Origin of the sequence: Stenotrophomonas sp. GD04024 (assembly GCF_029837545.1) — a bacterium.
GTDB classification, from domain to species: Bacteria; Pseudomonadota; Gammaproteobacteria; order Xanthomonadales; family Xanthomonadaceae; genus Stenotrophomonas; species Stenotrophomonas forensis.
Window position 1 is genome coordinate 1 of the sequence record NZ_JAOEDV010000001.1, and the last position, 55,019, is coordinate 55,019.

Below are 55,019 nucleotides of genomic sequence, written 5' to 3' on the forward strand. Positions count from 1 at the left end.
CCCTGGAGCCCACCCAGCGCCGCAACGCGGCCCTGGCCTTGGCCCGGTCCCGCTGTAGATCGTCACGGCGGTCCGTGAGTGTCAGCGCCTCCTGTTCCGCGACCAACAGATCGCCAGCCTGGGCGGTGCCGCCGGCGACGCGAGCGGGGAGACTGTCTTGCAGGCGCTGGTTCTCCGCGAGCAGTTCCGTCAGCAGTATCTCCCGTTGCTCCACCGCCTGCGCGGCGATCCACGCCAGGCTGAGTTCCTGGCGGATCTGCAATCGCTGCAAAACCAGCGCCGCGCGTTCTCGATCCACACGCGCCTGCGCGCTGGCGACCTGGGCGTCGCGCTTGGCCCTGTTGGGCACTTCCTGCATGAGCGCCAAGCGCTGCATCGTCATGGATTCGCGCGTCATGCTCCAGCGATCCATGCCGCTGATGGGGTAGTTTTCGATGCCGAGCGAGAGCTTGGGGTCGGGCAGCGAGCCTGCTGCCTTCTGCACGGATTCGGCGACGTTAACCTGCAACTGCTGCGCGCTTATGCGTGGGCTCTGCTGCTCCGCGATAAGGCGTGCCTCAGCAAAATCGAGGGCGTAGGCTACAGGCGAGACAAGCACACTGCCCGCCAACGCGATGCTGATAGCTTTCAGACGATGCACTCGCATCGAGGCCGGCGTTGTGCCTCGGCCGTACGCCGACGGGCGCCCCTCGGGGGCGCCAAAAAAGGGAGTAAACATGGTTGTCCTCGGAATTGGTATTCACGAAATCACGTGGTCTGCCGCATCGGTGCGCGGCGAGCACGGACACATAAATCAATTCCGCAGGACTTGGAACGTGAGGTAGATCGGCGGAAAGCCCGCGCGGGGATTGGGAGGAATGTAGGTAACGTGCCGCCTGAGAACGTGTTCAAAGTCTCGCCCTCTTGATGTGAGAAGCTCGCTGGGTGAGAAAAGGCTACCCCAGCGACATCAAGCGCGAGCAGTTCGAGGTGATCCGGCCATTGCTGGAGAGTGCGCGCAGAAAGACTGCCCCACGCAAAGTGGAGCTGTACGAGGTGTTCTGCGCCGTGCTGTACCTGCTGCGCACGGGCTGTCAGTGGCGGGCACTGCCCAGCGACTTTCCCAAATGGCGCACCGTGCACTCGTACTTTGCCATCTGGAGCGAGCCACGCGAGGGTGGCAGCCTGCTGGAGCAGGCATTAAAAAAATCAGGTTGGCGCGGCCCGCGAGAAACTGGGGCGCAACGCCTGCAGCACGCTCTTGATCGTGGACGCGCAGAGCGTGAAGAACACGGACACGGCGGGCTTGAAGGGCTATGACGCAGGCAAGAAGGTCTCGGGCATCAAGCGCCACATCGCGGTGGACACCCAGGGATTGCCGCATGCGATAGCGGTGACCACGGCCGAGGTGACGGACCGCAAAGGCGCACTGCAGGCGCTACAGCGCTGCAAGCCCCGGTTGAGCCGGCTACAAAGCCTGCTGTGCGATGCAGGCTACATCGGTCGGCCGTTCGCGCAAGGCGTGCAGCAGATTCTGGGAGGGCATGTGACGGTGCAGATCGCCAAGAGAAGCGAGCTTCACACTTTCAAAGTGATGCCCAAGCGCTGGGTCGTGGAACGCAGCTTTGCCTGGCTGGACAAGAACAGGAGGCTGTGGAAGAACTGCGAGCGATGGCTCAACACCAGCCTGCAGTTCGTCCACTTGGCATTCTTGGTGCTCTTGCTCAAAAGACTTTGAACACGCTCTGAGGGCTACCCGGTCGAGAACCAACCCGGGCAGCGAGTTGGCGAGCCACATCACGTGCGCCGCGAGAAACTGAATGTCCAGCCCCTGCCATGAAAGCGCCGACTCCCGATCGCCACTGCAATGAGCGTGGCACAACTGTGGCGCTTCGCTGTCCATGGAATCAGGCATGCCGGTGCAATCCGACATTGGCAACTTGTCAGCCTGCTGCATCGAGATCGTGGCACGCATTTGCGTGGTTTCCACAGATGCCCTCGGGTCTGGCTTGGGACAGACGTACATCGCCATCGCAACCTGCGAGAAAAGCAAGGTTACGACTAGGCCGCTGGTAATCCAGCGGCTCCATCTTGCGAGAAGGCGCCTTAAGCCGATCATGCGGACATACTATTGGAAGTTGTAGGGAGTTGAATTGATCAAGGTCAGTTTCCAGGATGAATTGATGCGTCTGGACGGCGCCTTGGCCCGAACCGGCACCCGCTGCAAATCCACCGGCAAGGGCGGGCACCGCACGTGGTTGTCATGCTTTACGCGCCTCGGCAACTCGCAAGGCTCTAAGCTCAAATCGATCAGCTACAAGATTCGTCTGTCCCGAGAGTCGCTGCAGGTGCGTAATGACCTCGTAGGGGCCATCGGCTATTGGGCGCGTGCAGATTCCGCACTGGCTAGCGGTTTCGATGCGTGATCGCGAGGAAATCCCTACGCCATATCCAGCTGCGACCCAGAGCAATAACATCTCAAAAGAACCGACATGCTGGACATTCGGCCTTTCCGTTGATGACATGGAGGACAGGTACTGGTCCAGCGAAGGAGAATATTCGGCCTTCCATCGAAACACGGAGTGCTCCTTAAGTTCGTCTATTCTGATTGACTGCTGCCGGAGCAGTGGGTATCGCAGCGGCGTGGCAAGAGCTGTCGCCTCGAACCAAATAGAAAGACTCTTCAGCGAAGAATCGCTCACCTGCTTCAGAGAAAGGCCGACGTCGAAGCGCCGTTTGTAGAGGCCCGTAATGAGATCGCTCGCCGTAACCTCATTAAATTCCATAGAAACTTCGGGCTCCTCCGCGCGCTGCAGGGCAAGCAATGCAGCTAGGTACGAAGAGGCCACACCAGGCGCTATGGCGAGCCTGAGCTGTGGGCGTGGGCTGGTGGCGTCGTGCATGAGAGGCCCCAAGAAGCGATAAGACAAGGATGGAAAGTCTTCATGATAGCTAGTTTGAGTTAAACTTAACGTGGTTAAATTGTTTGGACTGTTCGACGCTTCCAAGGATGGAGAAGCGAACTGTCCGACGAGGCCGTCCCCCAGGAACTACCACTTTCGACGCCGAGCCAGCGTTGGCATTCGGAGCGGCCGTTCGTGTCGCCCGCCTGACGCAAGGTGTTGCTCAGGAAGAACTGGCTGCGAAAGCAGGGATCGAGCGATCGCACATGGGCAAAATAGAGCGTGGGGAGCACATGCCCACTCTCGCTCTGATCTTAAGAATCGCCGCCGGACTCAAGCTCAGTGCTGCGGAACTCGTCAGCGCAGCCGAACGCAATCTTCGTGCCGCGGCGCACGATTCAGATAGGCATTGACGCTTTAGTCATCCGGAGGTCCTCGCAGACGTTCGATGAAGCGATCCAGCGAAACCGATGAGTTGCTGCTTTCTGGCCGAAGCAGATAGGTTGTGATTACCGCCGTGTCCTGCGCCAGAGGGCGAATCACCACGTCCGGCCTCTGGCTGATGGGAATCTTGGTCGCCGTCATGAAACCAATCCCATAGCCTGCGCCGACGAGCGTTAGCATCATGTCCAGCGACGACACTTCTTCGACAACGTTGAGTCTGTGTTCCAGAACCTGTAGCAGCCGATTTAGTTCTCGGCAGTAGCCTTCGCAGGCCAGTTTGTCGCACAGAACCAGTGGGTGACCCTGAAGTTCGTTCAGCGGAACTTGCTTGTGCGCAAGAAGCGAGTGCCGCGCTGGCACGGCGATCACAATCGGGTCTCGCCAGATCGGTTCAGCCACGATGCCTTCGCCAACATCCGCCGCGTGTGCAAATCCGATCGTGAAGTCGCCAGACCGTAGGCCCCGTATCTGCTCGGTCAGCGGTACCTCGGAGAGACGTATCTCGACCTCGGGCTCTTCCGCGCGGCAACGAGCTAGGAACGCCGATAGTCGTGGGTCCATCGCACCATCGGAAATTGCAATGCGCAGGCTGCCCCTCAGGCCCGCGGCAATGGCTCTGGCATTTTCACGCGCTTGCTCCAGGACAGTGAAGAGTCGGCGGGTGTCCTGCAAGAATGCCGCCCCCGCCACGGTCAGCCGTGTGCCCCTGCGGTCGCGGTCAAACAGCGTGACCCCAAGCTCATCTTCCAATTCCTTGATCGCGCGAGACAAGGGGGGTTGCTCTATATGCAGCCTCTCGGCCGCCCGCGTGAAATGCAACTCCTCTGCCAAGACGACAAAGCATCGTAGATGACGCAACTCCATAAATCGGGCTCCTCGCAAGTTCTCATTCGCGCCAGATGTCCCGTGGACGAATCACGGTGGACGGGGAGGCTGGATCCATTTCAGGGAAGTTGATGCGCTTGACATCGCAAAAACTGGCACCTTGAGCGCTCGTGGTTGCTCGTGACGCGTCCCAAGCGCGCGCGCCCAATCGGGGCGCGCGTCTCTGTCACACTGTGCAGAAGCTTTGAAAAGCACCGCACACCCGCGGCGTCATCCGCCGTGCTCTTTTTGTAGCAGCGACCCGAGGCGAGCGACTTCATTGCTGGTGATCGCGATGTTGCGCCCATCCTTCGTCGACACCGAAGCTCCGACATTGAGATAGACGGCGCGCCCGAAGCGGCTTTCCTGTGCCATCTTTCCGTCCTTGAAGATGTACAGCGTTCCCCCGTCAGCCAAGGGAACCATTTCCTTGGCTGCTTGGGCTGCTGCATGACCGGCGAAGGCTGGCACGGAGAGAGCGCTCAACAGGGCGGCAATGACAATTTGCGATTTCATGATCGACTCCTTTGTAAAAACGACGACAACTTGCGCCGCGTCGTTAAATGTAGAAGCAGGCGGTCTACAGAGCGCTTACCCGTGCATTACATTCAATTCATGTGCTGTCATCTGCCGCCCATGAAGGACTAGGTTCCAGTGGGAGACAAGATGCCAAGCCATGCAACGCTCGCCAGAACCAAAACGGCCAAGGTCGCCTCCGTGAACAGACTCTGTCTAAGCTTGATGACTGCCTGTGCGCGATTGCCTGCCTTCAAAGCAGCCTCCAGGCTCGGGCTCAACCGATACCGATTGGCAGCAGCCAACGCCAGCATGCCTGCGAAAAGCAAGAGCTTTACCATCAGCAGCCGGCCATACAGCGTCGAGATGAGCGGATCAAACGATGGTCCGGCGATCAACAGGTAATTGAGAATTCCACTCACGACGAGTGCAGCCACGATCGCTGTACCTATGCGAGCAAAGCCATTCGACGTCCGACTGAGGACCGCTACCGGGTCTTGCGCGACATCCTGCTTGTGGGATGCCAGCATCAAGAACGCCACCAATGCGCCCACCCAAGCGCCCGCTGCCCAGAGGTGCGTGATATCCGACGCAAGATGGATGTAGCCGCGAACGCCGTCGTCCATCGCGCCGTGGCCTGCCCACGCAAGGGTCGCCAGCGCCACGCCGGTGGAGAGCGCCATCACTGCAAATCGCAAGGTAGCGTTCAATTTCAACATTGCGACGAGCACACACACCAACAGCGCGAGGATGCGAATGCACCAGGCGATGCCCATGTGCGTGCCCGTAATGAGCATGTCGAAGACGTGCGTTGACAGCTCCGCGTAGCTCTGGGCACCGGACATGGCCTTGGCCATGACCGTCATGCCCCACATCGACAGGGCAATGCCGATGGCAGCGGATGCGCCAATGAGGACGCGATAGCGGCGCGAGATCGTCGAGGATCGCTCGTCGTTGCCCAAAGCATAGAGACCGAACATGGCGACGCCAAACGCCGCCGCCAGGTCCAGATACAGCGCCAGGCGCAGGACGATGGTCAACCAATCCCCGGCCATGGGCTTACTTCACCTTGAAGGTGACGTTACCCGTGATCGGATGCGTGTCCGAGGAGACGGCACGCCATTCGACGCGATAGTCACCGGGCTGGAGCGCCTGTGCCGGCGTGATGACCATGGTCTTGCCGTCGCCGGCAGCCGCGACGCTGGCGTTGATCTTCATCGGGCCATGGCTCGCCATTCCCGGCATGCCAGTCATGACAAGGCTCGCGGCGGAGAACTGCGGCACCAGCGTCTCGGAGAACTTCAGTTCGATGGTGGCTGGCGCAGAAACCTGCGACTTGTCGGCCGGCGTTGAAGACACCAGCGAAGGATGCGCGAATGCGGCGGTGGCGAACAGACCAGCAGCGATCGGCGCGACGAGCTTGGCGATGAAATGTGAACGGGTCATAGAAGTTTCTACCTGGATGTGTGAGGTGTGGTTTAAGAACGAAATGCCGAGATAAGGCTTGCACCTTTGCAACGGCGTGGAACGAAAGAAACGGTTTGCTGGGCGATAGCAGGCTCCTGTAGTTTCAGAAAGAAAATCCGGTCACAGTCGGCTCGCTCTCAGGCGCAAGGCGTTGCCAACGACCGACGCCGAACTCAGGCTCATCGCCAATGCTGCGATCAGCGGCGACAGCAGCCAGCCCGTGAGGGGATAGAGAACCCCGGCGGCGATGGGGATGCCCAGCGCGTTGTAGAGGAAGGCGAACATGAGGTTCTGCTTCATGTTGCGCACGGTACTCACCGAGAGCGTGCGAGCGACAGCGATGCCACGCAGGTCACCCTTGACCAGCGTGACCTGGGCGCTGTTCATCGCCACGTCGGTTCCCGTTCCCATGGCGATGCCCACGTCTGCCTTCGCCAAGGCCGGCGCGTCGTTGATGCCGTCTCCGGCCATGGCGACGATGCGTCCTTCTTTCTGCAGTCGCTCGATCAACATGAGCTTGTCCGCCGGCTTGACCTCACCATGCACCTCGTCGATGCCTAGGCGTGCACCGACGGCTTTGGCGGTGGTCTGCCCGTCCCCGGTGGCCATGATGACCCGCAGGCCCGCAGCCTTCAACGCGGCCAGGGCCTCGGGGGTGCTGCCCTTGACCGGATCGGACACGGCGAGCAAGCCCGCGAGCTGCCCGTCCACCGCCAGGTACATGACGCTGGCCCCTTCGCCGCGCAGAGCTTCGGCCTGGGGTACGAGCGGTTCCACCGATACGCCAGACTGTTCCATCAGCACTGTGTTGCCCAACGCCAGTTGCCGGTGCTCAACCTTTCCGCGCACGCCGATGCCGGTTCCCGATTCAAAGCTCTGAGGCTTCACGAGTTGGAGGCCCTGGGCACGCGCGGCCTGCACGATGGCGTCGGCCAGGGGGTGTTCACTGCCCTGGTCCAGGCTGGCCGCAAGACGCAGCACCTCATCGTTCGTAAAGCCGGGGGCTGCGACGACCTGATCGAAAGCAGGTCGGCCTTCGGTCAGGGTTCCTGTCTTGTCGATGACGAGGGTATCGACCGTGCGAAGATTCTCGATCGCCGCGGCATCGCGGAACAGCACGCCCTGCGTGGCGCCACGGCCCGTTGCGACCATGATCGACATCGGCGTGGCCAGACCCAGCGCGCACGGGCAGGCGATGATCAGGACGGCCACCGCATTGATCAGTCCATAGACCCAGGTGGGCTGTGGCCCGAAGAATCCCCATACAAGGAGCGTCGTTACCGCAATGGCGACGACGGCCATCACGAAGTAGCCGGCAACGACATCGGCCATGCGTTGCATCGGTGCCTTGGAACGCTGCGCCTGGGCGACCATCTGGACGATCTGCGATAGAACGGTGTCCGAGCCGATCCGCTCCGAACGCATGACCAGCGCGCCGCTGGTGTTGAGTGTGGCCCCGATGACCTTGTCGCCCACGCGCTTGCTGACGGGCAGCGGTTCGCCGGTCAGCATGGATTCGTCAATCGAGCTGCTGCCCTCGTGCACGATGCCATCCACCGGCACCTTCTCGCCGGGTCGGATGCGCAGCAGGTCGCCGACGTGCACATGGCTGAGTGGCACGTCTTCCTCGCTGCCGTCCGCATTGATGCGCCGCGCCGTCTTGGGTGCCAGCCCCAGCAGCGACTTGATGGCTGCCGAAGTCTGGGAGCGGGCCTTGAGTTCCAGCACCTGGCCGAGCAGTGTCAGCGAGATGATGACGGCGGCGGCCTCGAAATACACGCCGACCCGTCCCATGGACATGAAGGAAGCTGGAAACACTTCCGGCGCAACGGTTGCCACAACGCTGTAGATGAATGCCGCACCCGTTCCCAGGCCGATCAGTGTCCACATGTTCGGGCTGCGGTTGACCACGGACAGCCAGCCGCGGGAGAAGAAGGGCCAGCCGGCCCACAGCACGATCGGCAACGACAGCACCAACTCGACCCAGCTCTGTGTAGCCATGTCCATCAGGTGCAGCCGCTCGCCCAGCATCGCCAGCGCCAAGACCACGAGCGTCAGCGGCAAGGTCCACCAGAAGCGACGCGAGAAGTCACGCAACTCCGGGTTGTCGTCATCGAGGTCGGGCAGCAGAGGCTCCAGCGTCATCCCGCACTTGGGGCAGGTTCCCGGATGATCCTGGCGGATCTCCGGGTGCATCGGGCAGGTGTAGATGGTTCCGGGCGCGGTTGGCGATGCCGCCGGGGCCGGTGAAACTGCGGTGCTGGCATGGTGATGCGGTGCATGGCCGCTGCCTGTGCCTATGCCCGCGTCACCGCTGGCATATCGCGCCGGATCGGCGTCGAATTTGGCCTTGCATCCGGTGCTGCAAAACAAGTACGTGTTCCCCAAGTGCGTGGAACGGTGCTCCGACGCCGCCGTGACCGCCATGCCACACACCGGATCTCGCGTCGCGGCATCGGGCTGCGTGTGGCTTGAGGACCCGCCCGCGTCGTCACTTCCAGCATGGCTGGCGTGATGGTGGTGCGTATGCGGGCCGGACGTTGTGGCACCCGCCGCCATGCCTGCGTGCTCATGTCCTGAAGACTTGCTGGGTGAATTCATAGTGACAAGTGCCCTCCGCCGTTAACCTTTGGTGTCTGGTGATCGCAGCAGGCCGCAGGCGCGCAAGGAGACAAGCGCGGCGTCGCGTGCTCGCACGGTGCGAGTGCCTCGACTCATTGCTTCTGCTCCTTGGAGGCTGCGGCACCTTCCTTACCCTGACGCGCGGCATGATCGTGTCCGCCGTGGCCGTGACCACGGTGCATGAACAGGTGCATCAGCGGACAAGCCGCCAGCAGCAGGAAGGGGAGATAGCCGGCAACATGTGCCGTATGCTCCTTGAGCAGGAAATACGCGGCGACAGCGGCGATGATGAGGAACGCCACGCCGTAGCGCGATCGCCAGAACCGGGGGCGATCGCTGGGGGTCTGTGTGTGCTGATGCTGCATGGCATATCTCCACGGAGAAGGGTTGATGGATGGTCAGCGATGCGACTGATAGACCGTGCTGCTACCGTTTTTCCCAATCAGCAGCACGTCGTAGGCGTCCTTGCGTCCACCATAGGCCGGACCATCCATGCCGGGCGAACCGACCGGCATGCCGGGCGCCGCGAGGCCGATGGCCTGCGGGGCTTCGCGCAGCAAGCGTTGAATGTCCGAGGCAGGCACATGACCCTCGATGGCATAGCCGCCGATCTGCGCCGTGTGGCAAGAACCGTACTTCTGCGGGATGCCCAGCCGCGTGCGCGCTGCGGTGTTCCCGGTGTCGAGAACCTGCACATCGAAGCCTGCGCCTTGCAGGTGTGAGACCCAGTCCTTGCAGCATCCGCAGCTCGGGTCCTTCCAGACCTTGGCAATCGGTCGGCTCTGCGCCAGGCTCGGTCCTGCGAGTGCCATCACCAACAAGCCAGCGATCAATGCCTGGCGTCTCGGCACTTTGCCCTGGCTTCTGTCGTAGTGCATGTTCATGGATCGCCTCTCATCAGATGATCAAACCCGCTAGGTTCTAGAACCAGAATCGCACGCCAGCCACCCAGCGCGTCTGCTGCGCACGGCCGCCTTCGGCACGCACATAGTCCGCGGTGCGTCCGAAGCTGCCCGCCCGTTCCACGCCGATATAGGGGGCGAACTGGCGACTGAATTCATAGCGCAGGCGCAAGCCAGCAGACGCTTCGGCCAGGCCCTTGCCGATACCGCGTTCCGGGTCGTCCTTGCCATAAAACTGCAACTCGGCGCGAGGCTCCAGAATCAGTCGCTGGGTCAGCAGCAGCTCGTAGCTGCCTTCGACACGCAGCGCCGTACGTCCACCACTTCCCACGTAGCCCGTCGCCTCCAGCTCGAACCAGTAGGGGGCGAGGCCCTGGATGCCGAAAGCCAACCATTGACGGCTCGGGCCTTCCCCGTTATCCACCCGAACGCCGAGCTGGGTGTCCCAGTACGGTGCGACGGCGTGCCCCCAGAGAAGCTCGGTACGCGATTCTTCGAGCTTTCCTTTGGCGATATCGCCTTCGGCCTTCACGACGGCCTTGTTGTAGGTCGTCCCATACCACGCCTGGAGGTCGTAGGCCGTGGAGTCGTCTCCTTTGCGCGTGAAGCGGCGTTCCAGAGTTTCGCCGCGCAACGAAAAGAACCTGTGTTCGTCGGCCAGCATCAGCCGCGGCACACCGGGTACGGCGTAGTCGCCCGATCCCAATGTCAGGCCATTGGAGTAGCCATGCGGATCGCGGGCGTCAGGAGGCGCCGACCCGCCCTGCATCTGCATGTTGCCGTGATCCATGGCCGGGGCCGCGGTCGAGCCGCTCGCCGACGTCGCGTGACCCGCGTGCGGGTCGGCGGCAGGAGCCACGGTCTGAGTGGATGGCGCGGCCGTTTGAGCGTCGGCCTGGCCGTGCGCTGCATGGTCGTTCTGTGCTTGTGCCTGGGCGGCGACGCTTACCAGGGCCAGAAGCGTCGTGGCCAGTGCGCGAGTGGGGAGTGCTTTGGACATTCTTGGTCTTCCTTGTGCGCTGGGTTCAAGACACCACGACTTCGCGGAACATGCCGGCATCCATGTGGAACATCAGGTGGCAGTGCCACGCCCAGCGGCCGAGCGCGTCGGCTGTCACCAGGAAGCTGATGCGTTGTGCCGGCTGCACCGGCAGGGTGTGGCGGCGCGCAAGGAAGCGACCGTCGGGGCTTTCCAGCTCGCTCCACATGCCGTGCAGGTGCATGGGATGGGTCATCATGGTGTCGTTGTGCAGAATGACCCGCAGCCGCTCGCCGTGTTTGAAGTGCACCGGCGTGGACTTTCCGAACTCCAGCCCGTCCAGGGACCATGCGTAGCGTTCCATGTTGCCCGTGAGGTGCAGTTCGACCTCCCGGCCGGGGCCTCTCTTGTCCAGCGGCCCCGACGGGGTATGCAGATCCGCGAGGGTCAACACGCGCCGACCGTTGTTGCGCAGTCCGATGCCGGGGTCATCGAGGTTGGTGCGCGCCATGTCAACGCGCATGTCCGTGCTGGCACCATACTCGGTGCGAGCGTGGCGAGCAGTAGTGCTGGGCACGGCCAGTCCCCCCGCCGCCGCGGCGTGTTGGCTGTGATCCATCGCCATGCCACCGTGGTTCATGGCGCCGTGATTCATGCCTGCCATCGCCCCATGATCCATCCCGGACATCGAACCCGAGCCCATCCCGGTCATCCCGGTCATGCCCGTCATGCCCGTCATCCCGGTCATCTCCATGGCCTGGCCGGACCCGCCATGGTCCATGCCCCCCATCATGCCGCCCATCATGTCGTTCATGGTCAGCCATTCGACCGGATCGAGGGCAGGCACGGGAGCTTGAAGACCTTCACGCACGGCCAGCGTGGCACGCGCGTAGCCTGTCCGGTCCATCGCCTGGGCGAAGATCGTGTAAGCGTCATCCCGTGGCTGGACGATCACGTCGACGGTTTCGCCAGGACCGAATCGGAACTCATCGACGGTCACCGGCTCCACGTCAACACCATCGACGTGCACCACCGTGAGTTTCAGTCCTGGAATGCGTACGTCGTAGAAGGTGTTGCCCGCACCGTTGACCATGCGCAGCCGCACGCGCTCACCCGGTCGGAACAGCGCCGTCCAATTGCCGGCGGGGGTGACGCCGTTGGCCAGATAGGTCAGCGTGGCGGCAGACAGATCTGCGAGATCCGTCGGATTCATCCGCATCTCGTTCCACATCTTGCGCTTGTCGATCGCAGCGGCCGTGCCTTCGCGCGAGGCGTCCCGGAAGAAGTCGAAGACGGTAGGTTGGTTGTAGTTGTAATAGTCGCTTTGGGACTTGAGCTTGGTGAACACCCGCATCGGGTCTTCGTCGGTCCAATCCGAGAACAGCAGCACGTGGTCACGGTCGGCGTGGATGGTCTCGGCGCCAGCGGGGTCGATGATGATCGCCCCGTACATGCCCGTGAGTTCCTGGAAGCCGGAGTGCGAGTGGTACCAGTAGGAGCCGCTCTGCTGAACCTTGAAGCGGTACGTGAAGGTCTCGCCGGGAGCGATGCCATTGAAGCTGATGCCCGGCACGCCATCCATCTGATACGGCAGGATGATCCCGTGCCAGTGAATGGATGTGGCTTCACGCAGCTTGTTGGTTACACGGATTGTGACGGTGTCACCCTCGCGCCAACGCAATGTCGGTGCCGGCAGCGAGCCGTTGATGGTCGTAGCCACGCCTGGCTTGCCCGTGAAGTTCACGGGCGATTCGGCGATCACCAAGTCGAACTCGGTGCCCTTCAGCACAGGGGCGGCACCGCGCGTCGCGGAGCCTTGCTGGGCAAATGCCTTGAACGCCGGCGTGGACAGCCCAGCGAGAACGCCGCCGGCGGCTAACCCTTGGACGAAACGCCGACGAGAAAGGCCCTGTGTGGGCACGATAAAAAAGGGTGAACGAGGCGGCATGGCCTGAAATCCTCCATAGATGACTCGGAAGTCGTTCTAAACGCCACCCCATCCTGAGCGGCACAGTTCGACGCAATGCAGGTCATGCTATGGGTTGGGCACTTTCCATCGAATGACCCCTGAATTACATTCATGTAATGTTCGTGTCATGTTCGTGGAAGCTGGCAACCAGTAAATTGCTGATTGAAAGTGGATGAATGCGTACATCGTGAGCGGCTATTTTTCCGCGCCGTAGCGATTTCATGGGACATGCGATGAAACTGCTGGTCGTTGAAGACGAGAACAAGACGGCGGATTACGTCCGCCAAGGTCTCATGGAGGCGGGATTCGTCGTGGATCTGGCGCGCAACGGATTGGACGGACACCACCTGGCCATGGGCGAGACATACGATCTGGTGGTCTTGGATGTCATGCTGCCGGATGTCGATGGCTGGCGCATCGTGCGTGCCCTTCGAGATGCCGGTAAACAGGTCCCTGTGCTCTTTCTGACGGCGCGTGGCGGTGTAGACGACCGTGTCAAGGGATTGGAACTGGGAGCGGACGACTACCTCGTCAAGCCATTCGCGTTCTCTGAGTTGCTGGCGCGGGTGCGGACGCTGCTGCGACGCGGAAGCGCTCCGAGCCAGCCTGATCGCATCCAGGTTGCCGATTTGGTGCTGGACTTGGCGCGCCGGCGCGCAACGCGCGCTGGCCAACGCATCAATCTCACCAGCAAGGAGTTCGCGTTGCTTGAGCTCCTGGCCCGTCGCCAGGGGGAGGTCCTTCCACGGTCTCTGATCGCGTCGCAGGTATGGGACATGAATTTCGACAGCGACAGCAACGTCATCGATGTAGCCATCCGCCGTCTACGCGCGAAGATAGACGATGCGTTCAATCCGAAGCTCATCCACACCGTGCGTGGAATGGGATACACGCTCGATGCGCCCGATGATGCCCCTGCGCCATAAGCCGCGGCAAAGCCGTCCAGCGTCGCTTGCATTGAGGGTCACGGCCCTCGTTGGTATCGCCACGACCTTGGTGTTTCTTGTGTTCAATTGGGTCATTCTCCGGTCGTTGGAGCACCACTTTGCTCAACAGGATGCCCACGAACTGGAGGCAGTGACAACCGCTTTGGCTCAGCCCTTGCACCAGCTTGCAAGTGACATCGCAAGCGACGAACTGAAGCAACACTTGGCCAACGCAGTCGCAGGACATCATGGGATGACGTACGGCGTCTACGATGGGGCTGGCAATAGCATCTATGCCACGCCCGGTCCTGACCTGTCTAAACTTGCCAGTAGCAAAAAGTTGGTCAACCGCATCACCGCTGACGATTTGATGGTGTGGCAGGAGGATCAGAGGTCATATCGAGGTGTGGTGCTGCAACTGCCTGCTGACGATTCAGCGGCGCCCGGCTACCGCATCGTCGCTGCCATGGACATCGGCTTTCATCTCGACTTCCTGGCGGAGTTCAAGCGCATGCTCTGGTGGGCAACCGGCTTGGTCATGTGCCTGGCGCTCGGTGTGGCTTGGCTGGCGGTGCAGTGGGGCCACCTGCCGATTCGCAAGGTCAATGAAGAGATTCGGGCGATTCGCTCTTCAAAGCTGGATGTGAGGCTGGATCCTCGGGATGTGCCGATCGAACTGGCGGAACTGGTATTCGCCTTCAACGATATGTTGGCGAGAATCGAGGAAGGCTTCACCCGGCTATCACACTTTTCCGCAGACATCGCGCACGAGTTGCGCACGCCCGTCACCAACCTGGTCACGCAGACTCACGTGGCGCTTGGCCAGCCGCGCAGCAACGAGGAATACAGAGAAATCCTCTATTCAAATTTGGAAGAGTTTGATCGGATGGGACGCATGATTGGTGACATGCTGTTTCTTGCCCAAACGGAAAATGATCCCCGCAACTTGCGTCTGTCTACCATTGATCTGTCCGAATTGGTGCGGAGTCTGTTCGACTATTTCGAGGCGCTGGCAGAAGATAGCGGCATTACGCTTGGTGTTAAAGGGGCGATCGGCAGCATAGCGGCGGATCGGGAAATGCTCACCCGGGCGCTGAACAATCTTCTCTCGAATGCAATTCGACACACGCCTCGCGGCAAGAGCATCACGGTCTTGCTTTCGCAGGACGAGCAGTGGACAACGATCAGTGTGGTCAATCCCGGTGAGAGAATTCCTGAGCGCGATCTACCAAAGCTCTTCAACCGCTTCTACCGAGTTGATCCGGCACGGCAACGAAATACGGCGGGCGCCGGTCTTGGCCTTGCCATCGTGAAATCGATTGCGGAGGCACATGGTGGCTCCGTTGCCGTGACCTCCAGTGAGCTTGTCACCAGGTTTGACTTGGTATTGCCCCATCTGCGGCAGTAGTCCGAGGGCGCTGCGGTCCGTCCAGCCAACTGGCGTATCTCTTTGCCTGATTCTGGGATCTACCCGGCCGGCCACGTTGCTACGCGAGCGGGACATTTTTTCTCCGTGACTGCCACGTGCCCAGTCCTAGCGGCAGGCGCCGACATCATGCGCTTGTGTATCCCATCGCTACGTCCACACCGCGCGCGGGGGCCTTTGCTCGGTCGTGATCCGGTCACCGATCGTCGATAGCCTCAGCGGTCAGTGCCGAACGTCTGCCTGCTCGGCGCCTCGATCGCGCGCAGACCTGGCTGTGTGCGCTGAGCCCCTGAGGTGAGTTGGAAGTTGGTCTGCTGGTTCGTTGCGCGGGTATATGTACCCGTAGCTGGGTACAGAGAGTCTTATTGATCAAGATCAAGGTACTGCTATCAGGCGCCGGCTGCATATGAACGCAGCCAACCGCCAAAACTACCTATGCAGGTGTCCACTAAAACTTGACCACTGCACCCCGCCCGAAGGCTTCTCCGACTCGCCCGCTGACGCGGGCCAGGTCAACCCCACAACGACAGGCGAGAACGCCCCGCCATGCCTTGCAGCGCCGGTCTTGAGGCGTGGCGTGGAAGCTCCATAGCGATGCCGGGCGGGTTGTCCCTGAACCGCGTTGAGGACGGCACGCACCTGCACAACCTGCCGCAGCAAGCGCCAGCGTGTTCGCCAGCGTCCCGTCCATCGCGGCGGGGCGCTGGCCGGGCCGATCCGGCGCAGCCGGTTCGGCGGCATCGAGGGGCGCCAAGCATCGCGCGGCGGGGATAGCCCGCAGGGCTTTCCCCTGGAGGCAAGCGAAGCGCGCAGCGCCGCAGGCGCGAAGGCGTGAGCAACTGTCTTGAAAGTCAAGCCTCGCAAGCGCGCAGGCTCCATTCAATTGAAGCGTTTTGCCAATGATTCAATAAATGTTGTATTATCGAATCATGAACGAGACCCAAGCCATTTCCGCCCTCGGCGCCCTGGCCCATACCCAGCGGCTGCGCGTGTTCCGCGCCCTGGTGGTCGCCGGCCCCGAAGGGCTGACACCCAGCGTCCTCGCCGACCAGCTCGACGTGGCCCGCAACTCCCTGTCCTTCCACCTGAAAGAACTGGCCCATGCCGGCCTGGTCACCATCGAGCAGCAGGGCCGCAACCTGATCTACCGCGCCGACTTCACCCAGATGAATGGGCTGCTCGGCTATCTGACCGAGCACTGCTGCCAGGGCGGCGCGTGCGAGGTCACCGAATCCTCCTCTGCCTGTACTTCCTGCTGAAAGGATCACCCCCATGAAGCGCTTTCACGTCCACCTGCACGTCGATGACCTGAACCGCAGCATCGGCTTCTATTCCCAACTGTTCGCCGCGCAGCCCGCGCGCGTCGAAGGCGACTACGCCAAATGGATGCTCGAAGACCCGCCGGTCAACTTCGCCATCTCCACACGTGGCAACAAGCCGGGCATCGACCACCTGGGTATCCAGACCGACGATGCCGAGGAATTGGCGGTGCTGAAGGCCCGCGCCGAGGCGGCCGACATGACGCTGCTGGACGAGGGCACCACGACCTGCTGCTACGCGCGCAGCGAGAAGCACTGGATCACCGATCCGCAGGGCGTGGCCTGGGAGCACTTCCACACGCTGGGCAACATTCCGGTCTTTAACGAAGCGGCGCCTGCAGCGACTTCCGCCGCAGCGTGCTGTACCCCGGTGCGCGGCAAGCCGGTGGGCGTTGCGGTGAAGCCGGCTTCCTCCTGCTGCTGATGTGAGATACCCATGACCACCGACAAGACCTACAACGCCCTGTTCATCTGCACGGGTAACTCGGCCCGCTCCATCCTGGCCGAAGGCATCCTCAATGAATTGGGCCAGGGGCGCTTTCGCGCCTACTCGGCGGGCAGCCACCCCAAGGGCGAAGTCCACCCACTGGCGCTCGCCACGCTGGAGCGGCTGCACATGCCGACCGCCGGCTACCGCAGCAAGAACTGGGACGAGTTCGCGGCGCCCGGTGCGCCGGAGCTGGATTTCATCTTCACGGTCTGCGACAACGCCGCCGGCGAGGTCTGCCCCGTGTGGCCGGGGCGCCCGATGTCGGCGCATTGGGGTGTGCCTGATCCTGCAGCCGTTGAAGGCACCGACGAGCAGAAGCGCAAGGCGTTCACGGATGCGGCGCTGACGCTGCGCCGACGCATCGAATTGTTCCTGTCGCTGCCGATTCAGCGCCTGGATGCCATGTCGCTGCAGCACGAGCTGCGCAGCATTGGTACGAAGTGAGGTTGGCGCGATGAGTGTTGGAACCCAAACGGCCGGCCGCGTGCCGGCCGCCCCCACCATGAGCGTCTTCGAGCGCTACCTGAGCGTGTGGGTGCTGCTGTGCATCGTCGCCGGTATCGCGCTCGGCCAGTTCGCGCCGGGCGTGTTCCAGGCCATCGGCCGCACGGAAGTGGCTCAGGTCAACCTGCCCGTGGGCCTGCTGATCTGGGTGATGATCATTCCCATGCTGCTCAAGGTGGACTTCGGCGCTCTCGGCCAGGTCAAGCAGCACTGGCGCGGCATCGGCGTGACGCTGTTCATCAACTGGGCCGTCAAACCATTCTCGATGGCGTTGCTGGCGTGGATCTTCATCCGCCAGGTCTTCGCGCAGTGGCTCCCCGCCGACCAGCTCGACAGCTATGTCGCGGGCCTGATCTTGCTGGCCGCCGCACCTTGCACAGCCATGGTGTTCGTCTGGAGCCGGCTGACCGGGGGCGATCCTGTGTTCACGCTGTCGCAGGTCGCGCTGAACGACACCATCATGGTGTTCGCCTTCGCGCCCATCGTCGGCCTGCTGCTGGGCCTATCGTCCATCACGGTGCCGTGGGCCACGCTGCTGGTATCGGTCGGCCTGTACATCGTGATTCCCGTCATCCTGGCCCAGTTCTGGCGCCGCGCCCTGCTGAGCAAGGGCCAAGCCGCCTTCGACCGGGCGCTGGAGCGCATCGGGCCGCTGTCCATCGCGGCGCTGCTGCTCACGCTGGTGCTGCTGTTCGCCTTCCAGGGCGAGGCCATCATCCGCCAGCCACTGGTCATCGCCATGCTGGCCGTTCCGATCCTGATCCAGGTGTTCTTCAACTCCGGCCTGGCCTACTGGCTCAACCGCAAGGCGGGCGAGCAGCACAGCATCGCTTGTCCTTCGGCGCTGATCGGCGCCAGCAACTTCTTCGAGCTTGCCGTAGCCGCCGCCATCAGCCTGTTCGGCTTCCAGTCCGGCGCCGCGCTGGCCACCGTGGTCGGCGTGCTGATCGAGGTGCCAGTCATGCTACTGGTCGTTCGGATCGTCAACCAAAGCAAGGGCTGGTATGAGTGCGGCCCGAACCCTGCCCGCGGATAACCAAGACACGACTCATGAGCAACATCACCATTTACCACAACCCCACCTGCGGCACGTCGCGCAACGTGCTGGCTCTGATCCGCAACAGCGGCGAAGAGCCGAACGTTATCGAATACCTGAAGACACCGCCTGACCGCGAAACGCTGCAACGCCTGATCACGGACATGGGCGCGCCAATGCGCGCCGTGCTGCGTGAGAAGGGTACGCCCTATGCGGAATTGGGCCTCGATGACCCGAAGTGGGGTGACGAGCAGTTGATTGGCTTCATGCTCCAGCACCCCATCCTCATCAACCGGCCCATCGTGGTGACCCCGCTGGGCACGCGCCTGTGCCGGCCCTCAGAGGCCGTGCTGGACATCCTGCCGCAGCCGCAGCGCGGCGCGTTCCGCAAGGAAGACGGCGAAGCCGTGGTGGATGCGGAGGGTCGCAGGGTCTGAGACCTCCCGCACAAGCGGCAGGCAATCTGAAGTGAGGCTGGTATTATCGAATTTCGTTATCGATATTCGATATGAAAGAGAAACCTACTCCACGTGCCATGGAGCACCACGACCTGCTGTCGGGGCTGATCCGCCTGCATGTGCTGCACCACGCAGCCGAGCAGGAGATCTACGGGCAATGGATGATCGACGAGCTGGCCCACCACGGCTACCGCCTCTCCCCCGGAACGCTGTACCCGATGCTGCACAAGATGGAGCGCGACGGCTACCTCGTCTCCCGCCAGGAGCGTGAAGGGCGCACCGTGCGCAAGCTCTACACGATCACGCCCAAGGGCAAGGAAGGCTTGGCGCTGGCCAAGGACCGCATCCGGGAGTTCACCGGGGAGGCGATGCACAAATGACAGATTCCACCAACACCTTGCAGCATGAGGCCGCTGCCGCGCGCGGCTCACCCGTCGAAGTCTTCGGCGCCTTCCTCAAGCTGGGGCTGACCTCCTTCGGCGGGCCGATCGCGCATCTGGGCTATTTCCGCTCGGAGTTCGTCGAGCGTCGCCGCTGGCTGGATGACCGCAGCTACTCCGATCTGGTCGCCCTGTGCCAGTTCCTGCCGGGGCCGGCCAGCAGCCAGGTCGGTATGGCGCTGGGGTTGGGCCGCGCGGGCTGGCTGGGGCTGCTGGCGGCCTGGGCCGGATTCACCTTGCCATCGGCGATTGCGCTGATCCTGTTCGCCTTTGGCATCGCCGAGTACCAGGGGCTGGCCCAGTCCGGCTGGGTGCACGGGCTCAAGGTCGTCGCCGTGGCCATCGTGGCGCAAGCGGTCTGGGGGATGGCCAAGTCGTTGTGCCCGGACCGGCCGCGCGCCGCGCTGGCCATTCTGGCGGCGCTGCTGACCATGGTCCTGCCCTCGGCCGCGGGACAGCTTGCCGCCATCGCGGTGGCAGGGCTGCTGGGCTGGTGGACATTGAAGATCGCGCAACCCGGCGGCGGCCACGCCCACAGCTACCCCGTCTCGCGCAAGCTGGGCATCGTGGCGCTGCTGCTGTTTGCCGCACCGCTCGTCGGGCTGCCCCTGTGGGCGGCAGCCACGGACTCGTCCACGATAGCCCTGCTGGAAGGGGTGTACCGCTCCGGTGCACTGGTCTTCGGCGGTGGACACGTTGTGCTGCCGCTGCTGCAGGCCTCGGTGGTGCCCAGCGGCGTCGTGAGCAATGCCGACTTCCTGGCCGGCTACGGTGCGGCGCAGGCCGTGCCGGGGCCGCTGTTCACTTTCTCGGCCTACCTCGGCGCGGTCGCCCACGGACCGCTGCATGGCTGGATCGGCGGGCTGGCACTCCTGGGCACGATCTTCCTCCCCGCTTTTTTCATGCTGGTCGGTGCACTGCCGTTCTGGGAAGGGCTGCGCCACCGCGCGGGCATCCAGACGGCCATGGCCGGCATCAACGCCGGCGTGGTCGGTATTCTGGTGTCCGCCCTCTATGACCCGGTATGGACGAGTGCCATCCACAGCAAGGCGGATTTTGGGCTGGCGCTGCTCTCGTTCGGACTGCTGACGGTGGGGCGCGTGCCGCCGGCGCTCGTGGTGCTGTTAGCCGGGCTGGTGGGCTGGGTCATGGCGATGGGCGTCTGAATCTCATGTGGCACACCCTGACCATCCAGCTCCGACACGAAACCGCCGACGACATTGCCGCCATCGAAGCGGTCACGACCGCCGCCTTCGCTGATGCACCACACACCAGCCACACCGAGCAATTCATCGTGCGCGCCTTGCGTGCCGCCAACGAACTGACGCTTTCCATCGTGGCCGAAGAACATGGGCGCGTCGTCGGTCACGTCGCGCTGTCGCCAGTAACGATCACCCATGAGCACAGGCGAAAGACCGAGGGCTGGTATGGGTTGGGGCCGATCTCCGTCCTGCCGCCAAGGCAGGGGCGAGGCATCGGTTCGCGCCTGATGGAACAGGCGCTGTCTGAACTGCGGGCTATGCAGGCCGCAGGCTGCGTGCTGCTGGGAGATCCAACGTACTACACGCGCTTTGGCTTCCAGGCCCATGCGGGCTTGCAACTGCCGGGCGTGCCGCCCGGCTATTTCATGGCGCTGGCCCTGCATGGGACAGTGCCGGAAGGCATCGCGCACTACAGCGATGCCTTCAACGCCGCCGCCTGAGCCAGCGCGAAGGCGGCGGCGTTTTAATTCGGCTATTGGCCTTGAACACCGGGCGCGGCCACTGTCGCACCCGGATTTCGCGTCCACCGCGCCCAGGGCGGAACGGCCTGGGCGCGGTGCTGATCGCGGTTATTCCTTCGTCTCGATGCGCCACCACACAAAGCGAAGCGCCCCGGTCGAGGCCGGGGCGCTTGCCTTCGGCGCGGGTCAAGCGGCCAGTGCCTCGGCGGGTTCATCCGCCATTGCCTCGGTATCCTCCGGGGCGTCCTGCTCCGGGCCTTCTTCCTGCGCGGCCTCCTGCGGGCCTTCGGCCTTGAAGATGGCGGGCATCCAGCCGGTGCCATCGGCCAGCCGCTCGGCCTCGCTGGCAATGTCGGCCTTCTTGAGCTTCGCCAGCCGGGTGACGAATTCCGGTGCAAACGCGCCCACGGCATCCAGAATCACGGCCTTGGAAACGTGCTTGAAGTAGCCTTCTGCGGTCGGCTTCCACCATGCGGCCATGTCGAGGCCCACGGCCTGCGCCAGTTCTGCGCCGGGCTGGTGCGGCGTGGCACGGGGCGTCACCACGTCCACCGTGGAAGCCACGCACACGGCCAGCAGCCGCACCAGTTCGTCTTGCGACTTCGCCAGCAGCGCGGCGAACAGTTCGGCGCTGTCCTCCGGCAAGGCTTCCCCGGCTACCTGTTGCAGTTCGCGCAGCGCCACAGCGGCGGGCGACTCCGGCCAGTCCGGGGCCATGCCTTCCAGCCGGTCTTGCACTTTCAGGCTCACGCCCAGCGGCAGGTCGTGGCCGTGGTAGCTGTCCTGCAAAACCTTCTGCACCATGCCATGCACCAGCGCGGCCAGCGCGACGTGCGGATGCCGGGCCACTTCGATTTGCAGCGCCGCCGTGCGGTGGGCGCTCAACCGCTGCGCCAGCTGGTCGGACAGGCTCGCGGCCTTGGGCGGGTCGTCGGCGTCCTCGTGCTCCTCGTTGGCGGCTTCGCCTTCGGTGCTGCCGAAGCCGCGCCGCAGCTTTTCCAGCGTGCGCAGCGCCTTGGCCTCGGCTTCGCGCAGCAGGCCGCGATGAATAACAGCCTCGCCGTTGCGGTCGATGGTGACGATGGCACCGGCCACCTCGCGCACTTCGGGGGCGTAGCCTTGCAAGGCATTCTCCGCGTCTTGCAGTTCTCCGACCACCTGATCGCGCCGCTGTTCCAGCTTCTCGGCCTTGGCCTCGTCCTCGGCGTCGCAGGCTTCTTCCAGTTCGGCGTCGATCTTTTCGAGGCGGGTTTCCAGCGAGGCGATGCGGCGGGCCTCGCGGGTGGTCGGCTCGCGGCGGTGGCGCGGGGCGTTCTGGAACGCCTGCCGTTCCTCGTAGGCCAGATGCGGCACGGCCTCCACCCATGCCCAGCCCTCGGCGCGCACGTCCTCGGCCAGCGTTGCCAGCTTGTCGCGCACGAGCGTTTCCAGCACTGCGGTATCGGTGAGGTAGGTTCCGGCATCGCCTTCCGCGAACAGGTCGCGGCGGATGCCGCCGCCTGCCTGCCGGTAGGCGTCCAGCCCGACGAAGCGCACCAGCGCGTGCGCGGCGTCGATTTCGCGCTCGGTCAGGCGCTCGCGCAGCTTGGACGGGCTGCGCTGCCATTCCGGCGCACCATAGAACGTGACTTCCTGCGCGGCGTGGTCGTCGGCGAAGGGACACAGCAAGACCGCCCCCTCACGCCACCCACGCACGCCGGTTTTCGGCAAGCGGAGCGCGCAGGCACGGATCAGCGAGCCGGGCCGGAGGCGCCAGCGATGGAAGCCCGACAGGGGCGAGACTCGCGCAGCGAGGCTCAATGCGCAGCACGACAGCGCGACGGCGGCGCGCCGGGACGCCCGACTGCTTGGGACAGGACTACTCGTTGTCGGTCTTGCGCGGCTCGATGTGCAACTGTCCTTGACGTGCAGCCGGGCGTAGTTGCGAAGGTACAGCGTGTCGTACTGCTTATCGGGCGATGTCAGGTGCACCACCATCAGGAAGGCGGGGGACTGCTTTTGGACGGTGATGCCCTGGCGCACCACATCGCGGGCAGCCGGGCCTGAGCCTGGGCGACGCGGTTTTGTACCCGCACCGTCGCGTCATCGGCGTTGATGCCAGAACGGAAGGTGACCGTGGTCACCAGCACGCCGTCGGAGCCGGCGACAGACTTGATGTACATCATGCCTTCGACGCCGTTGATCTGCTCCTCCAGGGGTGTCGCCACGGTCTCGGCAATCACCTTGGGGTTGGCGCCCGGATACACGGCGCGCACCACGACCTTGGGATATTCGCTGATCGGCAGCGCCGGGATCGCGAGCAGGCCCGAGACGAAGATGACGATCGACAGCACAGCCGCGAAGATCGGCCTGTCCATGAAGAACTTGGAGAGGTGCATGGGCTAATACCTTGAAAGGAGTCCAGGGGGAAGCGCGCCGCGCCGCTCGTTGTGTGATACGTCCGATCGGTGGCGCGCTCCGGCGTGGTGCTTCATTTGGTGGCGGACGCGGGCGCCGCAGCAGCCACCATGGGCACCGCCGTGGCCTGCACAGGCATGCCCGGCAAGAACACCTTCTGCGCGCCGTTGACGATCACGCGGTCGCCCGCCGCCAGCCCCCCTCGCACGATGCGCAGCCAATGGGAACTGCCACCCAGTTTCACATCACGTCGCTGCGCCAGTCCATCCTTGTCTACGATGTAGACGTAGTTACGGTCGTGGTCGGTCAGCACCGCCTTGTCGTCGATCAACACGGCCGAGAATTCGCCGCTGCCGACCAGTCGCACGCGGGTATAGAGGCCCGGCGTGAAAACGCGATCCTTGTTGTCCAGCACCGCGCGCACGGCGATCGTGCCGCTGCCCCGGTCCACCTGGTTGTCGAGGAAGTCCACCGTGCCGGTGTGAGAGAAGTCCGCCTTGTCCGCCAGGGCGATCTGGACCGGCAGCTGGCCGCCTCGCTCGCTGGGGCGCTCTCCCTTGCGCGCCATGCGCGAGTAGCGCAGGAACGCCTTCTCATCGGCCTCAAAGTAGGTATAGACCCTGTCCTGGAACACGATGGTGGTTAGCACACTGGCTGCATCGCTGGCGGCCACCAGGTTGCCTGCGGTAAAGCGGGCACGGCTGGCGCGCCCGTTGATGGGCGAGCGCACTTGGGTCCTCTCCAGGTTCAACTGCGCCGTCTCCACCGCAGCCTGCGCGGCCTGCACCTCAGCCTGCGCGGACTCGTCAGCGGCGCGGCGCTGCTCCCAGGCCTCGGTGGAGACAGCCTGCTGCTCGACCAGCACCTTGGCACGTTGCGCCTCGCTTCTGCTGCGGCCGGCTTCGCTGCGCGCCCGGGTCAATTGCGCCTGGGCCCGGGCCAGTTCCGCGCGGTAGCTTCGGGCATCGATCATGAAGAGCACATCGCCCTTCTTGACCTCGTCTCCTTCGCGATAGGCGACCCGCTCGACGTAGCCAGACACCCGTGGGCGCAGCTCGACGCTCTCGATGGCTTCGATGCGTCCGTTGTATTCGTCCCATTACGTGATGGGCTTGATCTCGACCTGCGCGACGCTGACTTGCGGCGGCGGTGGATGGCCTCCGGCGCCAGCTCCGGCGTTCTCTTTACAACCTGCGAGCGCCATCGCGCTGAGGGAGATCAGTATCCAAAGCAGGCGCACGCCGCGAGGGTCGGAGCTGGAAGTCGTCATCTGAACAGGTTCCGTGGTCAGGTCGTAAAGCGAATGAAGCGAGCGCGATCGCGCTGCACGCTGTCCCCTGACGCTGCTTTCTTGGCAGCGCAAGACCATGAGCGACAGATGCGGCAGAGATCGAATCCCGTTGGTTGTCGGCTTCTCGTCTCGTCGCAGAACGCGCGCGCAAACCGACCTCGGCGGCATTACAAAGCCTCAAAACTTGAGGTCAAGCGATATCGACGTTCTGATTCGCGCCGTTGCGGATTGGTCCGCCGCGTCGCATTTTTGGACGGCTCTTGAGCCGCCGGTTACGCGAGAAGTGACAAGTAAGGATTGTTCGGTGGTGGCTCTGCGAACAGGAGCCGAACATCGTGCAATAGATAGCCATACAGGCGGCGGGACTTCCTGGGGCCTGTGACATCGCACGTCCAGATGTTCAGGCCCCTGGGCTTTTTGCGATGCAGTTGCAGGCGCTCGAAGCGCTTTTGTACCCATTGCCAATCCTGCTGGTTCTCCTGCTTGGCGAGAGTCCCGACCTGGGGGTGTTCTTGTGCGTAGCGTTGGAATACCCCGGGGCTGACCAGGTAGGCCGTGTCGCCCACCGTATGCACGAGCGCCTTCGCGTCGTTGATGACCAGCCGGCGGGTAGCGATACCTTGTTTCAGCCACGCCATGAAGTGCTCGCCCGATGGCTGCGCCGACGAGGACGTGGGCACCGGCGCTGATGACGGCACGGGCACCATCGAGGTTGGCGGTGGCGTTTGAGGGCCAGCGGCGGGTGCGTCGCCCGAGACGGCTTCCGCATCCTGTTGGGGAACAAGCAAATCGCCGATTCCTACCATCGCCAGCAGGTCCTCCATGACATCGGGTGCGGCTTGTGCGGCAGGCAAGTGAACCGGAGTCGCGGCGTCGACGCCCTCCCATGGAAGGGACTCTTGATCGTCGGTGGCTGGCTTTGCCGTCATTGCCGGCGAGGGCACCAAGGCATCGGCATTGTTGGGTGCCGGTGTCCCGTCGATTGCCACTGCCCCTGCGAAGGGCGCTGGCCGCTCTCCAGACTCCCAAATCAGCGCGGGAGCGAGACGCAGCAGGGTGAATGAGTGGGACCAGCCAGTCGTGCTGGTCACGGTCGCGCGCCAGACCGCCTTGCCGTCCGGCGTCGGTTGCAACATGCCGTGATCCTGCAGCACGTTGAAGACGGCGGTGTTGCTCGCGGGGATGCCGTCGACGCCTAGTGACAGCAGGTGCGCACGCAGCTTGTCCGAGACCGTCTTGCTTACCAGCCACAAGGCATCCTCGGTGATCCAGCCATCGGAGGCTTCCGGCTGGTTCAGCTTCAACTGTTCCTTGAGCAGGTAGCGCAGCCCGTCGAGCAACTTGCGCTGCAGCGCATGCTTGTGTGCAGCCATGGCGCGGGCCGGATCGCCGCCCAGTTCCTGGGCCACCGAAGCCCGGTCGGCCTGCACGACAAGTTCGCCCAGCACGCCGGCGCGCTCGTACTGGCCGGCCAGGACGTAGAGCAGCGGTCCCCACAGGTCGGGATAGCCACTGAGCCAGTCCAGGGCATCACGGTCGAGCAGTTGACGGTAGAGTAAACCTGTCGCGGCGCTGTGGAGCCGATATTCCCGATCGTCGCGGTAGCGGAAGCGGTATGGCTGGTGCAGCGGGCCGTGCCAGGGGTGCCACAGCGAGCCGTCGGACAGTTCGACGTGCAGATCGACGGCGATCTTGCCGATGTCGTGCAGCAGCGCGGCATAAGCGACTGCGGCAGTCCAGGCTTCAGACTGCGCCGCCTGGTCTTCGGGACTGCCGCCAATGGGCAGCAGATGGGACTGCCGCAGCTTGAGCGCATAGGCGACGATCTCCAACCCGTGATCCAGCATGCCGCCGGGGTAAGCGTGGTGATGGCTTTCCGATGCGGGGAATTGTTGGACCAACTCGGCGTAGTGCTCCAGCGGCGTGCGGTATAGGGTGGCGAACTGCCGCCGCGACAGCGACGTGCGCTGCCAGATGTGTTCCAGCAGCTTCTGCCGGCGCGGTGTTGCCAGCAGCGATGCGGCCGATTCGGGCCGCAGCAACCCTTTCGGGAGGTCGGTGGCGGGCGCTGGCGACGGGGCAGCGACCGGGGGCCGTTTTCGCTGGAACAGGGAGAGCATGCGGGTGTCCTCTGGGGGGCCGGCCGGGAGGCCTTTTCGCCTTTTCGAGGTAGGGCCTTTCCCCTTGCACCCCATTCCCTTGCCGTTTCGGCCCTTTGGCCTTTAACCGTTTCGGTATAGCCGGGCCTGGGTTGCGTCTCCAGCGTCAATGTGGAACCCGCACGAATGGATTGGACGGAGACCTGGCGCTGGCCCCTGCCTATGCTGCGGGGACGCTACCCCCGGCAGGTAGGCTCTCGCTCAGGCGACTAAGTTGACAAATGCGACAAGGGCGACTAGAGTGAATCCTGTCTCAAACCTGCTTGGGAGATGACCATGCCCACCGCCATTGAATTCATTGCCGATCGTCTGCCGCGCGTCACCGTGGAGGACGTGCGCCGTTTCGCGGATACCGTTGAAATCCGGGATGCGCCGGCTTTCGCGGCCGAGTTGCAGGCGTTCATTCACGAGCGCGTGGAGGCGGTAAAACTGCCAGCCAACCTCGAAGGCGAAACGGTGGAGCAGGCCCTGGCGCGCAAGGCGGCCGCGCTGCGCACCGAAACGCGCTGGACCCCGACTGAAACCGACGTCCAGCGAGGCCGCGCCGTGTTGCTGGAATCCTTCAACCAGCCGCACAACCTGCCGATCCCCGAGTACGCCAAGCTGGCGGACAAGTCGCGCCAGCAGATCTACAAGGACATCCTCGCGCGCCGGCTGCTGGCGCTGAATGTGGGGCCGCGCGGCCAGAAGCTGCCCGACTGGCAGCTCGACCCGGTGAAGCAGCAGTTGACCCAAACCGTGCTTCAAGAGGTCGAGGGCATCGACCACTGGACGATCTACCGCGCACTATCCGAACCGCTCGAAGGCTTGGGCGGACGCTCGCCGGTGGATGCGGTGACGCATGGCACAATCGATGACGTGGCCGAAGCGGTGTTCAACGTGCTGGGCGTCCAGGTGCATTGAGGCAAGACCGCCATGAGCCGCGAACTGCCCTTGTTCTTGATCGATGCGGGTGAACTGCTCCAGCATGTGAGCCGCGTCGTCTATCGGGGCAGCCCGCTGTACTATGGCCGCAGCGGCACCAATCGCTACGACGACCCGGCGCGGACCTACGGCGTGCTCTACCTGGGCCGCGACCTGTCCACGGCGCTGATGGAGTCGGTGTTTCACAAGCACCAGTGGCTGGCGGACGAGAAGCGCTCGATTGCGCTGAAGGAAGTCGAGAGCCGGCTCGTGCGGGCCGTGGGGGTCCTGGACGACGTGCGCTTGGCCGATCTCACGGCCGAGGGTGTCATGGCGGGTTACTTCGGCCTGAACCTGGAACAGTTGGCCAGCCGCGACTACACGCACACGCAGCAGGTGTCCGCCCAGGTGCATGCGATGCTCGGCGATGATGGCCAGCCGCTGTTCGACGGGGTGCTCTATCCGTCGCGCAACAACTATCCCGCCAAGAGCATCGCCCTGTTCGAGCGTGCGGCAGCAAGAGTCGGCGTTGTCGATGACATCGACCTGGTGGACCATGTGGACTGGCCGCGCTTCGTTGCCACGTATCGCGTCGGCGTGGAGCCTGATCCCGGGCCGGTGGAACCGGATGACGAAGCGTCCTGAAGCGGCAAGAGAGCACATTGAAGCCCCAAACAGAATGAAATGGACCAAACTGGAATAGGCATCCCTCTGTAGCAGGAGACGACCATGAACACCACGACCCGCATCAGCACCGCAGAACGCCTCGGCCGCACCTTTGGCCGCGGATGGCGCGCCTACGCGCGCGGCGAACGTCGGGCGTCGAACTGGTTGGTGTCCAAGGGGGTGCCGGCGGCCGTTGCCACCGCGCTCGTGTGGGTGGTCAAGCTGTCTGTGGTGGGATTGCTGCTCTACGTTGCTTTTTGGTTCGCACTCGTGTTGTTGGGCGTCGTGGCGGCGGCGTGGGCTGCTGCTGCCAATACATCTGACGAGGACGAGTGGCCTTTCACCGATCTCACAGAACTGCGCAAGACACCGGGCTACGATCCCAATCTGTACAACGATACGTCGCACGAGTTGTACACCGACGACTGACGGACTCCGGGCTACTTCAGCTTGCCTCCCGTGAGTGCCCCAGCCCCCTTGCCCCCGGCTTGGCCGGCGCTCTTGCTGCCGTCCGACAACCCCTGAATGGCATGTCCCGCCCGAATTCCAACCCAGGTCAGGCTTGCCAGCCAGAATCCTGGCAGCACCAGGAACATCGTGCCCGCGACGAACATCAAGAGCATGTCGCCGAACGCATTGTTCAGCCCCACCAGCGGGTCGAAGTTCGTGTGTGGCCGGTTCCAGCCAAAGCCCCAGCCATAGAGCGCATCGAGGATAGTGCTGTCGATCCAGCGAGCGAGCTGGAACCAGAAATCCACGAAGAACAGCGCGAATTGCACGACGCTGACCGTGACGACCGTCTTCAGGTCATAGGTGCCCACGACCAGCACGAGCGGGATGCAGATGACCAGCGCCATCTTGAGCAAGGCGAGGACCATGGGTAGAGACTGTCTCACGACGTCCATGGCGGGAAACGCGGCAATCGCGCCGACGGCCATCCCAACGTCTCCCGTGGCCCGTGTCACGATGTTCGGCAAGGTCTTGTCGATCTGGCCTCCGTAGTCCGTATAGACGCTGCCCTGGTTCAACTTCTGCTGCCGCGGTGACGCGATGGCTCGGATCACCGAGTCGTCCACCTCGGCCCGGCTCAGGAACCCGGCCCAGCCCGCCAGGCGACTCAACAGGCTCGGGTCCACCTGACCCAGCAGGCGTGCCCGCAGGCCGTTACTTCCATCGCTCCACCACTGGCGGCAGGTCGGGTAGCCGCCACCGCTGGCCACCTGCGCAAGCCCTGCGTCGCGGGTGCTGTCATAGGGCCAGTCCTCGCGTGGGGTGCTGGAACGGTATGTGTCGTAGTAGCCGTTCGTGTCGGTGAAGAACCGCGATCCGATCCAGGTCACGTCGTGCATCTGCTGCTCATCGAGCTGAGGGCGCTGCATGAACAATTTGGCCCGTGCAGGCCCATAGCAATCCCGCGAGAAATCCGCTACTTCCTGAGCCAGCACCGGGTCATCGATGCGCGTAGCGTCGATCTCCATGCGCATCTGCCGCAGGTCCGTGCCGCACGGGATCGCTGCCACCGAAGCGCCCGTGACGGCGCGCGAGAGCGCGTGCATGAACGCCCACCACACCGGCACCTTCGCCGACTGGTTGTTGATGGTGCTGAAGGACTGCGACCAGCCGGTATCCCCGGGCTGCGCCACGCTGACCTGGCACTGGGCCGAGCGCGAGCTGTCGTACTGGATGGTGTTCAGGTCCACGTCGATGAACGGAATGCCGGCGAACATCACCACCACGATGGCGACGAAGACCCGGTTCTCGATGCGGGCGGCGCTCAGCACGCCTTTGTTGCCCTCGTCGGCGCCTTCCGCACGGGCCTTCAACCACTCCTGCACGATGATGGCGACGAAAGGCAGCGCGAATACCCCGCTGGATACGAGGACCGCCCAGATGCCGTTGTTGACGATCCAGGACACGAGGGTTAGGTAGTACTCCAGGTAGTCGGTCGTGAAAAGCGTCATGGCCTCGATCCCCTCAAGCGGCCTGCATCAACAGGCTGGCTTCCAGCGCCACGATGGCAACAATGCCGGCGACCTCAGCGCGAATCAGCCGGCGTCGGGCCAGCGTGCTGTCCTCGCGCGCCAGCAGCCGCCGCCGCATCCAGACCCAGCCGCAGGCCGTCGCCCCGTACAGGAACAACCGCCACACGAAGAAGTAGCCCGATGCGGCCGCGAGCCACCGCTCCCAGCCGGCCACGCTGCCAACGAGATAGATGCCGGCGATGTTGGCGCCCACCGCAGCGGCGACGATCACGGCCGCCCACAGCAGTGCTTTCGCCGCACGCCGGCTGATGAGCCAGCGCAAGGGGCGCCAGGCCATGCGCTCCGCGCTCATGGCCGGCCTCCCGGATTGCCCTTCTGCAACTGGTCGAGGCGGTCGGGCACCGGATCGCCCTCATAGATGCCGCGCGAGCCTGCCGCGCGCGTGCCATGGCGCTGGATGATGGCCATCGGCGAGTTGTTCGCCAGCTCGCGCCGCAGTTCAAGTTCGGTCTTGAGGTTGCGGATCTCCCGGTCGAGCGTGTCGCTCTCGTGGTTCACGGCCTCGACTGCCAACTCGTTGGCTGCCACGTTGGGCTCTTTCTTGCCGGTGAGCAGCGTGCGCTGGAGCAGCAGTGCCTTCTCCAGCACCGACGAAAGCGCCACCTCGGACGCGAGGCGCCGCGCCAGCAGGTCCTGGTCCGGCTCGTCGCGCAGCGCCTCGATGACGCCGCGCGTGATCGGCAGCGACGTGCTGCCGGCCTCGCGCAAGTTCTCGAAGGTGGTGTTGCGCACGCCGGAAACCAGTTCCTGCAAGACTTCCAGCTTGGCTTCGTACTCCTCCTGGATCAGCGGCGTCAGCCCGACGCCGGGCACCGTCTCGGTCTTGGTGCAGGAATCGCACGTGCGCTGCACCTGTTCCCCGAGGACCCGGGTGGCCCATTCGGTCGCCTGCTGCGGCGACGTCCAGGTCTGGCAGGACAGGCTCGCGCAACTGGTGGACGCGATGGAGGATGTGTCCGTCACGCCGCGCCCGTTGACCAGGTTGTAGCCCGCGCGGGTGACGTCGCCGACCACGCGGATGGCGGACTGGCCTGCGCCACCGGCATTGCTGCCGCCCACCCAGGGAAGGCCGTCGTTGCCGCGGCGCGTCTCGGCCTGCTCGACGGCCGACACGGCATCGTTGCTGCCAACCGCGTCACGCAAGGCCATGCCTTCGGCCATCTGGCTCCAGCCAAGCTGGCCACCCGCAGTCTCGGCCATCTTCTCCGCCATGGCGCGGCACGTCAGCTTGGAGCGGTCGAAGTCCAGCCGCGCCTGCAGCACGCCGTTGGTCAGCAGGTTGTACAGGCCCGGATCGGCGCGCTGAATGATCAGCGCCGGCAGCGATGCAACCGCGCTGGTCGCGCTCTGGATCACGTTGCTCATGATCTGCTGAAAGCCGTTCGTGATGCCGTTGAGCTGATTGCGCAGCGTGGTCTGGATGCTCATGTCGCCGCAGATCAGGTTGCTGTTCCACCCCACGCCGACCCCGATGGAGCGCATGCCGGCCGCGCGGCCCATGGACACCGCACTGCCACCGCCGATCGAGTACATGACGTCATCGCCGAGGACGGGGCCGCTGTTCTGGTATCCGACCTGCGCCCACGCCAGGCCGCAGACCAGAGCGAGCGGGCCGGCCAGCGCCTTCGGGCGCAGCAGGCGGCACGCCTTGGCGGAAAGGTTCATCGATTCAGGACGCTTCATCGTGGCACCTCAGAGGAAATCGACGCTGCCCAGGAACACCTGCCCGCGGCGTTCGCAGCACGCATAGGGACGCCACAGCGCCCAGGCGTAGTCGCCTTGTTGGGCCTGGGTCAGCGTGCCGCTGTGCGGGAACACCACGCAGGTGTTGGACAGGCGCGGCGTCAGCTCCTGCCACTTGCCCGTAGAGGCATCACCCTCCATCAGCGCGCCGGCCGGCCAGTAGCCGTCGCGGGCGTTGGCAAGCAGCGGCTGGTACACGTGGATCTGCCCGCGGCGCGTGACGACATCACCGGCGCGCTGGGCCACGACGGCCCCGGATTTGTAGTCATCGGTCTGATGCAGGAAGCCGCCGCGCGGATAGACATTGCCCCAGAGGTTCATCGTGGTGCGCGCACCGACCTCGCGCATGCCCGGAATCAACGCCTCCGGGTAGGCCATTTCAGGCACGTTGTAGCGCCAAGCCAGCGTGTCCAGGGTGCTGAGTAGATACGGCATGAAGGCCGTGCCCGCGCCTTGGCAGAAATAGCCCGACGACGATGCGAACTGGTTGAATACCTCGCCGCCAGGATGGCCGATGACATCGCTGTTCTTGAATTTGGCGAGGTTGTTGTCGTGGTCTTCGTTCGTGGTCCCATCCCCACCTGCCTGTGCGGATGGGTTGGGCGTGCTCATCGCCTGCACCTCGACCCAGGGGTTCTCTCCGGTGTTGCTGTAGCTGGAGACGACCGCATCGGGCACGTAGTGCCGGACCTTGGTGGATGTGCGCACCGTGCAGCCCGTCCAGGTGCAGTAGAGCCAGTAGCAGATGCCCACCACCCGGTACTCCAGGCAGTCCGGCGACATGACGGAGGACACGATGGTGGCGGTGTTCAAGGCGTAGCTGCCCGTGGCGCTGATCAGCAGCAGCGAGGCCACGGCGACGCGCAGGCGGCGCAGCAGGTCGAATGGGCGATGGGTCACGGCTGCGTCCTCCGGTGTTGCTCGATGCGCGCGACGGCCCGGGCCACGTCCGGCTCGCCATAGACCACAAAGCGTTGATCCACCACGACGGCCGGGATGGTCGTGACACCCAAACTCCATGCGTCGGTGACGCCCTGGTAGGCGGTGCCGATGCGGCGCTGAAGATCGGTGCCGCCTTGCTTCAGGCGTTGCCGGACGATGGCTGCTGCCCGCTCAGGGTCGGCTGGAAGATTCGCGGAAAGCTCGGCCTCGATCCGGGGCGTTTCGCCCAACTCGATCAGTCGCTCGCCGCCCATGGTCTTGACCGGGTGGCGGCTGTCGGTGACGACCACCACGTCGGCGGCGAAGGTGGCCGGGCTGAACACCGCCAGAGACGTCGGCAGCGCCACGGCCAGGCCAAGGGTTCGCCAGCCTGGTGCGAACCGGGTAAAAGCTGCTGGCATGTCATGTGCCCCGGAAGTTGATCAGGGCCATAGTCAAACGCCGAACCCCAGGCGGCCCCAACAAACAATGCGCATCGCGGCCACCCCGCATACCTGCTTGCGTCGCCGCAAAGAAAAAAGCGGAGGCCGAAGCCTCCGCGCTGATCAACGAAGCAGTGCAACCCTTACAGCAGGCCGGACTCCGCAAAGGAGAACGGGGCACCCTGGCCGACGATGATGTGGTCCAGTACCCGCACATCGATGAGCGCCAGCGCGGCCTGCAGTTGCTGGGTCAGCATGCGATCCGCGCTCGACGGCTCGGAAATGCCCGAGGGGTGCTGGTGCGCGAAGACCACCGCGGCGGCCTTCAACTCCAGCACACGCTGCACGACGACACGCGGATAGACCGAAGTCGAGTTGATCGTGCCCCTGAACAACGGCTCGTAGGCCAGCACCTGGTGCATGCTGTCCAGGAACACCGCGGCGAATATCTCATTGGGCTCGGCGACCAGCTTCACGCGCAGGTAGTCGCGCACGGCCGTGGGGTCGAGGAGTTTCGCACCCGCTTTGAAAACCCGCTTCTCCAGCAGTGCAATGGCTTGCTGGATGATCCAGTCCTCGTGTTGGGCAGCGATGGCGGAAAGCGACTCCAGGCAGGAGTCATTGACGACGAAAGACATGGCGAACCTCCAGACGGTGAGATCGGAGGGCGCGCGCCCTGGGAGGGCAAGCCCTCCTGGGGAACGAACAAGGTGCATCCATCACCGCGGCAGCGGTGATCGTTCGCGGCCAGGATGCGAGGCGAACGGGTTTCGGTCAGCGCAGTGGACTGCGCCGTAGCCTTGAAGACCGGGGCTACCTGGGCATGTCGCCGACGACGTCGGCAGGCATTTCCGATGTAGTAGGTGTGGCGGCGGGATCGCCGGCCGCGAGCATGTCCATGGCCGACAGCAAGGCATCGCCCTCGATCGGACCCTGCAGTAGGATCGCCTTGCCGGTTTCGCGATCGTGCAGCCGCAGCGACGGCGTGGCGGTCACGCCGCTGCTCGTGGCTTCCGCCGTCTGGGTGCGGATCGGCGCCTCGGGCCGTTCGCTCGCCAGACACTGCTCGATGGCTGGCGTAAGGTCGGGGTACCGCAGGTCCTCGGGCAAGCCCTGGCCGTCGCTGCGCGTGTGGGCATAGACCCACTCGACAGCCTGCCAGAAGGCGGCATGGCCGCCAGATTCGCCGGCGCACTCCGCCAGGCTCGCTTCGGCAGACGCGGCCGGCTCATGCGCGGCCAACGGGAGGTGGTGCCATTGCAAGGCCACGTCCGCGTTGCCGGCCACCCAACGCTTGAGCACTGGGAAATAGGATCGGCAGAACGGGCATTCGAGGTCCGCGTAGAGCGTCAGCGTGAAACGCCCTTCCGGATTTCCCATCTGCCACGGAGGCCCGGCCACCTGCGTCACGCTGACCGGCGTTGAAGTCTGGGGAGTGGACTTGCCAGAATAGCGGGACACGAGCCAGATCAGCAGCAGCGCTACCAGCACGGCGGCCAACACCCAGGGCCAGCTGAGCCTCCAGCGCCGACGGCGGAACGCCTGTACCTGCATCGGAATGGATGGGCGTTTCTGTTCCATGGCGTTCTCCGGTGTACGGCAGATTCAGGGCAGGTCCAGGGTCGGCGACTCGATGCCACGTGCCCGGTCGATCTTCTCAGCCACCTTGAAGGCGGCATCCAGCTCGCTGACGCCGTGCTGCTGCATGAGCTGGTAGCGTTCTGCCTTCTCCTCGGGCTCGGTTTGCGCGAGCGCGAGGTAGAGACTTGGCGGCACGGCGCGGAACAGCACTTCCATGCTCTTGGAGAGGATGACGCCCTCGGTGAACTTGCCCGCTTCCTTGCGTGCGGAGAGCATCAGCGCCTTCTGCGCCGGCGAGAGTTCGCGGAACCTGGCGATCTTCTCCACTTCGTCCGGCGGCATCGACAGGCACACCCACCACTCGATCATGTTGAGCATGGGCTCTGCGGCGCGCGGCAGATCGTCGATGTTTTGCGTCGCCAGCCAGAACCAGGCGCCCAACTTGCGCCACATTTTTGTAATTTTCACGACATAGGGCGCGAGCAGCGGGTTCTTGGTGATGATGTGACCTTCGTCGGTCACGTTGACGATCGGCCGGCCCAGGTACTGGTCGCGCTCGGCGATGTTGTTCACCGTGCTGATCAGGCTGATGTAGGCGATGGAGAGCTGCGCGTTGTAGCCCTCGCGGGCATAGGTCGCCAGATCGACCAGCGTGATGTCGGCCTCGGGCCACGGCGTGCCGTCACGGTCGAACATCTCGCCGTCCGTGCCTTGGCAGAACATGTCCATCGCGTCCGCCATCTCCAGCAGCCGCACGCGCCGCATCTCGGGCAGCGTCGGGTCCTGGCCACGGGCGCGCAGCGCGTTGCGCACGTCGCGCGTGAGCACGGTGCGCTTTTCGGCCACGCAATGTTCGGCGGCGTCGAGGATGCACTGGCGGATCAGCGAGCGGTCGGCCCGCGTCATCCGCGCTTCTTCCTTGTCTTCGCCGCCCGTGATCATCAGCCGCGCTGTGATCTCCAGTTCGCCCAGCACGTCGCGCTGCTCGTCCGCTTCCATGGCCGAGGCATCGGGGGGCAGGTCTTCGTCCAGCGCGTCGGCATCGAGCGTCTGTACGTCGCTGGGCGTTTCGATCAGCCGGCGTGCGTCGGCGAACGGCGCCAGGCTGATGCCCGATCCGGGGGCCAGCTTGACCCGGTTCACGGTCAGGCCCAGGCGCCTGGCGAAGTCGCTGAACAGGCCGAAGCTGTTGCCGGCTTCCACGATGAAAAGCCGCGGCCGGTAGATGGCCGTCACCTGGTTCAGCAGGTTGTTGAGCGTGGCGGACTTCCCCGAGCCGGTGGGGCCAAATAGAAACAGATGGGCATTCATCTGCCGATCCAACCTGTTCAAGGGGTCGAACGTAATCGGGCCGCCGCCGCGATTGAACATCGTGATGCCGGGATGCCCCGTGCCCTGGGCGCGGCCCCATACTGGCGACAGGTTCGCCGCGTGCTGGGCGAACATCAGTTGCGTGTACCACCGGCGCCGGTCCTTGCCGGGGTTGTAGCAGCACGGCAGCCAGCGCAGGTAGCTGTTGAGCGGCGCCACCTCGTCGTCCTCGCGCACCGGCTGCAGGCCGGCGTTGAGCATCACGTTCGCGAGGTCCAGGCCGCGCCGATCCAGTTCCGCCTCGTCGCGCCCGCGTAGGTAGAACGCCAGAGTGCCCCGGTAGAGCTTGTGCGCGCTGCCGATCAGGGAGCGGGCTTCATGCACGTCCTTGAGCGTCTGCTCCGACGCCAGCGTCTCGCCCACAGCTTTCTTCGCCAGATGGTTGAGGTCCGATTCGAGGACGTCCTGCGGCGTGGCCACCATGGTGAGACACATCAAGGTGTCCTCGGGCATCTGGTCGAACAGCGTGTTGATCGCGTCCCCCTTGCGGGTCTCGCCGGTCAGGTGCCCGGTGCCGGGCGGCATGCGCAGCCGGTCGGTGATCAGCACGCGGTGCGGCATGCCGTCGAAGTACCAGGCCCCTTGCGCCACGTCCGAGCGCGGCTGCCCAAAGAACAGCCGCTGGCTGAAATCCCGCCCGCTCGCCAGCTCGATCTCGCCGGCCTCGCTTTCCTCGGTACTGTCCGGATAGCGCGCCAACGCGTAGAAGCGCTCCCGGTCCTCCACCCCAGGCCCGAGCAGCGTGGGGCGCGGGTTGAACCACCGCAGCAGCCAGTCGTGGACGTCGGCCGCGACCATGCGCCGGGCCTGGATGCCGGCGTTCGCCAGGCCGCCGCACAGGCGGTCGCAGACGATGCCCAGCATCTGCTCGGGTGTCTGGCCGCGGCGGTTTGCCTGTCCCTGTCCGCTCGCGCGGCGGTACACCACCATGCGCACGCGCCGCGTCTGGCCGCGCCAGCGCAGCCGCGTGACCACCGTGTCCTCGAACAGGCCGCCGGGCTTGGCCACAGCGCGCAGGTGGTGGCCGAAGAAGCGCAGGTAGAACTCGGTGAACGCCGAGCCGCGCGCACGTGGCTGCACGTAATCGCGCAAGGTCTGCATGTACTGGTCGAAGCTCGGTTCGTCCTGGGCATAGAGCTGGAGCACCCACGGGTTCTCGTCCAGTTCATCGAAGCTGTCCTGAAGCGCGTTTTCCAGGGCGTCGCGGGCATGCGCGAGCCAGCCGGGTTCCCGGCCTTCGGTGCCCAGCGGCACCAGCTCGTAGAAGGCGGCCACCGATTGGCCGTCCTCCAGGAGCATCGATTTCGACTCGGGCAAGAACTCCACCCAGGGCAGCAGTTCCACGAAGGACGGTGCGACGTCGTACAGCGCCTGCTCGTCGGCCACGGTCGCCGGCTTGCGGCCCTGGACCGCGGCGCCGGGTTCGGGGATGCCGGCTTGCTGCAAGGCCTCGACGTGGCGCTGCCAGCCGTCCGGCTGCTCGTCGGCGGCGGTGTCTTCGGCGCTGACGGCAGCCAGCTTCGGCCATGGAAGTTTCCACCGCATCAGTAGTCCTCCGTCCTCTCGCCAGGCATCGCGTACTGCACGCGCTGGTACAAGGGGAAAACCGTCGTGTAGCCCGGCACGGGAACGGGGTCGGTGCCGGCCAGGTGCGGGTACACGTACATCACGAGATCGGGATTGGGCAGACGCTGGAACTGGCGGTGAACCTCATTGCGCGCGGTGCGCGTGTAGCGCATCTGCTCGACAGGTGCGGCCTGCACGTCGGCGTCGGTCAGGGGCCGACGCAGGCTCTGGCGCGCATCGAGCAACTGGCGGCCGGCGTTCCGTCCGGCTGCGCCACCGCCGTCGCCGGCCTCCTGCTGCCAGATGTCCATCATCGTGCGGTCACCGTGGGTCAACAGCTTTTCCTTGCTGGTGGCGCAGCCGGCGAGCACCGCGACGGCGAGGGCCAGTGCTAGGCCACGGGCCAGGTTAGTCAAGTTCAAGGGCATGGCTTTCTCCTGCGCGGTGATCGACCTTGCGGCCTTCGGGATCGAAGTCGATGGCGAGCGGCTTTTCGAGGTGGACGGCAACCTTGGCGCCGGGTTGGACATAGACGGCGGCGAAGGCTTGGCCGTAGAGCTTGTTGACCCAGGCCGACATGTCCCGGACACCGCCCGCGAGAATCTGGCCGACCGCTTCTTGGCCGGTGATGCCCACGGTGCCGATGGAGCCGTCCGAGCCGACATAGGACATGCGGCCGCTGCCACTCTCGATGAGCGAGGCCACACCGGCACCGGCCGCGGTGATTAGGGCCTGCGAGCCGAGGTATTGCTGGGCGTTGCTGCGCCGCTCGCCGCTGACGCAAGGAATGCCGTGGGGATCGCTGATCCAGCCCAAGCCGTCGCGCTGTTGGTTGTTCTGCTGGTTGCCCTCGCGGTCTTCGGGGATCGTGCGAATCGTGCCGTCGTTGAAGACGAACGTGATGCTGCGCACCTGACCTCGCACGCACGAGAGCGTCCAGTCGCCCGAGGCGGTGCCGCTGAACACGGCGCCGGCCACGTCGGGAATGTCGATGCCATTGGCGGTCAGGTTGTCCGGCCCGACCAGAACTTTGAACGGATAGGGATCGTTGACCGTGCCGTCGATCGGCACGCGGCCGATCAGGGCCGTCATCGCCACCGATCCCATTAGCGTCGAGTTGGTCGGCACGGTATAGACCGGCTTGGCATTCTTGACCCCGGCGGCGCGGGCGCCCGCGTTGGCCACGGTTTCAGCGGTGGTTTCGAGCGTGCTCTGCGCCGGGCCGAAGCTCGTGGGGAAGCTCATGCCGCCGCTCGCGCCACGCCCCCCGTTGCGCCCCTCGGCGGGCTTTGCGTCGTCCGGCTCGACCCACCGCACGCCGCCCTCCATGCCGGCCTCGTCGCCGCCCTGCAGCCCCAGGCCCACGGGCAGGTCCGCATGGCCGCCGCCGCGCCCGCCGATGCTGTCCAGGCGCCGCTGCAGGTCGGCGAGCAGCCCTTCGGTCTGCTGGCGCGCGCTGGCCGCCTGCTCTTGGTCGCGGCGCAGGTTGGACCGCTCGGATTCGAGCGCCGAGTTGATGCGCTGGTCGATGGAGTTCTCGCGCTGGCGCAGCCGCTGGTTCTCTTCACGCTGCGACTTGTTGTCCGAGAGCGCGGTCTGAAGCTCGGTGCGCAACTGCTTCACTTGGGCAACGAGCGTCGCCACGGTGTCGCGCGGGGTGTCGCCTTCGATGCCCAGCGCCTTCATTTCCTCGGGCGTGAGCTGGGCGCCGTTGTCCGCCGCGGGTGGCGCCGTGCCGCCTCCACCCGAGAACAGCCGGATACCGGCGAACAGCACCAGGATGGCGACAGGGATCATCAGCCACTTGAGCAGGCCGTTACTGCGCATGGCGGGCCTCCTTGGCGTTCTCGTCGCCGTCCGGCTGCGGCAGATGCACGGCAGGGTCGAAGCGGTGAATCGCCGGCAGCAGCGACTGCGCGAGGCCGCGGCCGCGCGTGACCAGGTACAGCACGGTCGTGTCCTCGGTCGTGCCGCGCGGGCCCAGCGCCTCGTGCTGGAAGGTGGCGGTGAGGAAATCGCCTTGCAGCACGCGCGGGTCGAGCGCGACCCAGTCGGCGCCGGTGTTGGTGAGGCGCACGGCAGTCACCCATTGGTCTTCCAGGCGCCACGACGCGAGCACGGCCGCGCGCACCGGCAGCGTTGGCATCAGTGTGTCCAGGTCGAGGTCGCGGGGAAGGTTGACCCGCATGACGCCCGGAAGCGGCTCGACGGTGCGCAGCGGTGCGTAGAGGTTCTGCGCGGCGAAGCGCGTCAGCACGACAGGGACCGGAGTTTCGCGCCGCGCGGTCCGCGCACCTGCCTGGCCCTGGGCGCGTGCCGGGGCCTCGGCACTGTCGGCCTGCTCGCCATAGCGTCCCGGTGCGCTGTCACCCTCGACGATGCGCACCGGCTCCAGCTCGGCTTCCCCGTCCTTGGGCGGTTCGGCTGCGATGTCCAGCAGGATCAGCGCGCCCGTGTCGGCGTCCTGCAGTTGCAACCGCGTGGGCTCGATCGGCTCGCTGGCACGCAGGTACACCGCGCCGCCCGCACTCTGCACGCGCAGGCGTTTGCCCACGCCTGCGGGCACGCCCACGCGCACGTTCCGGTCGATGAATACGATGCGTTCCTGACCGACCTTCAGCGGCACTGCCAGTGGCATGCGTTCCCAACGCAGGATCTCCACCGCCTGGGCGACGGGTGCCGCGGCCACGGCCAGTAGCCCCAGCAGCGCGAGTACAGGATGCTTCATGGGGTGTTTCCTCCTTGAGGCGCTTGCGGATTCAGGTCACTCGGCGCCGGGCGCGCCGGCTCCGGTGCACTGATGCGCTGGGGCGCGCCTTCGTAGCAGTCCAGCGCCAGGCCGAACGGGTTGCGGGCGGGATCGACGTCCACCCGCGTGACCTTGATCGGATAGCGCACCAGGGCGCGTTTGACCTGCTCGGCGCCGTAGTACTCGTCCGCCGTGATGTCCAGCGTCACCACCCAGTCGCGATCGGATACGGTGCGCACGCGCGCCGTGGGGTCGTCGCCATAGCCGCGGCCGGGAATCTCGTAGATGCCGCGCACGCGCTGACGCAGCTCGCCCGTGGAGCGGCGGTAGTCATAGTCCGCCCGCAGGAAGGCCTGGCAGGACGGGGTGAGGTACGGCGAGAGCGTATGGAGGTTGCGCGAGTAGTCTTCTTCGCCATTGGTCGGCCAGCGGTTCAGCGTCTGGAACACGTAGAACGTGAACGCATAGACCGATTCGGGCGGCACTTCCCACCACTTGCGGGTACTGCCAGAGCGCAGGTCGGGCGGGACGTGGATGGTCAGGTCGCGCGGCGCGCTCCACCAGCCGCCGCCCATGACCAGGGCGACAATGACCAGCGCGCCCGCGCCCAGGCGCAAGGTCTTGATGTGCGCCTGCAGGTGGGCGATCTCGTTCTTGAAGCGGCTCATCGCATGCTCCTGCGGGTGGACCAGAAGCCCGAGCGCGAGATCAGCACGTGGCCGCCCACCCAGCCGGCCATCAGCGGATGGCGCGTTGCGATGCGCCACTGCAACTGTCGATACAGCCAGGTGTCGGGGCGCCCACGCTTGAGGCGGCGCAGGATGCCGCCGCCGATGAACACGCCCAAGGCCACGCCCAGGACAACGAACGTCGGTGCGATGGCGATCGTGCGGAACACCCACGAAAGCGGCGCGCCGACCAGCAGGCCGGCCGCGCCGGACAGGCCGCAGCAGATCCACAGCTCGTCGGCGGTGAGGCCGCGCACGACCACGGGATGGCGGTTGAGCCGGTGCGGAAGGAACGTGACCGTCCCGTCCGCACGGACGTGCTGCTGCTCGGACATACCGGCCTCGCTTACAGGATGCCGGTGGCTTCGGTGAGCAGCCAGATGCCGATCACGAGCAGCACGGCGCCGATGGCGACCGTGAGGCCGAATTGGCCCCACGTCTTGCGGCCGGTGTGGATCTCCGCGTAGGTGCCGTAGGCGTGGTAGCAGACGCCGATGAACATCGACGCCACCACCAGCAGGGCCACGAGCATGATGATGTCGTAGCCGTAGTTGCGGATGGTCTCCATGATGCCGTTGCCGGTGCCGCGCGTCGGGTTCTCCAACTGCGGCAGACCTTGCGCGAACGACAGTGCGGGCAGCGCGGCGGCGCCCAGGGCCACGGCGGCGCGCTGGGCAAAACGGGAAGTGAGGTTGCGGTTGTGCATGGTCGGGCCTTTCATGTCAGGACAGGAGGAAGAAACTCAGGACGAGGTACATCGCGACGAAGCGGATGCAGACGCCGAGGAACTGGCGCTGGTTGAGGCGGCTCTCGGACCACCCCACATAGGCCGTTCGGATGGCCCAGACGCCCCACACGAGCAGGACCGCGAACACGACGCCGACCAGGACGGTCGCCATCGCGGAAGGCGCGATACCGCTGTTGGCTTGAAATGCCGAGACCTGGGCGCCGTTCATTGCTCGCCCTCCGCAGTCGTCTTCGGCGATGGCGAAGCGGCCCGCTCGGTGCGGTAGTCGCCGGCCAGTTCGGAGGGGTCGCGCGGCTGAGCGCGTGATGGCGTCAGGTGGAACTGGATGCCGGCGCGCACGCGCGCCAGGTCAGCCAGCAGCCGTGGGTAATCGAAGTGGTAGCGCTCGCCCGGCTGGATGGGGGCATGCGCGGCGCTGTCCGCGACGGTGCGTTCCAGCGCGTCGAGCTGGCGCAGCGCGGCGACCAACTCCTGGCGCTGCGCCGGGGACTCGGCCAATGCCATCGGGGACTGGCCCAGCACGAGGGCCGTCACGAAACAAGTGGGCACGCCGCGATGCGCGGCGCGCAGCCAGATCGAAGCCACCATCGCGCCATTCCTGTGTGATCAGCAATGGGTTGATCGTGGAGATCAGGGCTGTTTCAGGCCGCAAACAATAGGAACTGGCGGACGACCGGATTGGGCATGCTGCGAGCGAACCTACAAAAGCACGGGTCGCGCTTCGATTATTGCGTTTTTCGAGTATTTCGAATATGATCGGCTCTGCAACCGTTTTCGCTTAGGAGCTACCCATGACCACCGCCACTGCCCAATCCAAGATGACCCTTCCCGCCGCGGGAGAGGTGAAGGCAGCCGTCCAGGGTCAACGTGCCTTGGCGGCTTACCTCGCAACCCAGTTCGAGACGCAGCACATCCAGATCTTTGATGACCACAAACAGGCTCATCAGGTGGAACTGCCTACCTCGGCTTTACGCCTGCTGGTCGACATCCTGGCCGAGTTGGCCGATGGCAATGCAGTAAAGGTGGTGCCCGTCCATGCAGAGCTGACGACCCAAGAGGCGGCGGACTTGCTCAACGTGTCCCGTCCCCATTTCGTCAAGCTGCTCGAAGATGGGGTGTTGGCATTTCATCGCACCGGCAAGCACCGCAGGGTGAGGTTCGCCGATCTGATGCAGTACAAGGAAGCGCGCGAGCGCGCCAGTGAGCAGGCGATGGCCGAACTCGCTCAGCAGTCGCAAGAGTTGGGAATGGGATACGAATGAGGCATTCCCCATTCACCGCCGTCTACGACGCGTGCGTTCTATATCCCGCGCCACTGCGGGATTTCCTGATGTGGCTCGGCCTGTCTGGCCGCTTCCGGGCGCGGTGGAGCCAAGCCATTCATGAGGAGTGGAAACGCAACCTGTTGATCAACCGCCCCGATCTCACCCGGGTTCAGGTCGACAGGACGTCGGATCTCATGGACCGGGCAATTCCGGACGGCTTGGTGGAGGGCTACGAAGCGCTCGTGGCAGGCCTGACATTGCCCGATCCGGACGACCGGCACGTCCTGGCTGCGGCGATTCGCTGCGGTGCGAGCGTGATTGTGACGTTCAACGAACGGGATTTCCCGAACGATCTGCTGGCTCCGTACGGCATCGAATCGCAGCACCCCGATGAGTTTGTGGACAACCTACTGGATCTGGACGCGGCCGCCGTGGTGTCGGCTGCGCAGCGCCAGCGTGCCCAACTCAAGCATCCGCCGATCGAGGTGGACCGCTATCTCGAAATCCTGCTGCGCCAGGGCCTTGTGCAAACGACCAAGGTGCTGGCGACCTATCGCACCATTCTCTGACCCGCCGAGAGCCACGGATGACCAAGAATCCTTCATCAGACGCCACTTTGCCGAAAGGCATCCATCGAAGCTGGAAGCTGCCGGACACGTCGCTGGGCGCCCTGTGGGATTCCATCGTCATGGACGAAGCTCTCAAGAAGCAGTTGCTGTCACAGGCGATCGTCAACTTCACGGTGCGCCCCAAGGTGGAGCGCACGGTACTCCCCCTGCACGGCGTGATCTTGTTGGTCGGCCCGCCGGGGACTGGGAAGACCTCCTTGGCACGGGGCTTGGCGCATCGTGTGGCCGAATCTTTTTCTTCTGCGAAGTTTCGATTGCTGGAAGTAGAGCCTCACACGCTGACGAGCTCTGCAATGGGAAAGACTCAACGCGCCGTGGCAGACCTGTTCTCGCAATCGATCGCAGAATCCGCAGCGGCGGGCCCGACGATCGTCCTTCTGGACGAGGTCGAAACGCTTGCGGCTGATCGAGCCAAGCTCAGCCTGGAAGCCAACCCGGTTGATGTGCACCGGGCCACCGACGCGGTGTTGGTGCAGTTGGACATGTTGGCCGAACGCAACCCGCATCTGCTGTTCGTGGCCACCAGCAACTTCCCACAGGCCGTCGACAGTGCCTTCCTATCTCGTTGCGACATGGTGATGGAGGTGCCACTGCCCGGCAAGGATGCCTGCAAGCAGATCCTGGTGGACTGCCTGAATGGCCTGGCAAAGACATTTCCGGGGATTGGCAAGCTTTCCTCGGCTCACCAGTTCGACGCGTGCGCTGGCGAGTGCGTCGGATTGGATGGTCGGGCCATTCGCAAGGTCGTAGCCAACGCCCTCGCGGCCGACCCGCAAGTGGCTATCGATCCGAACAAGCTTTCCGTAGAGCACCTGCGCAGTGCGATACGACAGGCAACGCAAATGCGCCTTCAAGGAGGGAAGCAAAAATGACCACCGTTGTCAGCCGGACGTTTCGCAGCTCGCCGCACCGCGATGCGTTGCAGACGTGGGATGCCATTGTCGAACTGCTCACTCAGGGCAAGGACGGCACGGCTCGCTCTGAACTCAGGGCCGTGGCGGGCGTGGCCGCCAGCTTGATCGCCGACCAGGCACCCAAGAGCGCGCCCATCGTTGCGACATGCGATGGACCACGGACCAGGATCTACTGCCTCTTCGACGAAGACGCGATCGATGGTGATGATGCCAACGAAGAAGTCTTGGGGTTCGAGCCGTTGAAGGGAGACTGGGGAGTCTCGCTGCCGTGTCCGAAGGAGCAGCTCGGCTGGGTGCAAACCGCGCTCAAAAAGCACAGTTCTCGCATCATTGCACGGGACTTGAGCCAAGGAATTGCCACGCAGGCGCAGGCCGATGCTGGACAAGCGCTGTCGCTCGACCTCGGAGGTTTCCTCAAGTCATGAGCACCGTCGCCACCTACTCGTACACGCACTCGGTTACCTATGTGACCGACAACATCCTCAAGAGCTTGAAAGACATCATCCTGCTCAGTGGGCTGGACCCCGAGCACTTCGCGGATCGCTGGGAGAGCAATACCCGAGCCATCAAGACGTGGCTCGGGACCGGTGATCTGCGCAAGGTGATTCTGGAGATCTACAACCCGGCAACCGACAAACTCGTGACCCGATGGGATATCGACATCGTGTATGGGTGGTCCGATGGCGACGGCAGCTTCTGGACGGATACCGAGCAGTTGAAGTACGCGATCAAGAAAGCTGGGCTGCTGCCATCGCAGGCCAAGTACAAGTTAATGCTCGATACAAAGCCAGGGCGGCCTGATGTGGAGGGGTGGAGCAAAGGAAGTTATCGCTCGACGGATGGAATGGTCAAGCAGAGCCTAGGCTCGACTGTCGAACACAGCGGCCTGGCGGGTCAGGCCGGATATTGGAGGCAACGCTGATGCTGTCGATCGATGAAGCTTTTCGCAAGTTCAAGTCGCGTCTGGAACTCAACGAACGCGAACAGAAGAATGCCTCGCAACGCCAGAACGAAGTGCGGGACTACCTGCAGACCAAGTTCGGCATTGCGCGCAGCTTCCTGACCGGGTCCTATGCTCGATACACGAAGACGAAGCCGCTCAAGGATATCGACATCTTCTTCGTGCTGAAGGACTCGGAGAAGCATTACCACGGCAAGGCCGCATCGGTAGTGCTGGATGATTTCCACTCTGCATTGGTGGAGAAATACGGTTCGGCGGCCGTGCGCAAACAGGCGCGCTCGATCAACGTGGATTTCGGTGTTCACATCGACGCGGAGGACAACACGGACTACCGGGTGGTCAGCGTGGATGCGGTGCCCGCATTCGACACCGGCGACCAGTATGAGATCCCCGATACGGCGTCCGGAAAGTGGATCAAGACGGACCCGGAGATCCATAAGGACAAGGCGACCGCAGCGCACCAAGCCTATGGCAATGAGTGGAAAGGTCTCGTGCGCATGGTGAAGTACTGGAACAACAATCCCAAGCACGGCGATCAGAAGCCGGTGAAGCCCTCGTTCCTGATCGAGGTAATGGCCCTTGAGTGTCTTTACGGCGGCTGGGGAGGATCGTTCGATCGCGAGATCCAGTCGTTCTTTGCCACGCTTGCCGATCGTGTTCATGACGAGTGGCCGGATCCCGCCGGACTTGGCCCGGCGATCAGCAACGATATGGATGCCGCGCGCAAGCAGCGCGCGCAGCAGCTGCTGTTCCAGGCGAGCCAGGACGCAAGCATCGCCATCGACCACGCGCGTCGTGGTCGCAATATCGAAGCGCTTCGCGCCTGGCGCGCACTGTTTGGCCCCAAGTTCCCACTGTCCTGATTCCATCGGCTTCCATACACGTCCCATCGAGGTACAGCATGTCCCAGTGGTCGCTTTCCCAGCTCCTGTCGTCCCTGCATGAAGACATCCAGCAGCGCTTGTCCGTAGTACGCAAGACCTTCGGTCACCCGGGTACGAAGGGGGATGCGAGCGAGAACGTCTGGATCGACATGCTGGATACCTATCTGCCCAAACGGTACCAGGCGGCGAAGGCGCATGTGGTGGACAGCCTGGGGAACTTCAGCCAGCAGATCGATGTGGTGGTGTTTGATCGGCAATATTCGCCTTTTATCTTCACCTACGAGAACGAGACGATCATTCCAGCCGAAAGCGTGTACGCCGTGTTCGAGGCCAAGCAGACGGCTGACGCGGGGCTTGTGGCCTATGCCCAGGAGAAGGTCGCCAGTGTGCGCAGGCTGCACCGCACGAGCCTGCCGATCCCGCACGCTGGCGGGACCTACCCAGCGAAGCCGTTGATTCCGATTCTGGGTGGCTTGCTCACCTTCGAGAGCGAATGGAGTCCTGCATTGGGCCCATCCATGGACAAGGCGCTGAACGCAAACCTCACCGAGGGGCGTCTGGACATCGGATGCGTTGCCGCCCACGGGCACTTTTTCTATGACCAAGCCAGCGGCGCGTACAGCTACACCAACGAAAACAAGCCGGCGACCGCGTTTCTTTTCAAGCTGATCGCGCAGCTTCAGTTCAGTGGAACGGTCCCCATGATCGATGTGGAGGCTTACGGTCAGTGGTTGACCAAGTGAGGGGTCGCTGTGGCAAGCATACGTTCGGAGTACCACCGGTTCCTGGCGCACTTGACGCAGCGGCACGTGCACGACGACGTGCGCCGGCTGGCGCACCTGGTGCTCGATCACCTGCAGCCACTGGCCGAGGTCGGTGCTGCACGCCGGGGGCGCTCCACGCGCTTGGCGCCGCTGGCCATCGCGCATCTGGCGCAGATGCCTGTCGCCTACGACGGGGACGCGCGCGGCCCCGAAAACGGGCCGGCGCTCGGGCGACTGCACCAGCTCGAAGTCGGGCCGTTTCGAGGATTCATGCGGCAGGAGACGTTCGACCTCAGCCATGACATCACCTTGGTCTACGGTGCCAACGGCACCGGCAAGAGCAGCTTCTGCGAAGCCTTGGAAGTGGCGATGCTCGGTTCGATCAGCGAAGCGCAGGCCAAGCGGGTCGACCAGCGGACGTACTGCAACAACGCTCGCCTGCGCCGCCACATCGCGCCAGTCCTGTCGTCTACGGCGGCGGGCGAGGCGCAGGCCGTCCAGCCCGACGAAGCTGAGTATCGCTTCTGCTTCATCGAGAAGAACCGCCTCGACGATTTCGCCCGAATCGCCGCGCGGACCCCGAGCGATCAGCGCCAGCTCATCGCCACCCTGTTCGGCGTGGACCAGTTCAGCGAGTTCGTGCGCGGCTTCAACCCCTCGCTCGATCAGGACCTGATGCTTGCCGGCGTGCAGGCGGCGCAGCTGGCGCAGCGTCGCCTGCAGTTGGCGAACTCCGAACAGACCATCGCCGCCTACCCGCAGAAGATCGCAGCGGTCGAGGGCCTGGAACAAGCTTTGGCGCAGCGCATGTCACCTGGCGCGACCTATCAAACCTGCGTGGACTGGCTGCTGGGTACGCCGCAGCAGCAAGGACGGCTACCGTATGTCCAGGCTCAGCTGGACGCCAACCCGCCTGCCATTCACGAGGTGACCCAGGCCCGCCTGCAAGCGTTGCTGGCAGAGGCCTACCGCGTCCAGGGACTGTGGCAAGCGTCTTCCGCGCAACTCGCGGCCCGCGCCGGCGAGGTGTCGTACGCGAAGCTCTACGAGGCCGTGCAAGCGTTGGCGGACGGGGCGACCGCGTGTCCGGCATGTGGAACCGAACTGGCCGCCGTGGCGCAGGACCCGTTCGCCAGGGCGCGAATGGGCCTGGAGCAGCTCGCGCAACTGGCCGTCCTGCAGCAGCAGGAGGCCGGGCATCGGACACAGTTGAGCGAGGCGGTCCGAGCGCTGTGTGACGAAATGCGCCGCGTGGTGGCGGCGGCTGGGGTCGCTTGTCCTGCCGAATCGCAGGCCGCGGGCCTGCCACTGCTGCCTCCCACGTCGGCGGGCAATTGGCTCGGCGGCGGGGTGAATGGGGACCAGCGCGCCTGGCAAGCCCTCTTACGGATCGCACAGATCATCGAAGGCTTCGACGCGCAGGCGCGCGACGTGAATGCCCAGCGCGGCGCGATGGCCCAGGAGCGGGACCGCCTGCAACAGCATCAGCTGGAGATCGAACGGCTGCGGACCATGCGCACGACTGCGGATCAGGAGCTGGCGGCCGCCCGCCAAACCGTGGCCCAATTCGACGACGCGAACCGCGGCCTGATCCAGGCGGCCACGGACGAAATGCCGGTGGTGGTGCACCATCAGCGGGTCAAGGCCGCCTACGACGGTTTCCTGCCCGAGATTCAGGCATACCTGACCGCTCTGCCGGGGGTTCTGCTACAGGGGCTGGGAGACCAAGCCCGCCATCTCTACAACGCATTCAACCGGGCCGATCCGCCCGGCGATCTGCTGCACGCGCTGTGGTTGCCCGTGGCCGAGAACGGCAAGATCGAGGTGGAGTTCGCCGGCGAGCCGGGCGCGCGCTACGACGCGTTGATCGTCTTCAGCGAAGGGCACATCAAATGCCTGGGCCTGGCGATTCTGCTTGCCAAGAACCTCGCGCAGGGCTGCCCCGTGGTCATATTCGATGACGTCGTCAACGCGATCGACGACGACCATCGCGATGGCATCTGGCGTACCTTCTTCGAGGACGGTTTGCTCCACGGCAAGCAGGTTATCCTCACCTCGCACGCAGAGGAGTTCCTGCACCGCATCCAGCAGGAGTTGGGCGTGCGCCGCGCCGCGGCCATTAAGCGCTACAAGTTTCTCCCGCATCAGGGAGAGCACGAACTGCGGGTCGACAGCGACCCGCTAGCGAAGAACTATGTTCTTCTGGCCCAGCAGGCGTTGGCGGCTGACGAGAAACGCGAGGCACTGCGTCAGGCCCGGCCGGCGCTGGAGAGTCTGACGGACCGCCTGTGGACGTGGCTGGGTCGGCGGGCGGACGGCCGGATCGACATCAAGCTGAGCGGGCCCCGCGCGCCTTGGGAGCTGAACAATAAATGCACCAAGTTGCGGTCGGCCGTCGAGCGTATCGCGGCGCAACATGCGGGTGCGCCGGATGCCGTAGGGGCGTTGGTCCGGCTGCTCAATGTCAGCGGTACGAGTATTGAATGGGGTTACCTCAATAGCGGTGTGCACGACGCTCAGCGCGATCATGAGTTTGATCGGGCGACGGTAAGAACGGTCGTCGAGGCGGTTACGGCGTTGGATGCTGCTCTTGATACCCTGCAGAACCGATGAACGGCACACGGCTTTGCAGAGCCGTGCCGCCCGTGTCACCTCATAAGTACTTCTTGAAGCTGCCTGCGGTCAGGCTGACTGCCATCCCCAGCAACGCCGCGCTGGGCAGCAGGATGACCAGAGGATGCACCGATATGGGCAGAGCGAGATAGGTGGCCCAAGGCAGCACGGCCAACGGCATCAGGCTGGCCTTCGCGCGGTGGTAGATGAAGCCGGATTCGCGGCCCGCGCCGAACCGGCGCACATCCCGTCGCACCAGGCCGTCAATCAGGCCGACGAATGCCGCCGTGAGGATCAGCGGCAGCGTGAGCACCAGGACCAGCAGGCGCACCAGGAAGGTGAGCGTCGTGAAGGCCGCAGCGATCAGGTAGCTTTCGGCCCAGACATAGACTTGGCTGATGTAGTAGCGGAAGTTGCGGCTCTGCCCGTGGCTGGGCGCGCGGACGCGCTCGGCGGTCTGGCTCATGCGCTCCAGCAACCCCGAGCGCACGAACACCCACTCGTACCCGGTATCCACCAACTCGTGCGCCGTGCGCCCGGGCTCCTGTACCACCACGCTGCGCGTGAAGTGGTTGGACAGGTGCCCGAGTTCGTACCGCAGCATCTGCTGGGAGTGGCGCCAGCCCTGGTCCTTCCAGAACAGGTGCATGCCGGCGCACTCCACCACGATCGAGAACAGCAGCGAGCCAATGAGCACCCCGAGCAGCCGGAACGGTAAGGTGATGGTGCCGACGATCAAGCCTTGGCGATGGTTCTGCTCCCGCTGCGCGGTCGAGGCGGCATCCTTCATGGCACGGCCTCGTTGCCCGCGCCATCGTCGGCGCCGGTGGCCACCGCGCCGGGCTCGGCCGCAGCGGCATCGTCCAGCAGGTCGTCGGGCAAGGCCGCATCCTGCAAGGCCGACGAGCTGGTGAACTCCCACCACTGCGTGGCCTCGCTGTAGCTCTGGCGCATGTACCCGGCCAGTTGCTGCAGGTCCGCCGGCATCACTTCATCCGGGTCCGGCGCCGGCAGCGGCATACGCACCTTCCAGAGCTGGCCGCCCTGCAGCAGCGCGAAGCACTGGCCCTTGGGCAGGCCGACGACGTGTGACGGCTCGATCATCGGCACGCTGGCCATGCTGATGCGGTCCTGGGTGTTCGACGTGAAATCCGTCGCGCCGCGGATGTCTGAGCTGTCCGTCGCGCCCGAGACGATGGTGGTTGTATAGACCTCGACCTTCGGCAACTGCCTCGTCAGCAGTTCCGCGGTGGCCGTCTCGCGCACGCGCAACATGAATAAATTGTTGAAATTCCCGATCACTTGGCCGGCCTTCGCGCGATTTCCGATGCGGGCCTCGATGTCCGAGAGCGTCTGCGTGTACGCCGTGACTTGCAGGCCGGCACCGCCGCCCTTGTTGATGAGCGGGATGAATTCATCGCCCATCAGTTCATTGAATTCGTCCGCGTGCACGTTGATCGGCACGCGAGCGCCAGCCACTGCGCCGGGCAGGCCATCGTCGATTCCGTGCTTGTAGATGTGTCCGGCCACCGAAACCAGGTCAGAGAACATCGAATTGCCGACCGCTGCGGCGACCTCGGCGTCAGACAACGCATCCAGACCCACATAGACGATGGCCCGCTTTCGGATGACCTGCATCCAGTCGAAGATCGGGCGCGGGTCGGCCAGGTCGGAGTAGTTCGGCGCCAGGAGCTGGGCGATCTTGCCGCTCGTGAGCTTTTCCAGCAGCGGCAGCAGCGATGCAACGATCTTGTCGAAGTAGGTCTTGTCGTAGCGCACCGCCGAGCGCAGGCCATCGAGCACAGGGTCGTAGTTGCGCGCCTGGGAGAGGTATTGCTCCAGCGCCACCACACGCTTCTCGCGCCCGATCATGTTCCTTGGGATGTTCTTCTCGTTGAGCTTGGCCTCGATCTGGACGATCACCTCCCAGGCCTTGGGCTCCGTCTTGGCAAAGTAGTGCTGGGCGTACTCAATGAACAGCGCGTCGATGTTGATGACGTGGCGCTGGATCAGCATGTAGTCCGGGCGCTGCCCCAGTTCCACCAGGGCGCGGGCGATGATGTTCACGAAGCGCCATGCGAACTCGCGGAACGCCGCGCTGTTGCCTTCGCCGGAGAGCTGCCCCGCGATGCGTGTCGCCACTTCCGAGATCCGACCGAAGCGGCCCACGGCGTTGTAGCGGGCGCTGATTTCCGGCCAGCCCAAGTGGAAGATGTAGAACTCGCCTTCGCGGCCAGCGCGCTGGGCTTCGACGTACATCCGTTTCAAGAGATCGGCATCCCCCTTGGGGTCGATGACGATGACGACCTCATGCTCGCCGGCAGCATTCCTGCGGCGGATGTCCTGCGTGACGAACAACTCGGCCAGGCGCGTCTTGCCCACCCGCGTGGTGCCCAGCACCAGCGAGTGCCCGACGCGCTCGCCCAGCGGCAGGCTGACGTCCACTTCGTCGGGCTCGATGCCGTGCAGCCTTGGCAGGCCGCCGACAGGCGGCAACGGGCGCACGGGGTTGAAAGGCGCGTCCCAGCCGGTGAGCTTCGGCAGGCGCGAGAGCGGCAATGGCGCGAATTCCAGCCGTTCCTCCAGGCGCCTGGTCAGCCGGTAGGCCGGCGTCGGCTCGACGTAGCGGCGGAACTCGGGCCGGTACGTCTGCATCAGCCGATGCGTGTGCTTCTGCTCCCAGAGAAAGCCGCGCCCCACGAATAGGCGCTGCTGGCTGACCGGCACGTCCTTGCTGGTCATCACGTAACGCGGCAGACGGCGGATGTTGCGCCGGTAGCGCAGGATGATGCGGGCATCGCGGTAGCGGATCGCGCCGTAGGCGCCGAACGCCAAGGCGCTGCCGATGCCCATGGCCGGGCTCAGCGCGAGCGACCATGGGGCCACCAGGCACAGAAACGCGGCGCCTGCACACGCCGCGACGGTGTATAGCTCCACCGCTGGGCGTAGCAGAACCTCGACCGGCTGTTTGCCCGACATGGCTTCATTGCTCGATGCCGGTGGCCGTGATCAGCGCCGGGTAGTGCCGCAGGCCCAGGCGATCGGCCAGGTCGTCGCCGGCCACGGGCGCGAGCGGCACGCCCGGCACCAGGGCGCGCAGCCGCGCCAGGCCCTGCGCGGTCTCGACGTTGACGACCAGGCCGACCGCGCCACGTTCGCGCAAAGCGGCGGCGCGGCGCTGCAACCAGGCCCGGGAAGCCTCGTCGTCGCCGATGACCACGAACGGCCGCAGGCCGGGCGCTTCGATCACCCGTCGCGCGACGGTGCCGGGCGTGAGCTTGGCGCTGCGCACCGGCAGCATCGCGGCTTCGTCCGCCCGTGTGGCAGGAACCTGGGGCGTCGGGATGGACGGCCGCGCCGGTGCGTTGGCGCGCGGCTGGAGATTCAGGGCTTCGTAGTACGGCAATGCCGACGTGCCGCCACGGTCCTCGACAACGATCAGTGGCTCGCCGGCACGCGAGGCCAGCGGCAGGCCTGACAGCAGCATGAGTAGGCCCGTGAACGCGAGATGGGCGGGATGGGGTTTCGTCATGGGGAGGTCTCCTGGCGCGCCGCGAGGACCGCGGCGGCTGGTCGCGTGCCCTGCACGCGGGCAAGGTGGCGCGACACGCTGCGCCGATAGCGGGCGGCGGGCTCGCCGCCTGCGGGGCGGTGGTAGCGGCCGATCGCCAGCAGCCAGTCCTCGCCGGGGGTGTGCTGCTCCTTCAGGATCTCGGCGGCAACGGCCAGGTTGCGATACGGATCCAGCAGGTCGCACGCGCCGGTAAAGCGGTGCTTGTGGTAGCCGAGGTTGATCTGGCCCAGGCCCGCATCAATGCGCGTGTGCGGCGTGGCGCGCATCGCCTGCTGCAGGCCAGCGCAGGCGTCGGCGCGCGTGGCGAAGCGGCGCGACTGGCCGGCGACGTTGAGGGACCACGGCCACGGCACCAGGCGCCCGTTGCGCCGGATGCCGCTCTCCTGCAAGGCCACGGCGTAGAGCACGGTCGAGGGGATGCCTGCGCGCTGGGCGGCAAGCTGGTAAGCCGGTGGCGGAACCTCCTGGGCCAGGGCGGCAACGGCATACAGGCCGGCAGTGAGCACCAGTGCGCGCAGGGGCATGGCTACGGCTGGCGCTGCCATTGGCCGTTCACTTCGCGCACGGCGGCGGGCAGATCGCCGGGCAGGCCCAGTGACAGCCAGCGGCCGCCGTCGTGGTTGAGCGTGATGCTGCCGGCGCGCACGCGCGCCGGGTCGATCTGCGCGCGCTTGGCCCAGTCGCGGATGCGCGCGTCATCCTGGCGGCTGCCCACCATGTACAGGTCGAACTCCGCGCCCGAGGATTGCAGGCGCTGCACGAGCTGTCCGCAGGCTGCGCAGCCGTCCTTGACGAACACCGCCATGCGGCCGCTGCCGCGCAAGGGACTGCTGGATGGGCCGGCGCCCGGCTTGTCGTCGGGCAGGTTCACGCGCTGCATCCCCGGATTCAGGCGCTGCCAGGCCTCGTCGTAGGCGCGCTGGTAGGCGAGCAGCTTCTCGACGCGGCGCGCTTCCACCTGCACCTGCAGTTCCGCATAGCGGCGCCGTTCTTCGTCCGTGCGAGCTTCGATGCCCAGGGCGGACAGCGGGTCCAGGTTGGGCGAGTAGATACCCAGCGGCCCATCCATCAGCTCGCGGTAGCGTGCCCATTCTTGTGGCTGCAAGCCCCATTCGGTTGCCACCCGGTCGTCCAGCACGC

The 55,019-nt window shown here is 64.7% G+C and carries 56 protein-coding genes and 3 pseudogenes (1 of these 59 running past the window's edge); 23 read left to right on the plus strand and 36 right to left on the minus strand.

What is annotated here, in order from left to right; translation table 11 throughout:
• The coding region (locus tag N7590_RS00005; protein WP_345781926.1) for a TolC family protein at window positions 1–718 on the minus strand (718 nt) is incomplete at its 3' end.
• A 206-nt stretch (window positions 719–924) separates the two neighbouring features.
• Here N7590_RS00005 and N7590_RS00010 point away from each other — a divergent pair.
• A protein-coding gene (locus N7590_RS00010) for an IS5-like element ISStma16 family transposase (RefSeq protein ID WP_086009121.1) occupies window positions 925–1,717 on the plus strand; the annotation gives its coding sequence in 2 pieces (ribosomal slippage) (window positions 925–1,184 and window positions 1,183–1,717; 795 coding nt in all).
• A gap of 523 nt (window positions 1,718–2,240) precedes the next feature.
• Here the strand turns inward: N7590_RS00010 and N7590_RS00015 are convergent.
• Window positions 2,241–2,882: a LysR substrate-binding domain-containing protein gene (locus tag N7590_RS00015; RefSeq protein WP_279934949.1), complete on the minus strand. Its 642-nt coding sequence runs from the start codon at window positions 2,880–2,882 to the stop codon at window positions 2,241–2,243.
• Window positions 2,883–2,989: 107 nt separating this feature from the next.
• Here N7590_RS00015 and N7590_RS00020 point away from each other — a divergent pair, with 107 nt between their 5' ends.
• On the plus strand, window positions 2,990–3,295 hold the full coding sequence (locus N7590_RS00020; protein WP_003097526.1) for a helix-turn-helix transcriptional regulator: 306 nt from the start codon (window positions 2,990–2,992) through the stop codon (window positions 3,293–3,295).
• A 4-nt stretch (window positions 3,296–3,299) separates the two neighbouring features.
• Here N7590_RS00020 and N7590_RS00025 read toward each other — a convergent pair whose 3' ends face one another.
• From N7590_RS00025 to N7590_RS00065, 9 genes are all read right to left on the minus strand, one after another.
• The gene (locus tag N7590_RS00025; RefSeq protein ID WP_003097524.1) at window positions 3,300–4,190 is read right to left on the minus strand and encodes a LysR family transcriptional regulator; all 891 of its coding nucleotides are present in this window, start codon (window positions 4,188–4,190) and stop codon (window positions 3,300–3,302) included.
• A gap of 231 nt (window positions 4,191–4,421) precedes the next feature.
• Window positions 4,422–4,706: a CopK family periplasmic copper-binding protein gene (locus tag N7590_RS00030; protein ID WP_003090336.1), complete on the minus strand. Its 285-nt coding sequence runs from the start codon at window positions 4,704–4,706 to the stop codon at window positions 4,422–4,424.
• Between the two features lie 128 nt (window positions 4,707–4,834).
• Window positions 4,835–5,761, minus strand: coding sequence for a copper homeostasis membrane protein CopD (gene copD / locus N7590_RS00035; RefSeq protein ID WP_003097522.1), 927 nt, complete (start codon window positions 5,759–5,761; stop codon window positions 4,835–4,837).
• Window positions 5,762–5,765: 4 nt separating this feature from the next.
• A complete protein-coding gene (gene copC / locus N7590_RS00040) occupies window positions 5,766–6,152 on the minus strand; it encodes a copper homeostasis periplasmic binding protein CopC (protein ID WP_003090319.1) in 387 nt (128 codons plus the stop codon).
• A 141-nt stretch (window positions 6,153–6,293) separates the two neighbouring features.
• Window positions 6,294–8,600 (minus strand): heavy metal translocating P-type ATPase, encoded by a 2,307-nt coding sequence (locus N7590_RS00045; protein ID WP_235200914.1) that lies wholly within the window; start codon window positions 8,598–8,600, stop codon window positions 6,294–6,296.
• Between the two features lie 287 nt (window positions 8,601–8,887).
• On the minus strand, window positions 8,888–9,160 hold the full coding sequence (locus tag N7590_RS00050; RefSeq protein WP_003097518.1) for a DUF2933 domain-containing protein: 273 nt from the start codon (window positions 9,158–9,160) through the stop codon (window positions 8,888–8,890).
• Window positions 9,161–9,193: 33 nt separating this feature from the next.
• Window positions 9,194–9,679 carry a DUF411 domain-containing protein gene (locus N7590_RS00055; RefSeq protein ID WP_003090303.1) on the minus strand — a complete coding sequence of 162 codons (486 nt, stop codon included), beginning with the start codon at window positions 9,677–9,679 and terminating at the stop codon, window positions 9,194–9,196.
• 37 nt (window positions 9,680–9,716) lie between these two features.
• Complete coding sequence (locus N7590_RS00060; protein ID WP_005408883.1) at window positions 9,717–10,697, minus strand: copper resistance protein B; 981 nt, start codon at window positions 10,695–10,697, stop codon at window positions 9,717–9,719.
• 25 nt (window positions 10,698–10,722) lie between these two features.
• Entirely contained in the window at window positions 10,723–12,624 is a 1,902-nt protein-coding gene (locus tag N7590_RS00065; RefSeq protein WP_003097515.1) for a copper resistance system multicopper oxidase, read from the minus strand.
• A gap of 254 nt (window positions 12,625–12,878) precedes the next feature.
• Here N7590_RS00065 and N7590_RS00070 point away from each other — a divergent pair, with 254 nt between their 5' ends.
• The 10 genes from N7590_RS00070 (at window position 12,879) to N7590_RS00115 (ending at window position 20,946) form a co-directional block, all read left to right on the plus strand.
• A complete protein-coding gene (locus N7590_RS00070) occupies window positions 12,879–13,571 on the plus strand; it encodes a heavy metal response regulator transcription factor (protein WP_003097513.1) in 693 nt (230 codons plus the stop codon).
• On the plus strand, window positions 13,543–14,979 hold the full coding sequence (locus tag N7590_RS00075; protein WP_279934951.1) for a Cu(+)/Ag(+) sensor histidine kinase: 1,437 nt from the start codon (window positions 13,543–13,545) through the stop codon (window positions 14,977–14,979). The genes N7590_RS00070 and N7590_RS00075 overlap by 29 nt, the downstream gene beginning before the upstream one ends.
• 947 nt (window positions 14,980–15,926) lie before the next feature.
• Entirely contained in the window at window positions 15,927–16,256 is a 330-nt protein-coding gene (locus N7590_RS00080) for a helix-turn-helix domain-containing protein (RefSeq protein ID WP_003116799.1), read from the plus strand.
• A gap of 13 nt (window positions 16,257–16,269) precedes the next feature.
• A complete protein-coding gene (locus N7590_RS00085) occupies window positions 16,270–16,740 on the plus strand; it encodes an ArsI/CadI family heavy metal resistance metalloenzyme (RefSeq protein WP_003107243.1) in 471 nt (156 codons plus the stop codon).
• A gap of 12 nt (window positions 16,741–16,752) precedes the next feature.
• Complete coding sequence (locus N7590_RS00090; protein ID WP_003107241.1) at window positions 16,753–17,250, plus strand: arsenate reductase ArsC; 498 nt, start codon at window positions 16,753–16,755, stop codon at window positions 17,248–17,250.
• A 10-nt stretch (window positions 17,251–17,260) separates the two neighbouring features.
• Window positions 17,261–18,346, plus strand: a complete 1,086-nt coding sequence (gene arsB, locus N7590_RS00095) for an ACR3 family arsenite efflux transporter (protein WP_003109696.1) — start codon at window positions 17,261–17,263, stop codon at window positions 18,344–18,346.
• Window positions 18,347–18,360: 14 nt separating this feature from the next.
• Window positions 18,361–18,783: an arsenate reductase (glutaredoxin) gene (gene arsC / locus N7590_RS00100; protein WP_003107236.1), complete on the plus strand. Its 423-nt coding sequence runs from the start codon at window positions 18,361–18,363 to the stop codon at window positions 18,781–18,783.
• Between the two features lie 98 nt (window positions 18,784–18,881).
• Entirely contained in the window at window positions 18,882–19,184 is a 303-nt protein-coding gene (locus N7590_RS00105; protein ID WP_003107234.1) for a PadR family transcriptional regulator, read from the plus strand.
• Window positions 19,181–20,410, plus strand: coding sequence for a chromate efflux transporter (gene chrA / locus N7590_RS00110; RefSeq protein WP_003107233.1), 1,230 nt, complete (start codon window positions 19,181–19,183; stop codon window positions 20,408–20,410). The genes N7590_RS00105 and chrA overlap by 4 nt, the downstream gene beginning before the upstream one ends.
• 5 nt (window positions 20,411–20,415) lie before the next feature.
• Window positions 20,416–20,946, plus strand: a complete 531-nt coding sequence (locus tag N7590_RS00115; protein WP_003107230.1) for an N-acetyltransferase — start codon at window positions 20,416–20,418, stop codon at window positions 20,944–20,946.
• A gap of 207 nt (window positions 20,947–21,153) precedes the next feature.
• Here N7590_RS00115 and N7590_RS00120 read toward each other — a convergent pair.
• From N7590_RS00120 to mobH, 4 genes and pseudogenes are all read right to left on the minus strand, one after another.
• Window positions 21,154–22,617 (minus strand): annotated as a pseudogene (locus N7590_RS00120) (chromosome partitioning protein ParB); the annotation flags it as partial.
• A 282-nt stretch (window positions 22,618–22,899) separates the two neighbouring features.
• Window positions 22,900–23,345: pseudogene (locus N7590_RS00125) on the minus strand (efflux RND transporter permease subunit); the annotation flags it as partial.
• A 92-nt stretch (window positions 23,346–23,437) separates the two neighbouring features.
• Window positions 23,438–24,634, minus strand: a pseudogene (locus tag N7590_RS00130) (efflux RND transporter periplasmic adaptor subunit).
• A 293-nt stretch (window positions 24,635–24,927) separates the two neighbouring features.
• On the minus strand, window positions 24,928–26,775 hold the full coding sequence (gene mobH / locus N7590_RS00135; protein ID WP_003109768.1) for a MobH family relaxase: 1,848 nt from the start codon (window positions 26,773–26,775) through the stop codon (window positions 24,928–24,930).
• Window positions 26,776–27,090: 315 nt separating this feature from the next.
• On the opposite strand from mobH, the gene N7590_RS00140 reads away from it, so the two are divergent.
• From N7590_RS00140 to N7590_RS00150, 3 genes are all read left to right on the plus strand, one after another.
• Entirely contained in the window at window positions 27,091–27,717 is a 627-nt protein-coding gene (locus N7590_RS00140; protein ID WP_003109769.1) for a hypothetical protein, read from the plus strand.
• Window positions 27,718–27,729: 12 nt separating this feature from the next.
• Window positions 27,730–28,362 carry an RES family NAD+ phosphorylase gene (locus tag N7590_RS00145; protein ID WP_003090219.1) on the plus strand — a complete coding sequence of 211 codons (633 nt, stop codon included), beginning with the start codon at window positions 27,730–27,732 and terminating at the stop codon, window positions 28,360–28,362.
• Between the two features lie 84 nt (window positions 28,363–28,446).
• Window positions 28,447–28,812 (plus strand): DUF3742 family protein, encoded by a 366-nt coding sequence (locus N7590_RS00150; RefSeq protein ID WP_003090216.1) that lies wholly within the window; start codon window positions 28,447–28,449, stop codon window positions 28,810–28,812.
• An 11-nt stretch (window positions 28,813–28,823) separates the two neighbouring features.
• Here the strand turns inward: N7590_RS00150 and N7590_RS00155 are convergent, their stop codons facing one another.
• The 16 genes from N7590_RS00155 to N7590_RS00230 all read right to left on the minus strand — a co-directional run bounded on the left by N7590_RS00155 (window position 28,824) and on the right by N7590_RS00230 (window position 42,863).
• The gene (locus N7590_RS00155) at window positions 28,824–30,344 is read right to left on the minus strand and encodes a conjugal transfer protein TraG N-terminal domain-containing protein (protein ID WP_003090214.1); all 1,521 of its coding nucleotides are present in this window, start codon (window positions 30,342–30,344) and stop codon (window positions 28,824–28,826) included.
• 13 nt (window positions 30,345–30,357) lie between these two features.
• Window positions 30,358–30,717 (minus strand): hypothetical protein, encoded by a 360-nt coding sequence (locus tag N7590_RS00160; RefSeq protein WP_003090212.1) that lies wholly within the window; start codon window positions 30,715–30,717, stop codon window positions 30,358–30,360.
• Window positions 30,714–32,108: an integrating conjugative element protein gene (locus N7590_RS00165; RefSeq protein WP_003109770.1), complete on the minus strand. Its 1,395-nt coding sequence runs from the start codon at window positions 32,106–32,108 to the stop codon at window positions 30,714–30,716. The genes N7590_RS00160 and N7590_RS00165 overlap by 4 nt, the downstream gene beginning before the upstream one ends.
• A gap of 9 nt (window positions 32,109–32,117) precedes the next feature.
• Window positions 32,118–33,068, minus strand: coding sequence for a TIGR03756 family integrating conjugative element protein (locus tag N7590_RS00170; protein ID WP_003109771.1), 951 nt, complete (start codon window positions 33,066–33,068; stop codon window positions 32,118–32,120).
• Complete coding sequence (locus N7590_RS00175; protein ID WP_003109772.1) at window positions 33,065–33,511, minus strand: TIGR03757 family integrating conjugative element protein; 447 nt, start codon at window positions 33,509–33,511, stop codon at window positions 33,065–33,067. The genes N7590_RS00170 and N7590_RS00175 overlap by 4 nt, the downstream gene beginning before the upstream one ends.
• Before the next feature lie 164 nt (window positions 33,512–33,675).
• Window positions 33,676–34,170, minus strand: coding sequence for a JAB domain-containing protein (locus tag N7590_RS00180; RefSeq protein ID WP_003090203.1), 495 nt, complete (start codon window positions 34,168–34,170; stop codon window positions 33,676–33,678).
• 175 nt (window positions 34,171–34,345) lie between these two features.
• Window positions 34,346–35,113, minus strand: a complete 768-nt coding sequence (locus N7590_RS00185; protein ID WP_003090202.1) for a thioredoxin domain-containing protein — start codon at window positions 35,111–35,113, stop codon at window positions 34,346–34,348.
• A gap of 24 nt (window positions 35,114–35,137) precedes the next feature.
• Entirely contained in the window at window positions 35,138–38,029 is a 2,892-nt protein-coding gene (locus N7590_RS00190) for a conjugative transfer ATPase (protein WP_003105079.1), read from the minus strand.
• Window positions 38,029–38,478, minus strand: a complete 450-nt coding sequence (locus N7590_RS00195) for a TIGR03751 family conjugal transfer lipoprotein (protein WP_003109775.1) — start codon at window positions 38,476–38,478, stop codon at window positions 38,029–38,031. Before N7590_RS00195 ends, N7590_RS00190 begins: the two co-directional genes overlap by 1 nt.
• Window positions 38,459–39,877 carry a TIGR03752 family integrating conjugative element protein gene (locus N7590_RS00200; protein WP_003109776.1) on the minus strand — a complete coding sequence of 473 codons (1,419 nt, stop codon included), beginning with the start codon at window positions 39,875–39,877 and terminating at the stop codon, window positions 38,459–38,461. The genes N7590_RS00195 and N7590_RS00200 overlap by 20 nt, the downstream gene beginning before the upstream one ends.
• On the minus strand, window positions 39,867–40,778 hold the full coding sequence (locus tag N7590_RS00205; protein WP_003105643.1) for a TIGR03749 family integrating conjugative element protein: 912 nt from the start codon (window positions 40,776–40,778) through the stop codon (window positions 39,867–39,869). The genes N7590_RS00200 and N7590_RS00205 overlap by 11 nt, the downstream gene beginning before the upstream one ends.
• The gene (locus N7590_RS00210) at window positions 40,775–41,467 is read right to left on the minus strand and encodes a PFL_4703 family integrating conjugative element protein (protein ID WP_003105641.1); all 693 of its coding nucleotides are present in this window, start codon (window positions 41,465–41,467) and stop codon (window positions 40,775–40,777) included. Before N7590_RS00210 ends, N7590_RS00205 begins: the two co-directional genes overlap by 4 nt.
• A complete protein-coding gene (locus N7590_RS00215) occupies window positions 41,464–41,862 on the minus strand; it encodes a TIGR03750 family conjugal transfer protein (RefSeq protein WP_003105639.1) in 399 nt (132 codons plus the stop codon). The genes N7590_RS00210 and N7590_RS00215 overlap by 4 nt, the downstream gene beginning before the upstream one ends.
• An 11-nt stretch (window positions 41,863–41,873) precedes the next feature.
• Window positions 41,874–42,233, minus strand: coding sequence for a TIGR03745 family integrating conjugative element membrane protein (locus N7590_RS00220; protein ID WP_003090173.1), 360 nt, complete (start codon window positions 42,231–42,233; stop codon window positions 41,874–41,876).
• Window positions 42,234–42,249: 16 nt separating this feature from the next.
• Window positions 42,250–42,483, minus strand: coding sequence for a TIGR03758 family integrating conjugative element protein (locus N7590_RS00225; protein WP_003050225.1), 234 nt, complete (start codon window positions 42,481–42,483; stop codon window positions 42,250–42,252).
• A complete protein-coding gene (locus N7590_RS00230) occupies window positions 42,480–42,863 on the minus strand; it encodes an RAQPRD family integrative conjugative element protein (protein WP_003105635.1) in 384 nt (127 codons plus the stop codon). Before N7590_RS00230 ends, N7590_RS00225 begins: the two co-directional genes overlap by 4 nt.
• A gap of 203 nt (window positions 42,864–43,066) precedes the next feature.
• On the opposite strand from N7590_RS00230, the gene N7590_RS00235 reads away from it, so the two are divergent.
• The 8 genes from N7590_RS00235 to N7590_RS00270 are packed head-to-tail and all read left to right on the plus strand — an operon-like array spanning window position 43,067 to window position 50,305.
• Window positions 43,067–43,537, plus strand: coding sequence for a helix-turn-helix domain-containing protein (locus N7590_RS00235; RefSeq protein ID WP_003050245.1), 471 nt, complete (start codon window positions 43,067–43,069; stop codon window positions 43,535–43,537).
• On the plus strand, window positions 43,534–44,109 hold the full coding sequence (locus tag N7590_RS00240; protein ID WP_003109777.1) for a PIN domain-containing protein: 576 nt from the start codon (window positions 43,534–43,536) through the stop codon (window positions 44,107–44,109). The genes N7590_RS00235 and N7590_RS00240 overlap by 4 nt, the downstream gene beginning before the upstream one ends.
• Window positions 44,110–44,126: 17 nt before the next feature.
• Entirely contained in the window at window positions 44,127–45,041 is a 915-nt protein-coding gene (locus N7590_RS00245) for an AAA family ATPase (protein WP_003105629.1), read from the plus strand.
• Entirely contained in the window at window positions 45,038–45,508 is a 471-nt protein-coding gene (gene cap8, locus N7590_RS00250) for a type III CBASS phage resistance system CD-NTase-associated protein Cap8 (protein WP_003105626.1), read from the plus strand. The genes N7590_RS00245 and cap8 overlap by 4 nt, the downstream gene beginning before the upstream one ends.
• Complete coding sequence (cap7, locus tag N7590_RS00255) at window positions 45,505–46,005, plus strand: type III CBASS phage resistance system CD-NTase-associated protein Cap7 (protein ID WP_003090159.1); 501 nt, start codon at window positions 45,505–45,507, stop codon at window positions 46,003–46,005. Before cap8 ends, cap7 begins: the two co-directional genes overlap by 4 nt.
• Complete coding sequence (locus tag N7590_RS00260) at window positions 46,005–46,907, plus strand: CBASS oligonucleotide cyclase (protein ID WP_003105624.1); 903 nt, start codon at window positions 46,005–46,007, stop codon at window positions 46,905–46,907. Before cap7 ends, N7590_RS00260 begins: the two co-directional genes overlap by 1 nt.
• Window positions 46,908–46,945: 38 nt before the next feature.
• Window positions 46,946–47,671, plus strand: a complete 726-nt coding sequence (gene nucC / locus N7590_RS00265) for a CBASS effector endonuclease NucC (RefSeq protein ID WP_003050273.1) — start codon at window positions 46,946–46,948, stop codon at window positions 47,669–47,671.
• A gap of 9 nt (window positions 47,672–47,680) precedes the next feature.
• On the plus strand, window positions 47,681–50,305 hold the full coding sequence (locus tag N7590_RS00270) for an AAA family ATPase (RefSeq protein ID WP_066412673.1): 2,625 nt from the start codon (window positions 47,681–47,683) through the stop codon (window positions 50,303–50,305).
• 40 nt (window positions 50,306–50,345) lie between these two features.
• On the opposite strand, the gene N7590_RS00275 is transcribed toward N7590_RS00270, so the two are convergent.
• The 5 genes in view from N7590_RS00275 to N7590_RS00295 are tightly spaced (at most 4 nt apart) and all read right to left on the minus strand, a layout consistent with a single transcriptional unit that may run on beyond the window.
• Window positions 50,346–51,095 (minus strand): TIGR03747 family integrating conjugative element membrane protein, encoded by a 750-nt coding sequence (locus N7590_RS00275; RefSeq protein ID WP_003105620.1) that lies wholly within the window; start codon window positions 51,093–51,095, stop codon window positions 50,346–50,348.
• Entirely contained in the window at window positions 51,092–53,284 is a 2,193-nt protein-coding gene (gene traD / locus N7590_RS00280) for a type IV conjugative transfer system coupling protein TraD (RefSeq protein WP_003116813.1), read from the minus strand. Before traD ends, N7590_RS00275 begins: the two co-directional genes overlap by 4 nt.
• Window positions 53,285–53,288: 4 nt before the next feature.
• Window positions 53,289–53,837, minus strand: coding sequence for an integrating conjugative element protein (locus N7590_RS00285; protein ID WP_003109779.1), 549 nt, complete (start codon window positions 53,835–53,837; stop codon window positions 53,289–53,291).
• Window positions 53,834–54,424, minus strand: coding sequence for a transglycosylase SLT domain-containing protein (locus N7590_RS00290; RefSeq protein WP_003109780.1), 591 nt, complete (start codon window positions 54,422–54,424; stop codon window positions 53,834–53,836). The genes N7590_RS00285 and N7590_RS00290 overlap by 4 nt, the downstream gene beginning before the upstream one ends.
• Window positions 54,406–55,019 carry the 3' portion of a TIGR03759 family integrating conjugative element protein gene (locus tag N7590_RS00295; RefSeq protein ID WP_003098886.1) on the minus strand. The gene runs 124 nt beyond the window's last position, so only the last 614 of its 738 coding nucleotides appear in the window; the start codon falls outside the window, past its right edge; it ends in the stop codon at window positions 54,406–54,408. The genes N7590_RS00290 and N7590_RS00295 overlap by 19 nt, the downstream gene beginning before the upstream one ends.

Bases quoted from the DNA above. Each gene is read 5' to 3' on its own strand.
- N7590_RS00075 (WP_279934951.1), top strand. From the start codon at position 13,543: ATGCGCCCGATGATGCCCCTGCGCCATAAGCCGCGGCAAAGCCGTCCA.
- N7590_RS00200 (WP_003109776.1), bottom strand. From the start codon at position 39,877: ATGCGCAGTAACGGCCTGCTCAAGTGGCTGATGATCCCTGTCGCCATC.
- N7590_RS00210 (WP_003105641.1), bottom strand. From the start codon at position 41,467: ATGAGCCGCTTCAAGAACGAGATCGCCCACCTGCAGGCGCACATCAAG.
- N7590_RS00045 (WP_235200914.1), bottom strand. From the start codon at position 8,600: ATGGCGGTCACGGCGGCGTCGGAGCACCGTTCCACGCACTTGGGGAAC.
- N7590_RS00205 (WP_003105643.1), bottom strand. From the start codon at position 40,778: ATGAAGCATCCTGTACTCGCGCTGCTGGGGCTACTGGCCGTGGCCGCG.
- N7590_RS00030 (WP_003090336.1), bottom strand. From the start codon at position 4,706: ATGAAATCGCAAATTGTCATTGCCGCCCTGTTGAGCGCTCTCTCCGTG.
- N7590_RS00115 (WP_003107230.1), top strand. From the start codon at position 20,416: ATGTGGCACACCCTGACCATCCAGCTCCGACACGAAACCGCCGACGAC.
- N7590_RS00220 (WP_003090173.1), bottom strand. From the start codon at position 42,233: ATGCACAACCGCAACCTCACTTCCCGTTTTGCCCAGCGCGCCGCCGTG.
- mobH (WP_003109768.1), bottom strand. From the start codon at position 26,775: ATGCTCTCCCTGTTCCAGCGAAAACGGCCCCCGGTCGCTGCCCCGTCG.
- N7590_RS00260 (WP_003105624.1), top strand. From the start codon at position 46,005: ATGCTGTCGATCGATGAAGCTTTTCGCAAGTTCAAGTCGCGTCTGGAA.
- N7590_RS00240 (WP_003109777.1), top strand. From the start codon at position 43,534: ATGAGGCATTCCCCATTCACCGCCGTCTACGACGCGTGCGTTCTATAT.
- copC (WP_003090319.1), bottom strand. From the start codon at position 6,152: ATGACCCGTTCACATTTCATCGCCAAGCTCGTCGCGCCGATCGCTGCT.
- N7590_RS00180 (WP_003090203.1), bottom strand. From the start codon at position 34,170: ATGTCTTTCGTCGTCAATGACTCCTGCCTGGAGTCGCTTTCCGCCATC.
- copD (WP_003097522.1), bottom strand. From the start codon at position 5,761: ATGGCCGGGGATTGGTTGACCATCGTCCTGCGCCTGGCGCTGTATCTG.
- cap8 (WP_003105626.1), top strand. From the start codon at position 45,038: ATGACCACCGTTGTCAGCCGGACGTTTCGCAGCTCGCCGCACCGCGAT.
- N7590_RS00175 (WP_003109772.1), bottom strand. From the start codon at position 33,511: ATGCCAGCAGCTTTTACCCGGTTCGCACCAGGCTGGCGAACCCTTGGC.
- N7590_RS00015 (WP_279934949.1), bottom strand. From the start codon at position 2,882: ATGCACGACGCCACCAGCCCACGCCCACAGCTCAGGCTCGCCATAGCG.
- N7590_RS00085 (WP_003107243.1), top strand. From the start codon at position 16,270: ATGAAGCGCTTTCACGTCCACCTGCACGTCGATGACCTGAACCGCAGC.
- N7590_RS00020 (WP_003097526.1), top strand. From the start codon at position 2,990: ATGGAGAAGCGAACTGTCCGACGAGGCCGTCCCCCAGGAACTACCACT.
- N7590_RS00275 (WP_003105620.1), bottom strand. From the start codon at position 51,095: ATGAAGGATGCCGCCTCGACCGCGCAGCGGGAGCAGAACCATCGCCAA.
- N7590_RS00140 (WP_003109769.1), top strand. From the start codon at position 27,091: ATGCCCACCGCCATTGAATTCATTGCCGATCGTCTGCCGCGCGTCACC.
- N7590_RS00150 (WP_003090216.1), top strand. From the start codon at position 28,447: ATGAACACCACGACCCGCATCAGCACCGCAGAACGCCTCGGCCGCACC.
- N7590_RS00065 (WP_003097515.1), bottom strand. From the start codon at position 12,624: ATGCCGCCTCGTTCACCCTTTTTTATCGTGCCCACACAGGGCCTTTCT.
- N7590_RS00165 (WP_003109770.1), bottom strand. From the start codon at position 32,108: ATGAAGCGTCCTGAATCGATGAACCTTTCCGCCAAGGCGTGCCGCCTG.
- arsC (WP_003107236.1), top strand. From the start codon at position 18,361: ATGAGCAACATCACCATTTACCACAACCCCACCTGCGGCACGTCGCGC.
- N7590_RS00190 (WP_003105079.1), bottom strand. From the start codon at position 38,029: ATGCGGTGGAAACTTCCATGGCCGAAGCTGGCTGCCGTCAGCGCCGAA.
- cap7 (WP_003090159.1), top strand. From the start codon at position 45,505: ATGAGCACCGTCGCCACCTACTCGTACACGCACTCGGTTACCTATGTG.
- N7590_RS00215 (WP_003105639.1), bottom strand. From the start codon at position 41,862: ATGTCCGAGCAGCAGCACGTCCGTGCGGACGGGACGGTCACGTTCCTT.
- N7590_RS00070 (WP_003097513.1), top strand. From the start codon at position 12,879: ATGAAACTGCTGGTCGTTGAAGACGAGAACAAGACGGCGGATTACGTC.
- N7590_RS00025 (WP_003097524.1), bottom strand. From the start codon at position 4,190: ATGGAGTTGCGTCATCTACGATGCTTTGTCGTCTTGGCAGAGGAGTTG.
- N7590_RS00290 (WP_003109780.1), bottom strand. From the start codon at position 54,424: ATGGCAGCGCCAGCCGTAGCCATGCCCCTGCGCGCACTGGTGCTCACT.
- N7590_RS00225 (WP_003050225.1), bottom strand. From the start codon at position 42,483: ATGAACGGCGCCCAGGTCTCGGCATTTCAAGCCAACAGCGGTATCGCG.
- N7590_RS00050 (WP_003097518.1), bottom strand. From the start codon at position 9,160: ATGCAGCATCAGCACACACAGACCCCCAGCGATCGCCCCCGGTTCTGG.
- N7590_RS00060 (WP_005408883.1), bottom strand. From the start codon at position 10,697: ATGTCCAAAGCACTCCCCACTCGCGCACTGGCCACGACGCTTCTGGCC.
- traD (WP_003116813.1), bottom strand. From the start codon at position 53,284: ATGTCGGGCAAACAGCCGGTCGAGGTTCTGCTACGCCCAGCGGTGGAG.
- chrA (WP_003107233.1), top strand. From the start codon at position 19,181: ATGACAGATTCCACCAACACCTTGCAGCATGAGGCCGCTGCCGCGCGC.
- N7590_RS00055 (WP_003090303.1), bottom strand. From the start codon at position 9,679: ATGAACATGCACTACGACAGAAGCCAGGGCAAAGTGCCGAGACGCCAG.
- N7590_RS00285 (WP_003109779.1), bottom strand. From the start codon at position 53,837: ATGACGAAACCCCATCCCGCCCATCTCGCGTTCACGGGCCTACTCATG.
- N7590_RS00245 (WP_003105629.1), top strand. From the start codon at position 44,127: ATGACCAAGAATCCTTCATCAGACGCCACTTTGCCGAAAGGCATCCAT.
- arsB (WP_003109696.1), top strand. From the start codon at position 17,261: ATGAGTGTTGGAACCCAAACGGCCGGCCGCGTGCCGGCCGCCCCCACC.
- nucC (WP_003050273.1), top strand. From the start codon at position 46,946: ATGTCCCAGTGGTCGCTTTCCCAGCTCCTGTCGTCCCTGCATGAAGAC.
- N7590_RS00080 (WP_003116799.1), top strand. From the start codon at position 15,927: ATGAACGAGACCCAAGCCATTTCCGCCCTCGGCGCCCTGGCCCATACC.
- N7590_RS00145 (WP_003090219.1), top strand. From the start codon at position 27,730: ATGAGCCGCGAACTGCCCTTGTTCTTGATCGATGCGGGTGAACTGCTC.
- N7590_RS00105 (WP_003107234.1), top strand. From the start codon at position 18,882: ATGGAGCACCACGACCTGCTGTCGGGGCTGATCCGCCTGCATGTGCTG.
- N7590_RS00090 (WP_003107241.1), top strand. From the start codon at position 16,753: ATGACCACCGACAAGACCTACAACGCCCTGTTCATCTGCACGGGTAAC.
- N7590_RS00230 (WP_003105635.1), bottom strand. From the start codon at position 42,863: ATGGTGGCTTCGATCTGGCTGCGCGCCGCGCATCGCGGCGTGCCCACT.
- N7590_RS00160 (WP_003090212.1), bottom strand. From the start codon at position 30,717: ATGAGCGCGGAGCGCATGGCCTGGCGCCCCTTGCGCTGGCTCATCAGC.
- N7590_RS00185 (WP_003090202.1), bottom strand. From the start codon at position 35,113: ATGGAACAGAAACGCCCATCCATTCCGATGCAGGTACAGGCGTTCCGC.
- N7590_RS00195 (WP_003109775.1), bottom strand. From the start codon at position 38,478: ATGCCCTTGAACTTGACTAACCTGGCCCGTGGCCTAGCACTGGCCCTC.
- N7590_RS00235 (WP_003050245.1), top strand. From the start codon at position 43,067: ATGACCACCGCCACTGCCCAATCCAAGATGACCCTTCCCGCCGCGGGA.
- N7590_RS00155 (WP_003090214.1), bottom strand. From the start codon at position 30,344: ATGACGCTTTTCACGACCGACTACCTGGAGTACTACCTAACCCTCGTG.